42 protein-coding genes, 1 tRNA gene, 1 pseudogene and 1 riboswitch (1 of these 45 only partly in view) are annotated in these 46,351 nt (G+C 62.3%); of the genes and pseudogenes, 21 read left to right on the top strand and 23 right to left on the bottom strand.

Annotated features, from left to right (window positions below; genetic code table 11):
• Positions 1-530 precede the first annotated feature (530 nt).
• The 4 genes from QQL28_RS15520 to QQL28_RS15505 form a co-directional block, all read right to left on the bottom strand.
• Positions 531-606, bottom strand: a tRNA-Lys gene (locus QQL28_RS15520).
• Positions 607-769: 163 nt separating this feature from the next.
• On the bottom strand, positions 770-1,351 hold the full coding sequence (locus QQL28_RS15515; RefSeq protein WP_284266671.1) for a Spy/CpxP family protein refolding chaperone: 582 nt from the start codon (positions 1,349-1,351) through the stop codon (positions 770-772).
• Positions 1,352-1,554: 203 nt separating this feature from the next.
• The gene (locus QQL28_RS15510) at positions 1,555-2,559 is read right to left on the bottom strand and encodes a TRAP transporter substrate-binding protein (RefSeq protein ID WP_284266668.1); all 1,005 of its coding nucleotides are present in this window, start codon (positions 2,557-2,559) and stop codon (positions 1,555-1,557) included.
• A 281-nt stretch (positions 2,560-2,840) separates the two neighbouring features.
• A complete protein-coding gene (locus QQL28_RS15505) occupies positions 2,841-4,403 on the bottom strand; it encodes a 2-isopropylmalate synthase (protein ID WP_284266666.1) in 1,563 nt (520 codons plus the stop codon).
• A 543-nt stretch (positions 4,404-4,946) separates the two neighbouring features.
• On the opposite strand from QQL28_RS15505, the gene QQL28_RS15500 reads away from it, so the two are divergent.
• Positions 4,947-5,570 carry a histidine phosphatase family protein gene (locus QQL28_RS15500; protein WP_284266664.1) on the top strand — a complete coding sequence of 208 codons (624 nt, stop codon included), beginning with the start codon at positions 4,947-4,949 and terminating at the stop codon, positions 5,568-5,570.
• 7 nt (positions 5,571-5,577) lie between these two features.
• On the opposite strand, the gene QQL28_RS15495 is transcribed toward QQL28_RS15500, so the two are convergent.
• Positions 5,578-6,669, bottom strand: a complete 1,092-nt coding sequence (locus QQL28_RS15495) for a hypothetical protein (RefSeq protein ID WP_284266662.1) — start codon at positions 6,667-6,669, stop codon at positions 5,578-5,580.
• A gap of 229 nt (positions 6,670-6,898) precedes the next feature.
• On the opposite strand from QQL28_RS15495, the gene QQL28_RS15490 reads away from it, so the two are divergent.
• The gene (locus tag QQL28_RS15490; RefSeq protein ID WP_284266660.1) at positions 6,899-7,144 is read left to right on the top strand and encodes a hypothetical protein; all 246 of its coding nucleotides are present in this window, start codon (positions 6,899-6,901) and stop codon (positions 7,142-7,144) included.
• A 9-nt stretch (positions 7,145-7,153) separates the two neighbouring features.
• Here the strand turns inward: QQL28_RS15490 and QQL28_RS15485 are convergent, their stop codons facing one another.
• Entirely contained in the window at positions 7,154-8,461 is a 1,308-nt protein-coding gene (locus tag QQL28_RS15485) for a solute carrier family 23 protein (protein WP_284266658.1), read from the bottom strand.
• A 429-nt stretch (positions 8,462-8,890) separates the two neighbouring features.
• On the opposite strand from QQL28_RS15485, the pseudogene QQL28_RS15480 reads away from it, so the two are divergent.
• From QQL28_RS15480 to QQL28_RS15440, 8 genes and pseudogenes are all read left to right on the top strand, one after another.
• Positions 8,891-9,028 (top strand): annotated as a pseudogene (locus QQL28_RS15480) (winged helix-turn-helix domain-containing protein); the annotation flags it as partial.
• Between the two features lie 485 nt (positions 9,029-9,513).
• The gene (locus tag QQL28_RS15475; protein ID WP_284266656.1) at positions 9,514-9,720 is read left to right on the top strand and encodes a YgaP family membrane protein; all 207 of its coding nucleotides are present in this window, start codon (positions 9,514-9,516) and stop codon (positions 9,718-9,720) included.
• Between the two features lie 5 nt (positions 9,721-9,725).
• Positions 9,726-10,271, top strand: coding sequence for an RNA polymerase sigma factor (locus QQL28_RS15470; protein ID WP_284266654.1), 546 nt, complete (start codon positions 9,726-9,728; stop codon positions 10,269-10,271).
• Between the two features lie 273 nt (positions 10,272-10,544).
• The gene (locus QQL28_RS15465; protein ID WP_284266652.1) at positions 10,545-11,078 is read left to right on the top strand and encodes a methyltransferase family protein; all 534 of its coding nucleotides are present in this window, start codon (positions 10,545-10,547) and stop codon (positions 11,076-11,078) included.
• A gap of 358 nt (positions 11,079-11,436) precedes the next feature.
• Positions 11,437-11,625: a hypothetical protein gene (locus QQL28_RS15460; protein WP_284266650.1), complete on the top strand. Its 189-nt coding sequence runs from the start codon at positions 11,437-11,439 to the stop codon at positions 11,623-11,625.
• 715 nt (positions 11,626-12,340) lie between these two features.
• A complete protein-coding gene (locus tag QQL28_RS15450) occupies positions 12,341-12,835 on the top strand; it encodes a hypothetical protein (protein WP_284266648.1) in 495 nt (164 codons plus the stop codon).
• Positions 12,836-12,888: 53 nt separating this feature from the next.
• A complete protein-coding gene (locus QQL28_RS15445; protein WP_284266646.1) occupies positions 12,889-13,356 on the top strand; it encodes a YidB family protein in 468 nt (155 codons plus the stop codon).
• Between the two features lie 29 nt (positions 13,357-13,385).
• A complete protein-coding gene (locus tag QQL28_RS15440; protein WP_284266644.1) occupies positions 13,386-13,646 on the top strand; it encodes a GlsB/YeaQ/YmgE family stress response membrane protein in 261 nt (86 codons plus the stop codon).
• Positions 13,647-15,213: 1,567 nt separating this feature from the next.
• On the opposite strand, the gene glyA is transcribed toward QQL28_RS15440, so the two are convergent.
• Positions 15,214-16,470 carry a serine hydroxymethyltransferase gene (gene glyA / locus QQL28_RS15435; protein WP_284266641.1) on the bottom strand — a complete coding sequence of 419 codons (1,257 nt, stop codon included), beginning with the start codon at positions 16,468-16,470 and terminating at the stop codon, positions 15,214-15,216.
• A gap of 55 nt (positions 16,471-16,525) precedes the next feature.
• Positions 16,526-16,611: riboswitch (ZMP/ZTP riboswitch) on the bottom strand.
• A 149-nt stretch (positions 16,612-16,760) separates the two neighbouring features.
• Positions 16,761-16,970, bottom strand: a complete 210-nt coding sequence (locus QQL28_RS15430; RefSeq protein WP_431309606.1) for a hypothetical protein — start codon at positions 16,968-16,970, stop codon at positions 16,761-16,763.
• A 605-nt stretch (positions 16,971-17,575) separates the two neighbouring features.
• Between QQL28_RS15430 and QQL28_RS15425 the strand changes: the two genes are divergently transcribed.
• Positions 17,576-17,770 carry a hypothetical protein gene (locus QQL28_RS15425; protein WP_284266640.1) on the top strand — a complete coding sequence of 65 codons (195 nt, stop codon included), beginning with the start codon at positions 17,576-17,578 and terminating at the stop codon, positions 17,768-17,770.
• A 108-nt stretch (positions 17,771-17,878) separates the two neighbouring features.
• On the opposite strand, the gene QQL28_RS15420 is transcribed toward QQL28_RS15425, so the two are convergent.
• Both QQL28_RS15420 and QQL28_RS15415 read right to left on the bottom strand, forming a co-directional pair.
• On the bottom strand, positions 17,879-18,286 hold the full coding sequence (locus QQL28_RS15420) for a hypothetical protein (protein WP_284266638.1): 408 nt from the start codon (positions 18,284-18,286) through the stop codon (positions 17,879-17,881).
• 50 nt (positions 18,287-18,336) lie between these two features.
• Positions 18,337-18,708, bottom strand: a complete 372-nt coding sequence (locus tag QQL28_RS15415) for a hypothetical protein (protein WP_284266636.1) — start codon at positions 18,706-18,708, stop codon at positions 18,337-18,339.
• A 270-nt stretch (positions 18,709-18,978) separates the two neighbouring features.
• Here QQL28_RS15415 and QQL28_RS15410 point away from each other — a divergent pair, with 270 nt between their 5' ends.
• Positions 18,979-20,616 (top strand): winged helix-turn-helix domain-containing tetratricopeptide repeat protein, encoded by a 1,638-nt coding sequence (locus tag QQL28_RS15410; protein WP_284266634.1) that lies wholly within the window; start codon positions 18,979-18,981, stop codon positions 20,614-20,616.
• Positions 20,617-20,725: 109 nt separating this feature from the next.
• Here the strand turns inward: QQL28_RS15410 and QQL28_RS15405 are convergent, their stop codons facing one another.
• A complete protein-coding gene (locus tag QQL28_RS15405; protein ID WP_284266632.1) occupies positions 20,726-21,895 on the bottom strand; it encodes a branched-chain amino acid ABC transporter substrate-binding protein in 1,170 nt (389 codons plus the stop codon).
• Positions 21,896-22,083: 188 nt separating this feature from the next.
• On the opposite strand from QQL28_RS15405, the gene QQL28_RS15400 reads away from it, so the two are divergent.
• A complete protein-coding gene (locus tag QQL28_RS15400; protein ID WP_284266630.1) occupies positions 22,084-22,743 on the top strand; it encodes a CGNR zinc finger domain-containing protein in 660 nt (219 codons plus the stop codon).
• A 12-nt stretch (positions 22,744-22,755) separates the two neighbouring features.
• Here the strand turns inward: QQL28_RS15400 and QQL28_RS15395 are convergent, their stop codons facing one another.
• The gene (locus QQL28_RS15395) at positions 22,756-24,552 is read right to left on the bottom strand and encodes an NAD(P)/FAD-dependent oxidoreductase (protein WP_284266628.1); all 1,797 of its coding nucleotides are present in this window, start codon (positions 24,550-24,552) and stop codon (positions 22,756-22,758) included.
• A gap of 229 nt (positions 24,553-24,781) precedes the next feature.
• Between QQL28_RS15395 and QQL28_RS15390 the strand changes: the two genes are divergently transcribed.
• From QQL28_RS15390 to QQL28_RS45905, 3 genes are all read left to right on the top strand, one after another.
• Complete coding sequence (locus QQL28_RS15390) at positions 24,782-25,438, top strand: phosphoribosylanthranilate isomerase (RefSeq protein ID WP_284266626.1); 657 nt, start codon at positions 24,782-24,784, stop codon at positions 25,436-25,438.
• Positions 25,439-26,103: 665 nt separating this feature from the next.
• The gene (locus tag QQL28_RS15385) at positions 26,104-27,102 is read left to right on the top strand and encodes an aldo/keto reductase (RefSeq protein ID WP_284266624.1); all 999 of its coding nucleotides are present in this window, start codon (positions 26,104-26,106) and stop codon (positions 27,100-27,102) included.
• 189 nt (positions 27,103-27,291) lie between these two features.
• Positions 27,292-29,250: a caspase family protein gene (locus tag QQL28_RS45905; RefSeq protein WP_348522498.1), complete on the top strand. Its 1,959-nt coding sequence runs from the start codon at positions 27,292-27,294 to the stop codon at positions 29,248-29,250.
• Positions 29,251-29,375: 125 nt separating this feature from the next.
• On the opposite strand, the gene QQL28_RS15375 is transcribed toward QQL28_RS45905, so the two are convergent.
• On the bottom strand, positions 29,376-30,557 hold the full coding sequence (locus QQL28_RS15375) for a radical SAM protein (protein WP_284266622.1): 1,182 nt from the start codon (positions 30,555-30,557) through the stop codon (positions 29,376-29,378).
• A 39-nt stretch (positions 30,558-30,596) separates the two neighbouring features.
• The gene (locus QQL28_RS15370) at positions 30,597-30,851 is read right to left on the bottom strand and encodes a hypothetical protein (protein ID WP_284266620.1); all 255 of its coding nucleotides are present in this window, start codon (positions 30,849-30,851) and stop codon (positions 30,597-30,599) included.
• Positions 30,852-31,042: 191 nt separating this feature from the next.
• On the opposite strand from QQL28_RS15370, the gene QQL28_RS15365 reads away from it, so the two are divergent.
• Together QQL28_RS15365 and QQL28_RS15360 are read left to right on the top strand one after the other, a co-directional pair.
• Positions 31,043-31,789, top strand: a complete 747-nt coding sequence (locus QQL28_RS15365; protein WP_284266618.1) for a C13 family peptidase — start codon at positions 31,043-31,045, stop codon at positions 31,787-31,789.
• Between the two features lie 76 nt (positions 31,790-31,865).
• A complete protein-coding gene (locus QQL28_RS15360; protein WP_284266612.1) occupies positions 31,866-32,609 on the top strand; it encodes a methyltransferase domain-containing protein in 744 nt (247 codons plus the stop codon).
• 37 nt (positions 32,610-32,646) lie between these two features.
• Here QQL28_RS15360 and QQL28_RS15355 read toward each other — a convergent pair whose 3' ends face one another.
• The 4 genes from QQL28_RS15355 to QQL28_RS15340 all read right to left on the bottom strand — a co-directional run bounded on the left by QQL28_RS15355 (position 32,647) and on the right by QQL28_RS15340 (position 37,225).
• Positions 32,647-33,354 (bottom strand): 3'-5' exonuclease, encoded by a 708-nt coding sequence (locus tag QQL28_RS15355; protein WP_284266610.1) that lies wholly within the window; start codon positions 33,352-33,354, stop codon positions 32,647-32,649.
• The gene (locus QQL28_RS15350) at positions 33,320-35,122 is read right to left on the bottom strand and encodes a putative nucleotidyltransferase substrate binding domain-containing protein (RefSeq protein WP_284266608.1); all 1,803 of its coding nucleotides are present in this window, start codon (positions 35,120-35,122) and stop codon (positions 33,320-33,322) included. Before QQL28_RS15350 ends, QQL28_RS15355 begins: the two co-directional genes overlap by 35 nt.
• 112 nt (positions 35,123-35,234) lie before the next feature.
• Positions 35,235-36,926: a cation acetate symporter gene (locus tag QQL28_RS15345; protein WP_284266607.1), complete on the bottom strand. Its 1,692-nt coding sequence runs from the start codon at positions 36,924-36,926 to the stop codon at positions 35,235-35,237.
• Positions 36,923-37,225 (bottom strand): DUF485 domain-containing protein, encoded by a 303-nt coding sequence (locus QQL28_RS15340; RefSeq protein ID WP_284266604.1) that lies wholly within the window; start codon positions 37,223-37,225, stop codon positions 36,923-36,925. The genes QQL28_RS15345 and QQL28_RS15340 overlap by 4 nt, the downstream gene beginning before the upstream one ends.
• Positions 37,226-37,664: 439 nt before the next feature.
• On the opposite strand from QQL28_RS15340, the gene QQL28_RS15335 reads away from it, so the two are divergent.
• A complete protein-coding gene (locus QQL28_RS15335; RefSeq protein ID WP_284266602.1) occupies positions 37,665-38,342 on the top strand; it encodes a GNAT family N-acetyltransferase in 678 nt (225 codons plus the stop codon).
• A 1-nt stretch (position 38,343) separates the two neighbouring features.
• On the opposite strand, the gene QQL28_RS15330 is transcribed toward QQL28_RS15335, so the two are convergent.
• From QQL28_RS15330 to xylB, 5 genes are all read right to left on the bottom strand, one after another.
• Positions 38,344-39,180 (bottom strand): SDR family oxidoreductase, encoded by an 837-nt coding sequence (locus QQL28_RS15330; RefSeq protein ID WP_284266600.1) that lies wholly within the window; start codon positions 39,178-39,180, stop codon positions 38,344-38,346.
• 119 nt (positions 39,181-39,299) lie between these two features.
• Positions 39,300-40,247: an ABC transporter substrate-binding protein gene (locus QQL28_RS15325; RefSeq protein WP_284266598.1), complete on the bottom strand. Its 948-nt coding sequence runs from the start codon at positions 40,245-40,247 to the stop codon at positions 39,300-39,302.
• Between the two features lie 96 nt (positions 40,248-40,343).
• Entirely contained in the window at positions 40,344-41,378 is a 1,035-nt protein-coding gene (locus QQL28_RS15320; protein ID WP_284266596.1) for an ABC transporter permease subunit, read from the bottom strand.
• Positions 41,371-42,894 carry a sugar ABC transporter ATP-binding protein gene (locus tag QQL28_RS15315; RefSeq protein WP_284266594.1) on the bottom strand — a complete coding sequence of 508 codons (1,524 nt, stop codon included), beginning with the start codon at positions 42,892-42,894 and terminating at the stop codon, positions 41,371-41,373. Before QQL28_RS15315 ends, QQL28_RS15320 begins: the two co-directional genes overlap by 8 nt.
• Before the next feature lie 140 nt (positions 42,895-43,034).
• On the bottom strand, positions 43,035-44,480 hold the full coding sequence (gene xylB, locus QQL28_RS15310) for a xylulokinase (RefSeq protein WP_284266683.1): 1,446 nt from the start codon (positions 44,478-44,480) through the stop codon (positions 43,035-43,037).
• A 98-nt stretch (positions 44,481-44,578) separates the two neighbouring features.
• Here xylB and QQL28_RS15305 point away from each other — a divergent pair, with 98 nt between their 5' ends.
• Both QQL28_RS15305 and QQL28_RS15300 read left to right on the top strand, forming a co-directional pair.
• A complete protein-coding gene (locus tag QQL28_RS15305; protein ID WP_284266592.1) occupies positions 44,579-45,034 on the top strand; it encodes an RbsD/FucU family protein in 456 nt (151 codons plus the stop codon).
• Positions 45,035-45,409: 375 nt separating this feature from the next.
• Positions 45,410-46,351, top strand: the 5' portion of a protein-coding gene (locus QQL28_RS15300) for a type 2 periplasmic-binding domain-containing protein (protein ID WP_284266590.1). Its footprint extends 717 nt past the window's final position; 942 of the gene's 1,659 nt are visible here — the first part of the coding sequence; its start codon is at positions 45,410-45,412; its stop codon lies beyond the right edge, outside the window.

The raw sequence follows: 46,351 nt of genomic DNA, 5'->3' as shown, positions 1-46,351 counted from the left end.
ATCCAGAGAGTAAGGCTTGCCCATCCATGCTGGCCTCCTTCCAGCCAGCATGGTGAATCAGAAACGGGCTGATTTGGGAATCCCAAATCGATTCAACTTAACCCCATCCCGCTTTAGTGGCAGCAGAATTCCTCAACCCAGCGGACGGTGGAGCTGTCAGCCGTCGTGCCCGCCGCCTCGTGATCAATCTTCACCTACCAATCGCGCGAAAGCGGTCTGATCCGACAGCATGCCAAGCGTCACAGCATCAAATTGGTTGAGCGTAGTTTTTTCTTGATCTCCCGGTGCACACGTCGCGCACACGCCGCCCTCTAACCAACTGAAAATATTGAACTCTCGCTCCAATCCATCATTGGCGAGATCGCGTTCGGCTGACGACGGTCCGGCGGCAAGATCGCGTGCCGCTACGACAATTACTTTAGTGCGAAATGGCGCGGGATAGCGCTAAATCGTCAGGGCTTGATGTCGCTTAATAAAGACCGTTTGAAAAATTAGCTGCTCAAACGGTTGTTCCGGCTAAGCCATTGATTTGGTGGGCGCACCAGGGCTCGAACCTGGGACCCGCTGATTAAGAGTCAGCTGCTCTACCAACTGAGCTATGCGCCCGAAAGGCGGCTAACGCCTTGCGAGGCCGGTCGTTTAGCAAAGCGATCCCGGGAAGGCAAGCGATGTGGAGGAGGTTTTCCAAGTCTTCATGGCCGGGTCCCAAAAAGAGAAAAGCCGCCGGATTCCAGCGGCTTCGCTCGCGATCTCCGGAGAAATGCGGGCCTTACAGGCGTCCGCCATCCCGGTCCGGCCCGCCATCCCGGTCGCCGCCGTGGAAGCGGTCCATGCCGCGCTCCATCATGCGATCCATGCGGTGCTCCATGAAGCGGTGGTGCCAGCCGCCCTCACCGCCGAACGGGCCCTGGTGGCGGGTCAGGACGGCCAGCCGCCGCTTTTGGCCGTCATCCAGGGTCTTGTAGAGGGGGTCGGCGGCGTCGGCGATCTTATTCAGCGCCGTGGAGGTGGCGCCCATGTCGTCGGCGCGCTGGCGCAGGCGGGCGACCGGATCCTCCGGCTTGTCGGAATCGCCGGGACCAGCATTCATCCGCGCATTGGCGCGATCGATGCGCAGCTTGGCGAAATCGCGCACGGCGGCCTCGACCGGCGGCCACAGCTTCTCCTGGTCGGCATTCAGCTTCAAGCCGGCATGCACGGCCGCGATCCGCGCGTCGACGAAGGCGGCGCGGTCTTCCGGATTCATGCGCATGTGGCGCATGTGGTCGGCGAAGCGGTGATATTGCGCGTAGACCGCGCCGGAGCCGGCGATGCTGAGCGCGGCAATGGCGGCGATGGCGAACTTTCTCATACGAACCTCCTCTTCCAAGGTTCCCTGAAGATGGGCGCCATTTGCACGCGGTTCAACTTACAACTTCGATAGACAGAGCAGTCTTACCAAGATGTAATCCGCGGCCGCACTTTGAAATCATTCGCAACAATCCTGGCTGAAACAGACGAAGGGCTTCCGCGTCGCGCGCGGAAGCCCTTGTCGCATTGCAGCGGCGCGTGAACTCAGTTCGTCGCGCTCTTCGCTTCCTTCTGGAATTCGTCGATCAACGGCTGGCCGACCCGGCTCGCGGCATCCTTGTAGACCGGCTCCATCGCCTTGCGCATCGCCTCGTCCTGCTCCGCCGTCAGCGAGATGATCTCGCTCTTGCCGCTCTTCTTGATCTCGGCGAGCGCGTCGTCGTTCTCCTTCTGCGACTGTGCGTTGTTGAAGTCGGTCGCTTCCTTCATCGCCTTCGCAAGCTGGTCGCGGACATCGGCCGGCAGATCGTCCCAGAACTTCTTGTTCACGATCACGACGTAGCCGATGTAGCCGTGATTGGTCTGGGTGATGTACTTCTGCACCTCGTGCATTTTCTGGGTGTAGATGTTGGACCAGGTATTCTCCTGCCCGTCGACGACGCCGGTCTGGAGCGCCTGGTAGACTTCGGAGAACGCCATCACCTGCGGCAGCGATCCCAGCGCCTTGAACTGCGCCTGGAGTACGCGCGAGGACTGGATGCGGAATTTCACGCCCTGATAGTCGGCCGGCGTGATGAGCTTCTTGTTGGCGCTCATCTGCTTGAAGCCGTTGTCCCAATAGGCAAGGCCGGTGATGCCCTTGGAGTCGAGCAGCTTGAGCAGCTTCAAGCCGAGCGCTCCCTCCGTCACCTTCCGCAGCGTCTTCAGGTCGGGAAGGATGTAGGGCAGATCGAACACCTCGAATTCGCGGATGCCGAGCGGACCGAACTTGGAATTCGACGGCGCCAGCATCTGCACGCTGCCGAGCTGGAGCGCCTCGAGCTCTTCCTTGTCCTTGTAGAGCGTCGAGTTCGGATAGACCTCGATCTTCACCTTGCCGCCGGTGTACTTCTCGGCGAGCTCCTTGAACTTCTCGGCCGCCTTGCCCTTCGGCGTATCGGTCGCAACCACGTGGCTGAATTTGATGACGATGGGCGACTGGGCCGACGCCGGCGCGGCCAAGCCAAGTGCCAGTACCGCGATGGACGCGGCGATCGCGAAGGTGCGCATGATCTCTCCCTGTTGTTATTTGGGCCGCCCGGCGCACGGGCGACCGATCCTTGATCCGGCTGCATCAATAGCGGCTGGGAGGCGGAGTCGCTATTGGCCCTTAGCAGGGCAGCCATTCATCATGAACGACGTTCGCCTCTGCGCTCCCTCTCCCGCTTGCGGGAGAGGGTTGGGGAGAGGGTGTTTCCACAACGGGATATTCCCTGTGAGGAGAGAACCCTCACCCGCCGCCCTTCGGGCGTCGGCCTCTCCCGCAAGCGGGAGAGGCGAAGCCGACAGAGTCAGCTCGCCGCCGCCGTCGTCACCGTATCGCGCTGGCGCTTCATGACGATCTTGTTGAGCGCGCCGAGATAGGCCTTGGCCGAGGCCACCAGCGTGTCCGGATCCGCCGCGCGCGCGGTCATCGAACGGCCGTCATGGGACAGGCGAACCGACACTTCAGCCTGCGCGTCGGTGCCCTCGGTCACCGCGTGGACCTGGTACAGCTCGAGCTTCGCCTCGTGCGGCACCAGCGCCTTGATGCAGTTGAAGACCGCATCGACCGGACCGTTGCCCTCGGCTTCCTCGATCCTGGTCTGGCCGTCGACATCGAGCTTCATGGTGGCGCGCTGCGGACCATGGGTGCCGGCGATCACGGTCAGCGAGGTCAGCTTGATGCGGTCGTGCGAGGCCGCCATTTCCTCGTCGACCAGCGCCTCGATGTCCTCGTCGTAGATATCCTTCTTGCGGTCGGCCAGCGCCTTCATCCGCGCGAACGCGTCTTCCAGCTGGTTCGGGCCGAGCTTGTAGCCCATCTCCTCCAGCTTGTGCACGAAGGCGTGGCGGCCGGAATGCTTGCCCAGCACCAGCGAGGACTGTTTCAGGCCGACCATCTCGGGCCGCATGATCTCGTAGGTCGAGGCGTCCTTCAGCACGCCGTCCTGGTGGATGCCGCTCTCATGCGCGAAAGCGTTCCGGCCGACGATCGCCTTGTTGTACTGCACCGGGAACGAGGTCGCCGCCGACACCACCTTTGAAGCGCGGGTGAGCTGCGTGGTGTCGATCTTGTTCCAGTACGGGAATTTGTCGTTGCGCACGTTGATCGCCATCACGATCTCTTCGAGCGCGGCATTGCCGGCGCGCTCGCCGATGCCATTGATGGTGCACTCGACCTGACGCGCGCCGCCGACGATGCCGGCCAGCGAATTCGCAACGGCCATGCCGAGGTCGTTATGGCAGTGCACGGAGAACACCGCCTTGTCCGAGTTCGGCACGCGCTCGATCAGCGTCTTCATGAAGTGGGTGTACTCGTCGGGCGTGGTGTAGCCGACGGTGTCGGGGATGTTCACCGTGGTGGCGCCGGCCTTGATGACGGCCTCGACGATGCGGCAGAGAAAGTCCATCTCGCTGCGGGTGCCGTCCTCGGCCGACCATTCGACGTCGTCGATCAGATTGCGGGCGCGCGCGACCATGGCAACCGACGTCTCGATCACCTGGTCCGGAGTCTTGTTCAACTTCACCCGCATATGCAGTGGCGAAGTCGCGATCACGGTGTGGACGCGGCCGCGCTTGGCGAATTTCACCGCTTCGGCACAACGGTCGATGTCAGCCGGATGCGCGCGCGAGAGGCCGGCGATGACGGCATTCTTGGAGCGGCGGGCGATCTCACTGACTGCCTGGAAGTCGCCTTCGGAGGTGATGGGGAAGCCGGCTTCGATCACGTCGACGCCCATATCGTCGAGCAACTCCGCAACTTCGAGCTTCTCCTCGAACGTCATGGTTGCGCCGGGGCACTGCTCGCCGTCGCGCAGGGTGGTGTCGAAAATGATGACGCGGTCCTTCTCGGACTTGTTCACGGGGGCCATTTCGAAATTTCCTTTAAGCTGGTGCGCCCTTCGGTTGGCTCGAGCGCTTGAGGTGTCCGGTGATCTCGTACAAACCCCTGAGTGCCCAGGCGCGTTTCGCCCAGCCGGCCCTCAGGGGCAGGTAAGAAGGAGCTCGCCAAGAAGGAGGGTGGGCAGGATCGCGGGCCGGGACGCGGCGGTGCCGACGGCCAGAGCCGCCTCCCCCGAAATCCCGTCATTTTGGCCGCGAATCAGCATTGCCAGACCCTTTGAGCCACAAATCCTCGGCCAAAACCGTTGACGGTTCGTTGCCGGGAGGCCCATTGAGGCGTTTCTAGACGAGAAATGGCTGAAACTGCAACGCCAAAAGATAGTCAGGGTAACTGACCTGATGGGGTGATGGAGCCCGTCGGCCGGCACACCCGGCCTCCCCTTCGCCGTCTCCTCCATCAGTCGCAAAGCGCCCGTCACGAAAAGCTCATGAAGTCGGCAAAGCCTGCGTGGCGCGCTTGCGATATGTCGGGCGCGGCCGGGCCCCGCGCCCGGCCGATGGGAGGCGGCATCATGCTTGGCATCCGTATTGCTGTTGCGTTGCTCATCCTGTGGCTTGGTCTGGCCGCCAATCCGGTGACGGCAGCGCAGCCCGAATGGCTGGAGACGGTGCGCCAGGGCGGCCACGTTATCGTGTTCCGCCACGGTCCGACCCATGCGAACCAGGCCGACACCGATCCGCTCAACATGAAAAATGTCGCCGCCCAGCGGCAGCTCACCGAAGACGGGCGTGCGCAGGCCACGGCGGTCGGAGCTGCTATGCACAGGCTCGGCATTCCCGTCAGCGCGGTCATCACCAGCACGTTCCAGCGCGCGGTCGACACCGGCACGCTGCTCGGCTTCGGCACCGTCACGGCCTCCGCAGACGTCACCGAGGGCGGTCTCGTGGTGTCGCCCGATGAGAACAACCGCCGCGCCCAGGCGCTGCGCAAGCTCGCAGCCACGTCGCCGCCGGCAGGCGGCAATCTCGTCATCGTCTCGCACAAGCCGAACCTCATGGACGCCTTCGGCAAGGACTGGTTCGACGTGCGCGAGGGCGAGGCGTCGGTGTTCAAGCCCGATGGCGCCGGCGGATCGAAGCTGATCGTTCGTATCCCCGCCGGCGAATGGAGCAAGCTGGCGGATGCGGTGAGGTGAAGGCCCCTCACCGCGTGCGCACGCGCTCGAACTCCGCCTGCGCCCGCTCGAACTTCTGATTGAACAGCCACATCGCATCGAGGATCTCGCGGACGCTCGCCGAGGTTCTTGCCCTGTCGGCGCGTCCATACGCAAAGATGCTGTTATTGCGCAAGTATTTCATGACCGTCGGGTCGGAAACGCGACTCTGAAGCAGATTGCCGGACTTGAGCGCGGCTCGCGTCGCGGTCGGGATGATCTGGATGAGCTCGAAGAATTTCATCTGATCGATCGGGTCCGGCAGCGTCTTCACGATCTCGGGTATCTGCGCGAAGAGATCGGCGTGGGCGTTCATCAGGCCGTCACGCACCGCGGTCCAGTGGTTGAGCCGATGGTCGAGGCTGCCGATGCGCGCCTCCTCCTTGTCGTCGCGCGCGATCAGTTTTGGATCAAGTGAGGCCATGGACGGCTTGATCGCCTGCCATCGCTTCCTTCCATTGCGGTCCTCGGACGGGCCCGTCTGAAAGCTGCCGATATAGGTGTTGGAGCGCCCGTTGCCGACATTCTGCTTGCCGTTGGTCTCGGCGAAGAACAGCCCCAGGCTGATGCGGCCGGCCGGGTCCGCCTGCCGCGCATCGAGCCCCTTCGCCCGCGCGATCGCGATGCCGAGATCGGCGACGTCCTTGAACGGGGTCGTTGAGGCCTGCGCGTTCGCGGGCGGCGCCTCCATGACGTCGAAGAGGCTTCTGTACTCGTCGATCAGCGGTTCGATATCGGCGTCGAAATAGGCCGGCGGGACCTCGTATTTGTTGGGCCGCCCGATGCGGGACGGAAGCGCATCGGTGAGATCCTTGTAGGTGCTCATGACGTCGACGCGCGCCAGGTAAAGGGCTTGCCCCGGCAGGTTCGGAAGCGGCTCATGCGCGTCGACCTGGCGGCGGCGCTCGGCGAGGATCGCCTTGAAGCGGCTCAAGGCATCGTTGTAGGCATCGAGTGCCTTTGACTGCGTCGCTGTGAGCGCGACCTGCTGCGCTTTCGCGGCAGATGTAAGGCCAACGCTGACCGCGGCCGTCAGGACGATGCCGACGACCATCGCGATGATGCCACGCCTTGCTTCCATAGCGAGTTCCCAAGCCTTGCGCACCCGCGCTGCCTGAATCGTAATCATCCGGCGCGCAACTTGGAAGCGTGAGCCTTGGACCATGCCTCGGCTGCGAGCTGCGTCTTCACGCAAAGTGTCAGATGTTTGCAACACTGCAAACCTATTTGCGCCGCGCCACAATCGCGCCGCAGGAAATACCAAATCGGAAACGCAAGGTGCCCGGGCAATGCACCATCAGGGGACACTGATGCGAGAACAACGGGCGATTGTTGGCGACAAGGAGCGCGTCGGCTTCACATTTTCCTTCCAGATCGCAGATGGCGGCAGACGGCGGGCGTGCTGTGTCAGGGTCGATGCTGAGAACTTCCATGACGCATCGGCCCTGTTCCGCGAACGATGGCCTGCCATCGAATCGGTGGCGCGCGACAGCATCAGGGCTGCCAGCGCGGGCGACGGCGTGATCGCGCTGGAGCTGCCTGCGCTAGCGGACTGACCGAACCGGTCAGGCATTCGTCGCGCTGCTTCGTCCGAGGATCTGATAGAGGATGATCGCGCCGAAGGTCGCGGTGCCGATGCCGCCTATCGTGAAGGCGCCGAACTTCAGCGTGAGATCGCCGGCGCCGGCGGTGAGCGCCACCGCGACCGTGATCAAATTGCGCGGATCGGAGAAGTCGACCTTGTTCTCGACCCAGATCCGCCCGGCCATGGCGGCGATCAGGCCGAACAGCACGATCGACAGGCCGCCGATCACGGGACCTGGGATCGACAGGATCAGCGCACCGAATTTCGGCGAGAAGCCGAGCAGGATCGACACCACGGAGGTCACCGCGAACAACAGCGTCGAATAGACCTTCGTCGCCGCCATCACGCCGATGTTCTCGGCGTAAGTCGTGACGCCGGTGCCGCCGCCGCAGGCCGAGACGATCGTGGCAAGGCTGTCGCCGAGGAACGCGCGACCGAGATAGCCGTCCAGGCTTCGGCCGGTCATCACACCGATGGCTTTGATGTGGCCGAGATTCTCGGCAACCAGAATGATCGCGACTGGCGCGATCAGGACAATCGCATCGGCGTGGAAAGTCGGCGTGGTGAATTTCGGCAGACCGATCCAGGGCGCAGCGGCCAGTTGGGTGAAGTCGACCGGCTTGCCGAGACCCAGGCCATTGGCGAGCAGGAGATAGAGGAGATAGCCGCCGACGGCACCGACGATGACCGGCAGCCGCCGCCACAATCCCGGAGCTGCAACCGCAGTCAGGCCGATGATCAGCACGGTCAAGAGCCCGACCCAGGTGTCGAATGGATTCGCGCTCACGGCCTTCACGGCCACCGGCGCGAGATTGAGACCGATCGCTGCGACCACCGCGCCCGTGACGGCCGGCGGCATCAATCGCTCGACCCAGCCGACGCCGGCCCACATCACGATCAGCGCAATGATGCCGTAGAGCACGCCGGCCCCGACGATGCCGCCGAGCGCAATGTCGATATGCGGATTCGGCCCCTGCCCGGAATAGCCGGTCGCCGCGATGACGACGGCAATGAAGGCGAAGCTTGAGCCGAGATAGCTCGGCACGCGTCCGGCAACGACCACAAAGAAGATCAGCGTGCCGACGCCGGAAAAGAACAGCGCGAGATTTGGGTCGAACCCCATCAGCAGCGGCGCGATGATCGTAGCCCCCGACATCGCGACGCCGTGCTGGAGGCTGGCGATGATGGTCTGGCCCCAGGGCAGCCTTTCCTCGGGCAGGATCACACCGGAGGTCTTCAGCCTCCACTGCGTAAAATAGCCGTCTTGTCCAGGACTTGTCGCCGACATGGTTTCCCCCGTTCCGGCGTTGGTCTTGCTGCGCCATCGCCATCAAAGACAGGTCGTGAGCAAAATATCAAAAACAACCCCATGCAAAGGAGTCGACGGCGGCGGCATGACGTCGTTCGTTTTTTGCGAAATCGTTTGACACGTCGGGCAAATCACTGGCAGAATGCCATCATCGGGGCGAAAGCCGTTCGATCACTCCGCACTTGTGCCCGACACGCCCGGTCTCGTCGCCTCACCTTCCAAACGGAAGGTTCGAGAACGAAGCGCCTGCGCGCGACCCGATGCGGACATCGACAGGAGAACGCCGAGGCATGAGAGGACAGGCTTGACGTTCGGCTTACATTTCCCTCACCGGCGGCTTATTCTTTGGACTCCTGGCGATACTTGAGAGCCTCCCTGCGATCGGAGGCAGCCTGAGGGATCAGCGGCTTGCGTTATCTCTTCGAGGAGTACGCATTCGACACTGATCGGCGCGATCTGCATCGCGGGACGACTCTCGTCTCCATCGCTCCGCAGGTCTTCGATCTGATAGATTACCTGATCCGCAACAGAGCGCGCGTCGTCAGCAGCGGCTCAAGAAACTAGGGCGAGCTTACCGAATAGCTGGCGTCCCGGAATGACCGCGTCTGGCCCGTTCGAGACCTTGCGATGGGCACTGAGGACATCGGAGCTGACCGGAAGTCATCACGAGAGGACTAAAGCGACGCGATTGACCCAATTCGGACCTATCGAAATCGAATAAGCACTTAACTTGGATGGAATCGAAGGGCTGAAACGGGCACCACGGCCGATGAAGATGGGCACTACTGCTGATGCAGCGGCCCGCCGATGCGATCCGGCCGGATGACCTGCGACAGACTGCGATTTTGCGCTACGCCTCATGGGCGGCCACCTTCCGAATTTCGCGGGGCCCGCGCCCGACGCCCACGCCAGCCTGCTGAAGCTGCCCCCCCTCAAATTATTTTTTGGGCCGCGACCCCGGCGCCGGGTTTGCGCCCTCTTGTCTGGATGAATGCGCCATAGCGGCGTGTCACGAACCGGAGCACAGAACCATGTGGTATAGGAAGAACGTTGGCGGGTGGGAGCGCGCGGCCAGGCTGATCGGCGGGGGCTTGATGCTCGTCTGCGGCGTGGTTGCGCTGCACGCTTCGCCGCTTGGGCTACTGCTCAGCGGTGCGGGAGTGGTGACGCTGGTCACTGGCGTGTTCGGCTACTGTCCTGCTTGCGCCGTCGCCGGGCGCGAGCCACTGAAGGGGTGACCGTCTTGGCGCGCGTATCAGACGATCTCTTGCTCGCGGCACAGTCGGGCGACCGGCACGCGCTCACACAGCTCTTGGTCGCGCTGCAGCCGGACATTCGACGCTACGCCCGGCGCCTTTGCTACCGCGCCTCTGTCATCGAGGATGTGGTGCAAGAAGCACTCATCGTCGTGTACCGGCGAGTGGGCACGATCCGCAGTCCAGCCGCACTCGCTGGCTGGCTGCTAACCGTCATCGCGCGCCTTTGCATGCTGCCGGCGCTTATGCTGATGCGCGGAGTCGAGGAGCTCGCCAGCCTGGAAGAGTCACGCGAGCTCGCAAAGGTCCCGCCGGACGAGTTACGCATAGACTTGGTCAACGCGATCGAGTCGCTTTCGCCCTCGCATCGCGAAGTGCTGCTGCTGCGCGATCTCGAAGATCTGACGATTGGGGAGATCGCCCGGCGGCTCGGCGTGACGCGTGAAGCGGCCAAAAGCCGCCTGCGCCGCGCCCGCGCATTGGTGCGCGAATACCTGCTCGGCACAAAGGACAGCGGACGAGAGAGCACATGAATTACTTTCGTGGAGTCGGCATGTTCGGGAGCGCTTTCCTGGGTGCACACCTGATGCGCGGCGCGGCTGCGGCGGCGCTTCTCGCTTGGGCCATCGTCCACCAGACCGCGCACCCTTGGCTATCCTTGGGCGCGGGCGTTGCCGCCCTCGTCGCGTTACGCGGATGCCCGATGTGCTGGACTGTGGGCCTGGTCGAGACGCTTTCGCAAGGCCATCGCGATTCAACAGATGCTCTTTCAATAGCGCCGCCAGCGAAAGCATCAGGAGGTGACCATGCAAAGGGTGAGTGCCGTCTTGGGCTCTGCGCTATTCTTTGTGGTTGCGCCGTGTGTGCTCGCAGGGCTGATCCCGTGGTCTATGACCCGCTGGGAGTTCAGGCCCGCTTTTTTCGGCCTTGAGGGCGGACGCTCAGTCGGCGTCCTCCTCATCCTGGTCGGTTTGCCCGGACTCGTGGACTCCTTTGCACGATTTGCGCTTCAAGGCCTAGGCACACCTGCGCCCGTTGCGCCACCCAAGAACCTGGTGGTCACAGGTCTCTACCGGCATGTGCGCAATCCGATCTACCTCGCCGTCGTCGCAATCATCCTTGGTCAGGCTGTGTTGTTTGGCGATTGGCGCCTCGTTCTGTGGGGCGCACTGCTCTGGCTCTTCTTCCACCTGTTCGTCGTTGCCTATGAAGAGCCGACTCTGCGGAGCACGTTTGGTTCAGAGTACGAGGCATATTGCGCGAACGTCCGCCGCTGGGTTCCTCGGGTGGTCCCCTGGAGAGCACCGAGGTCTGGTTGGCGACAGCCCGCAAAGAAATGAGGTCGGGCGGTTGTTTTCCCTGTGGCAAATTTCGGCAAGTTTGGACCTGCCTCGCCTGGGAAACGCGCAGTGGAAATGTGCGCCCACGGGACCCGCGATCAGTATCGATAAGCCTCATTCTCGCTCGTTATCGTTGATTCCCCGGACTTGTAGATCAAGCCGAGGATAGCCGGAGCGGTGTCCGTCACCCGGCGGAGATGGGTGATCAAGGAGTTCGAAATGAGGTAAGGCGACCAAGCTCGCATGCGCAACCCGCAAGCATATCGCCCACCCCGGTTGCTTATGCCCCAAAGTACACTAGCCCCGAGTGCCGCAATGCTTTGAAATGAGAGCTCAACATCCCGGCAGGGACGGAGTGATGGCAGGGACGTCGGAGTTGCCTCCTGAAATCGCAGAGTTGTTCGCGGCTGCTGAAAAACTGCCTTTGGGCAAGAAACGCGATGAGTTGCTTTGGAAGGCGTTGGAATTGGAAGCTAGATTGAAGGTGGAACGCTGGCTCAATTCTTCGGGGCTGCGGCCACCGCGCCGGACGGGAGACGAGGATTGATTGGCTGCACTGTGGCTGGCTGCCCGTAGTGAGCGACTGGCCTTGTGTCCCTGCGATTCCACCGTACCGTCGAGCGCATGGAAATATGGAGCGCGAGCAGCGACGGCTTTCGTTTATGATCAGCTTTGAAAGTCGGACCGGGCCCGGCTTTCACGGGAGTCCCGGGTATGTCGCGTCATAACGTCGCATTTACCAGAGTCGCGGCGCGATCAGGATCTTCGGCTCGCCCTTCAAAACCTTCGCCGAGGCCGCCTGCGACGCTATGCGGAAACACTAACGGGCAAAATTTGAAAGCCTTCCGGGACGGGATCGACCAACGGCTTTCCGTCATGGGCGGCGACGTGGCGATATGACTATGGCTCTATACGTCCCGGGTCGCACAGGATTTTTGGAACAGTCAGAAGAACGTCCATATTTCACAGTCGGCGCCTTTGACTTAGATCAACCCGCCGTTGACCCGCACACGTCGTTCTGCTCGGGGCATACGATACGAGCAACCCGGCCGCCGCGAGCGGGAATGGAGACTGCTCCCAACCGTGGTGTTTCAGGAGGTTGACGAACGAAGCGCGATGCAAGGCGGCTCAGGCGACGGTCGAAGGCAGCGTGGAGCGAGGTCAAGAGCGGCCTACAGGACCCAAAGAGCTTCGGGCATCGCCACTGGCCTCGCCAGTGGCCGAGACAACCGGCGCTGCTTCATGTTCTTAGGAGGATAATCGTGGCAGACAAATCGAGCTTCACAAAGGAAGAGTGGGTGCTGTTGCTTGAGAGCCCGATGATGGCCGGCATGGCTGTCACCGCGGCCGATCCAAGCGGCCTTTGGGGTCTTCTGAAGGAATCATTTGCCGGCGGCAATGCTCTCGCGAAAGCCATTGCCGATCCCGGTGCCAATCCTCTTGTGAAAGCACTCGCGACCGACTTTTCGACCAGTGAGGCGCGAAGTGCTGCGCGTGATGGCCTCAAAACCAAGTTCGCCAACAGCCAAGCTGCGGACGTCAAGACCAAGTCGATCGAATCTCTGCGCCAGGTATCAGCGGTATTGAAAGCGAAGGCGCCCGGCGATGCTCCAGCTTTCCGAAGTTGGTTGCGCCAGATCAGCCAAACTACTGCTGAGGCGGCGAACGAGGGTGGCCTGCTCGGCTTTGGCGGTGTTCAGGTGAGTGAGGCTGAGAAAGCGACCTTGGCCGAAATCTCCAGCGCCCTCGAAATTTGATGAGGCAGTGGGCCTAACACAGCGTGAAAACTCATGGTCTGAAGGAGGAAAAAATGAGCCGTGGAACACCATCGATGACTGCGCTCCTTGGAATGCTTGCCCTTGCGGGATATCAGAATAGGGACAAGCTCATGGAAATGTTCAACAACGCAACGAGTGGCCTTCCCAATACCGGCAGCGGCGGACAGGCCCCGGGGCAGAGCAACCTTTCAAATGTCTTTGGTGGCCTCCTAGGCGGAGGAGGAGTCGGGAGCTTGCTTGGTGGCGGTCTCAACGAATTGCTCGAGCAATTCACGAAAAATGGGCAGGGAGACGCCGCCGAATCTTGGGTCGGTACCGGCCCCAACAAGGAGATTTCGCCACCTCAAGTTAGACAAGCCATCGGGCAGGATGTCTTGGCTGCGCTGGTCCAGCAGACCGGGCTGTCGCAAGAAGAGCTTCTCGCTCGACTTTCGCGAGAACTGCCAACAGCCGTCGACAGGTATACGCCGGACGGCCGTCTACCGCCTCGGGGCGCTTGAACTCATCGGGTACAGGGGGAAATCGTAACATGAGCATCATCTGGACCATCATCATCGGATTTTTGGCGGGTGTGGTTGCAAAGTTCATCATGCCCGGAGACAACGAGCCGTCCGGGTTCGTCATGACGAGTATTTTGGGCATCGTGGGCTCGTTCGTTGCCTCCTTCCTCGGGGAAGCGCTCGGCTGGTATAAGGCAGGCGAAGGCGCCGGTTTCATTGGTGCCGTCGTAGGGGCGATCATCGTGCTGCTGATCTATGGATTCTTTGCTGGCAAGCGGCGAGGAGCTTGACCTGCTTGACCTGAGGCTTGTGCCAAGACCAATACGATAGCCCTGCCGTGGCTGACATTGCAGTGACTGCCAGAATAGCGCGGTCCCCGAAAAAGCAAAACTTGCGCTGACTAGTTCAGCGCAAGGACGTGCGCCGTCCGCAATTCGGTCAGCGCGCTGCCGGTTGTCATCAGAAAACACATCCGACGATGCGGGAATTGGCAGCCTCGCAGCCAAACTTAGCGAGACACGGCAAGGCCTTTGCCAACGAAGAGCCTTTGAGGCTTTTGGGACCATCGGTCGCTCCGATGGTCCCTTATCATAGTGGTGCCATCGGCGCGACACATCGGGCGGCTGTTGCTTCATGCAATCGAGCGAGGAATGCTATTTGATCGTCGCGTGCACAGTAATGACCGACGTGCCAGATGCCGTCGGCCCCAGTCCTGTTGCTTTGATGGCGAACGTATCGCCTCCCGTGGACCTTGCCTTCGCCTTGTATTCGTAGGTGCTTGGATTGATCTTTTTCAACTTACCATGTGTCGGTTTCTGCAAAATCTCGGAACTGCTCACCGTACCGCGCATCGGGATCGAACACAGGCAACTCCCCCCTGATGCGACGCTGATGTCGCCAGTTGAATTTTCGTCCCAATCCGCCAGTCCTACCAACTTTGGACACTCAGGAGCGGCAAGCGTAGAGACACCGACATTGGGCTTGTTGCTCCAACGATGAGCGCGGCAGCAGCAACTATGGACAACCGCATCGTAGCCTTCCTCATTTCCGTGCAAACACTGTCCGAACCTTTATCGTCGCCGAAGTGGCCGATGTTTTGGAGGGTCTGTTCCCGTAATTGCCCGATACCAGGCGGCGTCCGATTGAACGCGCGCTCTATCAGCGGCAAGTTCAGATTGTCCTCGATAGAACTGGCTTAGGGCGAGGTAGCAATCGGTGCGCGCCGGTCCGCTGGGTATCGTAGCGCAGTCCGCCTGCGCCCTCGCGACAGCAGGAAAACTCGCCAGCAAGATTGCGACGGCGCTTGCGGTCAGATGCGTCATGCCACCTCCAGATCGGATTGCAGCGTTCGGCCCCCAGGGCCGACATGCGAAGTGACGGCCACAGTGTCTGCCGTCAGGGCAGAGCTGACAAGGCTGGATGAACCGACAACGTCGGTTGCTGGACCCAAAGCGGCCGTCAGCCATTGATCGGCTTTCGACCCCACGCGCCTGAGAGATGACAAATGCGTGGGGCGTTGGGCGTACCGCGTCTCGATCATTCTCCGCTACCAATTTGTTAAGCGGGGCTTTGCCTATGCGGGAGACTATTGATCCAGTTCAAACAGACGCGGTCATTTCCGAATGTCGCCTTCTGGCCCTTGGCGTCGAAGCTTCCGCGCAATTCGGCGTCGACTGTTCAGAAAGACCGGACATGGTTGCAGGTATGCCAAACAACCACGCTCCCGCCGACTCGAGCCGTAGCGGTCTTCTGTCGTGCAACTGAGTTCAGCGGGTAAGCATGATCGAGGTTGGGCGCGGCGCCCAACTCCGTTCTGCATATCTGTGCGCCAAGTTGCGGTTGAAGGCCTACGGCCGATCAGTTCGGTCCGGACCCGGACACGACGCCGGGAACGGGAAAAGCTCGGCACATCTCGACGCACTCCGACCTGAGACGCGCGACGACCGCATCGTCTCCGTTCGCCTGCAGAGCCGCTGCAATGAACTCGCCGATGCGACGCATCTCGGATTCTCCCATGCCACGCGTGGTCGCCGCCGGTGTCCCAAGGCGAATACCGCTCGGCCTGAGCGGCGGGCGCGGATCGTCGGGAATAACTTGCTTGTTCGTGGTGATGGCCATGGCATCGAGCACGTCCTCGGCGGCTCTCCCATCCAATCCGACGGACGCCACCGTATCGACGACCATCATGTGATTGTCCGTCCCGTCCGTGACCAGCTTCATCCCGCGCTCCATCAGCACGTCGGCAAGAACCTTCGCGTTGCGCAAAACCTGCCGCGCGTATGCCTGGAAATCCGAGGTCGCTGCCTTCTTGAGCGTCACGGCAGTCCCGGCCACGACATTCATGTGAGGCCCGCCCTGCAAACCGGGAAAGACGGACGCATCGATCCGGCCGGCATGTTCTTTCCGGCACAGGATGATCCCGCCACGGGGGCCGCGCAGCGTCTTGTGGGATGTCGTCGTCATGACGTCGAAGCCGGCGTCAAGCGGATTGCGCATGACATTCGCGGCAACCAATCCGCCGTAGTGGCTCACGTCAGCCATCGTGAGCGCGCCAACCTCGTCGGCGATGCTCTTGAATGCCGCATAGTCCAGGTCGCGCGGATAGGAGCTGTAGCCGCACAACACCATCTTCGGACGCGATTGACGCGCAATCGCGCGCAATTCGTCGAAATCGATCGCTCCGCTCTCTGATGCCGTCTTGTAGCGAATGAAGTTGAACAGACGCCCCATGTGGGACACCGGCGCACCATGGGTGAGATGGCCGCCGTGCGACAGGTCCATGGCGAGAATGGTGTCGCCGGGCTTCAGCAGGCCGAGATAGACAGCCTGATTCATCGGGGATCCGGAAAGAGGCTGAACGTTGGCGTGCTCGGCGCGAAACAGCGAGCAGGCCCGCTGGCGGGCGAGGTTCTCGATCTCGTCCGTAAACTGCTGGCCGCCGTAGTAGCGGCGTCCCGGATATCCTTCGGAGTATTTATTGGTGAAGACCGACCCGAGCAGTTCAAGCACCTCCGGGTAGGTGTAGTTCTCGGAGGGAATCAGTTCGACGCCGTCCTGTTGACGACGCTCTTCCCCTGCCAGGGCGGCGGCGATCTCTTGATCGTTGATGGACAATTCGTTGCGAAACGACGACATGCTCGGGCTCCTCAACTCGCTGTTCTTTCAGCAGATTGATTGCCCAGGCGATCGGCGTTGGACCCCTTCGCGCTTCACCGTGGTCATTTCCACGTTAGCTCGCCAGTCGCGCGATAGGACGAATGAGCACGGAGGCTCTTCGTGACGAGAAAGTTAGCCGACCTGCGGACCTTCCGCAACCACAAGTTCGTGCGGCCGCTCCGGCGCTTGCGCCATTCCCGAACGCAGCGAGGGTGCCAAGGCATCGGCGAGGACGCTTGAAATTCGGCTTACTTTTTCTTCACCGCCACCCGCCCGGCAACGACCAACCAACGATGCACGATCTCCCACTTGTCGCGTCCGCGGGGATTGAAATCCAGGAGGGGCGACTTGGCATTTTGAAGTTCGAGGAAAAATTCGAGGGTTTCCTTGCGCGCGTCTCGTTTGCGCGCCAATCGTCGCCTCGCAATCCAGCGATCCCATTCCTGCACGATCAGCAACTGTCGTCTCGTCCCAAGAGCCATTGCAGCGCGCCAGCTGATAGAGCGAATAGGCTTCGATCGCCTCCCCGCGGCTAGTTTGCAGCGGCGTCGGTACGAAAGCTAACACGACGGAAGCGTCGGATGGTCGGGCCTTGGCTCGATGGAGAATGCTTGTCGTCGAGAGCTCACGCCGGAGGTCAAATCGTCCTCCAAAGCGCTGAATACCTGGGCAGCCAATTCGCTCAGCTTGGTCAAGCTCCGTTGCATATCGCTTGGCATCCGGGCGAATTCTCGGGATTTCTGATATGTTCTGAATTGGATAATCTGCGCCGACATGGCCCATACTCCGGCAGCTACAATATTGGTCTCCCAGAGTAGTCGCCGATCTGCCGACCTGCCTATCTGCCAATTCCGGTGGCAAGCCTATTCTTTGTGGTGGCAGTTGCCGCCTGAGGGGCAACAGGATGTCCGTTCATCTATCGCCAGCAGGCATCGTTCGGAATGGCGGCGAAGTCTCAAAATGAGCCAAAGCCGACCCGTGTTGGCCTGGCGGGCCAATCTGAAATCGGGTGGATCGATCCGTGTGAAATCCTATCGTGACTTAACACACGTAGGAGCACGACATGCACAAGTTTCATTCCATCACCGCTCTTTGTGGAGACGGCCTCCGGCCAGAACTGCGAGCGCTGTTCGAGCGGCTGTCGATTGATCCTCACTCCGGGCTGCGCATTCGTCACGACGGCATGATCCAAGCCGGCCCAGACCCCATTTCTGAGGCACCAGATGTCGTTGAGGTAAAGCCTAAAAGAGCTGCCTGATTTATCGACGCCGCTCACGGGGGTGGGCGCGGATCAGCTTCTGGGCCAATTGCGGACCTGCCCCCAGCGCCAATTTGGATCGCAGGATCGCAACACAAACCGCGCGCTTCACGTCATCGTTCCCGGCACGAAGCAGCGAACGCTCACACCCGTCGGGCCGTACAGCGGCCAGACCAACGTCACGTTAGCCCTGTTCGGCTCGTCGATGACGGCCTCGTCGGGCACGTAAACCCACTCGGTTTCCACGTTGGCGGCGCCGGCCATCGCGCGCTGGAAGCCCCCAGGCGTTGTCGGCACGCGGACGCGGTAACGGTTGCCGTTAATCTCCCAATCTACCTCGGGCAAATGCATCGCTTCGCTGCCATCGCAGCACAGATCCCCCTTTCGGTCATGAAGCTTCTCAAACCAGTTCGACAGATCGGCCCGATTGTGATCGTGCGCGACCACGGCGCCGGCCCATACGATCAGCACGACGGCGAACAGACTACGGAACACTGGAGATCGCAGATGGGCCAACAACGGACTCCCACGTGTGGAACAGGCTTTCGTTCGTAAACGAGAATCGGTCACATCATGACCCCGGGCATGAAACAACGAATGTCGATCCGCGGCGGGTTGTCGAGCACCCGATGGTAGACGGGCCAGACCATCGTGCGACCGGCGCGGTTCGGCTCCTTGACCACGGCCTCGTTTGGCACGTCCCACCATTGGCTCTCGATGTGCACGCGGTAGTGGCCGTCCCTCACCTCCCAGTCGGTATCGGATAGTGCCTTGCCGTCGGCATCGGAACAGCATGGCCCCTTGCCACTTTTGAGGCTCTCGAACCAGCTATCGAGTTCGGGGCGGCTATGATCGTGCGCGTGCGCCACGGAGTGCCAGACCGGCAGCACGATCAGTGTCGCCGCCGTGATGGCGGCCATCGAAAATATCATCCTCATTCGCAGTCTCCTTAAAAATTTGCAGTCTCCTTAAAAACAAGAGATTTACCGCTGCGGTTGCGCTCCGGAGGCACTCCGCGCCTTTTAGTTGCGTTGCAGCTTTTTTGTTCTCGGAATACCGCTGGGAGGCAGCGGCTCTCCAATTTTCAACGTAGCGCAGGTCTGTGGAGAGACAGGACGAAAAGGGACGATAAAAGACGAAATCAGGCTCTGCCCCTGCCTTGAGGCGCACTTACCCGTCCGCTAAAATAAAGGGTGGGAGGCATGCTCATGGCCTGCCTGCGGCTGAACGGATATACGCTTGATTTGGATCAGGCGCAGTTGTTTGACCTGCACGGCCAAGCGGTTGAGCTACGGCCTCAGGCTCTGGCAGTCCTGCTCGAATTGGGGCGCCGGCATGGAGAGCTGGTTACAAAGCGCGATCTAAGTGCGCAGGTCTGGCCGGGCGTTTCGGTGACCGACGATTCGCTTGTGCAATGCGTGGTCGAGATCCGGCGCGCACTCGGCGACACCCGGCAGCAAGTCGTGCGAACGATGCCACGACGTGGTTACCTTCTGATCGCTGATGCGGCCGGCACGAAACCTCATGATGTGCAGAAGGTCAGCGTTCATCGCCTGGCCACCATCCTTGTGACAGCGGCTGTCGCCATCATGTTGGTCTGGCAGTTCGTGCTGCCCGGCATCGCCCCCGGACGCCGCGAGGCACACGACACGATGGTGGCCGACGTCGCAGTCCTGCCATTGCGCGTGCTCAACGCATCTCGCGAAAGAAGTCCGGATGGCAATGGATTAGCCTACATGATTGCAAGCGAACTTGCGCGCAATCCCGACCTGCACATCGTCTCACCCCTCGCCACAGCCGAGCTTCGCGGTAAGAACCTATCGCCGTCGGAGATCGCTGCGATGACCCACGCTCGCTACCTTGTGGACGGCAGCGCGGAGAGGCGCGGCGACCGGCTGCAGCTCCACATGCAGCTGATCGATTCCGGCAACAATCGCATCGTCTGGAGCGGCCGGTTCGAACCTACCGCGCAAGACCTGCCCGAGGTTACCGAGGCGTTGATCTTGCGGATCAGCGCCTCGCTTGGTTCAACCGTGCGCGAGTCGGACCGGGCCATGTTACGAAAACGTGCGCCAACCTCGCTTGATGCGCACGCGCGCGTGTTGCGCGCGATCGCGTTGACTATCGCGCCGAGTGCTGAGGGTCTGCGCGAGGCGCGGCAAGAACTGGAACAGGCGGTCCGCCTTGATCCAAACTACGCCCCGGCATGGGCGCATCTCGGTCAGGCGAAGACACTGTTGATCTTTGGCCATCACGATCCTGGGCTCGGTCGTCAGGACTTGCCGCGGGCGATCGCCGACATCGAGCACGCGACTGCGCTGGACCCGCTGCTTGCGAGCTCGTGGCGATTGCTGTCCATCGCAATCGACTCGAGCCAGGCCCCTGAGGCAGCAGTGAGAGCGGCCGAGCGGGCAACTGAACTCGGCCCTGGCGATCCGGACAATTGGGTCGCCCTCGCCGTCGCACAGCACCATGCCGGTCGAACCCAAGCAGCGATTGAAGCCTTCGAGAAGGCGATCTCCTGGAGTCCGCTCCACCCACCGAATTACGCCGTCGTAGCGGCAAGGCTGCGCTATTCCGTGCAGGATTACGAAAATGCGCTGCGTTTCGCGCGCGAATGCGTGGATCGAACCCCGGCGCTTGGCGTCTGCAAGGCGATCTGGCTGTCGTCACTGGTCCGTACCGGCCACGCCTTCGAGGCGGAGGCGGCGTGGCCCACTCTGGTTGGCGCCGCACCATCTTTGCAGACGTATCGGATGACTCCGTACAATACACCCATGGCTCTATCGGTTGACGAGGATCTCGACAAACTGCGCAAGAGCGGCACCCGGGCAATGGCCCAGTGATGCTCCAGGCGGACGAAACCCCGACCGGACATCTGATCTTGACGGCGAGCAGTGTTTCGAGATGTGCTCGCTCCGAGGCTGATGCGGTCAGCGCGGGCAGTAAGAGACCTCACTCGCCGATCTGGTCGATCTGCTTGAAGTGGTCGCCTTCGACCACGTTGACGAAGATCACGGCTGACTTGTTGTCGCCCTTCTCGGTCCATTGCACCGGCTTGGCGTAGGCGATGCCCTGGAAGGTCAGCTTGCGCAGCGCGGCCACGACGTCAGCGCGCGTGGGAAGGCCTTGCTTGTCCTTCGCGGCCTCGGCGATCGCGGCCATCAGCACGCGGCCCGAGTCATAGGAGCTCGCTGCATAATTGTTGATCGGGCCGTACTTCGCCGTGTACCTGGCGCCGAACTCGGACGATCCGGGGACGGTGCCGATGGCGGGCGCGGCGGAGAGAATGCGAACGCCTTCCGCTTGCGTCGCGGCTCCTTCGGCGGCCTGAATGAAGGCCTTGGTGTCCCAGCACCCGTCGCCGCAGGCGAACAATTGCGTCCGACCTTGCGCCCGCATCTCCTTGAGGATGAGCGCGCCTTCGCGAATGCCGGCAAAGAACAGCACGTCGAAATCCGCAGGGAACGACTTCACGAAATCGGAGAAGTCCTTCTCCCCGACCTGCACGGATTTGCGCGCGACCACCGTGCCGCCGGTGCCAAAACCCGCCACAAACTGGTCGGCGAGGCCGACGCCGTAGGGCGTTCCGTCGTCGACCACGAGCGCGCGCGTCTTGCCCATCTTCTGCGTCAGGTAGCGCGCCAGACCCGGCCCCTTCCTGTCGTCGCGGTTGGTCAGACGGAAAATGGTGGCAAAGCCGCTCTCCGTCACCTTCGGGTTCGACGCCATCGGCGTAATGACGGCAAGGCCGCACTCGGCGTAGACCTTGCCGGTGGCGATGGCCACGCCGCTATTGACGTGTCCGACCACGCCGAGGATCGCCGGATCGTCGCAGAAACCCTTGGCGACGGCCTTTCCGGTCTCGGCGTCCGCCTTGTCGTCGACGGTCACGGCCGTGACCCTGGCGCCGGCGACGCCGCCCGCGTCGTTGCGCTCATCGACGGCGAGTTCCACCGCCTGTTTCATCTCGACACCGAAACCGGCCGAGGTCGTCGTCATCGGCCCGCCGATGCCGATCTTCACATCTCTGCCGCCCAGCTGCGCGGCGGCCGGCGCTGCGACCGCGACAGGCAGGACGAGCAACGATACGAGCAAGGGGAGAGCGCCGCGACGACCGGTCATGGTAACCTCCAAATGGCGTTTTGCCGGGTCAGGCTGTCACGCACGCCACAACCAGTCAACAATGGATAGATGGTTACAGATTCCGCTGGGCGCCGGAGGCTGGAATGCCTTAAGGTGAGCGGGTCACGGCGCGGCAGAGACCCAGGCCGGCCCCGTTGCCGAGCAAACATGCGGTTTGATGGTTACACATGAACGCTGATCGCCGGATCAAGGCCCCGCTCCTCCCACCCTCGCGCGCCGGCAGTCTCGATCTCGTCGGCGGCGAGTTGGCGTGGGATTTCACGAACACGACGTCGGCGCGCGGCTCTCCCGCGAGACAAGAGCATTTGAGAGGCTTTGACACGCTCATGCAGTGGGTCGAGCATGCGCGCATCATGCCGCCCGCCGATTGCGCCTATGCGCGTGCCGCGCTCGCGGGCCATCCGCGCCGGGCACAACGCATCTTCGAGCGCGCGGTCGAGATGCGGGAGTTGATCTGGACCATCGGGACTGCGCTTGCCGAGCAGAGGCCGGTCGCGGCGAAGCTGATCGCGTCCCTGTCGGCCGCCCACGCGGCGAACCTCGGCCACGCCGAGATCAAGATGCGCCTTGGCAGCTACATCTGGGTCTGGGATCCGCGCCGCGACATTGCCGCGGCCATCCTGGGCCCCGTTACGCTCTCAGCTCTGACGCTGCTGATGGAGAAGGACCTGTTGCGAACCAGGCGATGCGCGGGCCAGGAATGCGGCTGGCTGTTCTTCGACACGACCAAGAACAACCGCCGCCGTTGGTGCGAGATGCGGGTTTGCGGCAACCGCGCCAAGGTTCGGGCCGCCCGGCAACGGCAAAGACTGGCCCGAGAGAGCTGATCGCGACCAACTTCAGGCCTTGTGATGGACAGTCTGCAGTCCATAGACCGCCGTCGGAATACCCTCGTAGCGCGCCTTCAGCTGCAGGGACAGGAATTGCGAGTAGTGCCGCGACTGATGCAGATTGCCGCCGTGGAACCATAGCCCCTCCTGCTGCGTCGGCTTCCACATGTTGCGCTGCTCACCTTCCCATGGGCCGGGGTCCTTTGTCGTATTCGAGCCGAGGCCCCAGACCTTGCCGACCTTGTCGGCCATCTCTCGACTCACAAGATCGGCGACAAAGCCATTCATCGAGGTATAGCCGGTCGCATAGACGATCACGTCGGCCGGCAATTCCTTGCCGTTGTCGAGCCTGACGCCGCTCGGCGTGATCTCCTCGACCTGGCCCGTGAACAGCTTGATCTTGCCGTCAATGATAAGCTGTGAGGCGCCGACATCGATGTAATAGCCCGAGCCGCGGCGCAGATATTTCATGAATAGCCCGGACTCGTCGTCACCGAAATCGAGCTTGAAGCCGGCCTTCTCCAGCCCGGCATAGAAAGCGGCGTCATCCTGGCGGATCTTGTCGTAGACCGGCTTCTGAAACTGATTCAGGATTCGGTAGGGCAGTGAGGCGAAGATCAGATCGGCCTTTGCCGTCGTCATTCCGCCGCGGACGGCACGTTCGGAATAAAGATCGCCGAGGGTCGCCATCAACGAATCCGAGCGCACGATGTGGGTCGTCGAGCGCTGCACCATCGTTACGTCGATACCGGCCTCGTACAGCGCAGCGCAGATGTCATGGGCCGAATTGTTCGAGCCGATCACCACCACCTTCTTGCCTTTGTAGCCGTCGGAGCCGGGATGCCGCGAGGAATGGTGCTGCTCGCCCTTGAAGGTTTCCATGCCTTTGATTTTCGGCAGATTCGGCTTGGCCGACATGCCGGTCGCGAACACAAGGTGCTTCGGCCGTAGCGTAATCTCCTTGCCATCACGCTCGACGACGGCGGTCCATTCCTTCCTAGTGTCGTCCCAACTGGCGTGCTTGGCCGTGGTGTTTGTCCAGTAGTTCAGCTCCATGACCTTGGTGTACATCTCCAGCCAATCGCCGATCTTGTCCTTGGGCGAAAACACTGGCCAGTTCTTGGGAAAGTCGATGTAGGGCAAGTGATCGTACCAGACGGGGTCGTGCAGGCAGAGCGACTTGTAGCGGTTGCGCCAGGAGTCGCCGGCGCGCGCGTTCTTCTCGACGATGATCGTCGGCACACCGAGCTGGCGTAGCCGCGCCCCGAGCGCAATGCCGCCCTGCCCGCCGCCGATGACGAGTGCGTAGGGCTGGGTCTTGAAGCCGAGTTGCTCGGCTTCTTCGTCACGCAGTTCCTTCCAGGTCTTGGCGCCGGGGTTGACGCCGTGCCTGGCGCCGAGCGGTCGGCTGAAGCCGGCCTTTTCCTCATGGCCCTTGAGTTCGGCAACGGTTGTCAGGAGCGTCCAGATCTGGTCGTTCTGCAGGCGGATGAGTCCATATCCGCGCGCGAGCTCGGTCTCGAACGAGATCCAGGCCTCGGTCACGCCGCCAGCCTCGGTCGGCACTTCGCCCTCGGCGACCTTCCAGTTGCCCGGCTTCACGCGCGCAAGACAATGCGCCAGCATGTCGCGGACCTGATCGCGGCCTTCCATTGTCTTGATGTTCCAGGTGAAGGCAACAAGATCGCGCCAGTAGCATTCCGGAGCGAACATTCCTGCAGCGGTGTCGAGATCACCCGCCGCAAGCGCGGCTTCAAACTTGTCGAGGAAAACCTGGACGCGCGCGCTCAGCGTGGTGTCGAGCATCACTTCCTCCCGGATGTCGTTTGCGCTTTTTTCTGCGCAGATGATGTAAGCTTATCCCAACCATCACGGGAATCCAGACTCGCGCGGCCGGGTTCCGGCCCCCAGCGCCCCTCATCTCCGAACCAAGTTCGGAGCCAAGTCGCATTCTGACCAAAAAACCGAGATTGACCCAAGACCGGGCCATCCTGTCTATTCAACCGAGTACGGCTGGCAGCGCGGGTGCAAGACAATGCTCACGCAAATTTACGAAGTGGCGACGCCTACGGAAGCCGAGGCGATATCGGCAATCGGCGTGGATCACATCGGCGTGCTCGTCGGCGATGGCACCTTCCCGCGGGAGCTTCCGGTTCAGAAGGCGTCAGCCGTTATGAGGATGGTCCGGGCGCCGTCGGTAGTTTCCGCGCTGTTTCTCTCGTCGGATGTCGCGGTCATCGAACGGATGGCGCGGGAGCTTGATCCGCCCATCGTCCATCTTGGCGCATCGAGCGAATTGCTTACGCCAGATCTCGTCGTGGCACTGCGAAAGTCTCTGCCAAGGAGCAAATTCATGCGGAGCGTAGCAGTCACGGGACCTGAGGCGGTAGGTTTGGCGCAAGCATATGATGGAGTTGTCGACTGGATCCTGCTCGACAGTCATCGCGCAGGTGATGCGCAAATCGGCGCGCAGGGCGTGACGCATGACTGGAGCATCAGTCGAAGGATCGTGGCGAGTGTTCGCACCCCGGTCATACTGGCTGGTGGCCTCGGACCAGACAACGTCAAGGAAGCCATTCGGTCGGTGCGACCTGCCGGTGTCGATTCCAAAACCAGAACCGATCAGGAGGTCACTCACGCGAAAGACCTGGCGAAGGTGGAAGCCTTCTATCGCGCTGCGACGAGCGGTTAGAGCGCTCTCCTCGTCCCTTCGCTTACTCCTTCAGACCGGACGCCGCTTCGCGCCTGCCCTCCCCGCCGGGGCTCTGAGGGTGAGGGATCAGGCGCGAGCGGACGTCGTCTGCCTCAGAGCGGGCAAGCCATGCCCGGCGCTGGAACGCACCCCTGACCAGGAACAATCGGCACCGGGGTCGGCTGTGGTATCGGAATGGGCGGCCACGGATGGACCGGCACCGGAACAGGGATTTGCGGCAGCGGCCACGGCAATGGCCACGGCTGCGGCGGCGGGCCGACGTGCACCGGAGGCAGCGGACCGATGATGATCGGCGAAGAGGTGTTCGCGGCGTTGTCGGCATGCGCGACGCCGACCAACGCACTTACGGCAAGGAATGAAAGACAGAACGCTCGGAAAGTCATTGTCGTTGACTCCTACTTGGGTGCGCTTCCAATACGATCGCGCCAGGATTGAACGGTCCCATTGCGCGTCGGCGACGCCAAGCCGGACATGAGAGCTAGAGATAAACGACTAGTCCCAAAGAACTAGCTGCTCATCGCGAGAGCTGTGCATTTCAAGCGCACACCGATTCAATGCGCGCCGGCGCTTACCGCCGCGTCATCAGCTTGGCGCAATTCCGGCGTGTCCTTGGACTATCGTGCAGGCTCATCGGAGAAACAGCGATGCAGACTCGGGTCTTTGGGCGCACTGGACTACAGCTCTCGGTGCTGGGCTTTGGCTGCGGCGCGGTCGGTGGACTCATGGTCCGCGGCGAACCTGCCGACCAGGAGCGAACCATCGCGCGGGCAATCGCCGCCGGCGTGAACTATTTCGACACCGCGGTGCAGTACGGCAATGGCGCCTCGGAAGAAAATCTTGGCCGCGTATTGCACAGGCTGAAGCCGGCCAGCGTGATCATCGGCACCAAGGTCCGGGTGCTGCCCGACGAGTTCGGCCGCATAGCCGATGCCCTGACGACGTCGCTCGAAGGAAGTCTGACGCGTCTACGCGTCGACCACGCCGATATCTTTCATTTGCACAACCAGATTTCCGAGACGGGAGGCGGATCGGCGCTGAGCGTCGGACAGGTGCTCGGCGAAGTGGTCCCGACGTTCGAGCGCCTGCGCCAGCAGGGGAAGATTCGTTTCCTTGGAATGACGGCACTCGGCGACACGTCGGCGCTGCAACGAGTGATCGATGCACACGCCTTCGACAGCGCGCAGATCGTGTACAACATGCTCAATCCATCCGCCGCCGAGGATTTGCCGACGAACTATCCGGCGCAGGACTATGGGCGATTATTCGATCATACCAGGTCAGCCGGCGTTGGCGTCGTGGGTATCCGCGTGCTCGCCGGCGGTGCGCTGTCGGGCTCGGCCGAGCGTCACCCGATTGCGGGTGCGGCGCCCGAGCCGATTGGTTCGGCGATGAGCTACCAAGCCGACGTCGATCGCGCGCGCCGTCTCATCCCGCTCGTGAGTGAGGGATTCGCCACCACCCTCACCGAAGCCGCCACGCGGTTTGCGCTGTCACACCCGGCAATGGGCACAATCCTGGTCGGCATGGCGAGCCCGCAACAGTTCGAGGACGCCCTCGCCGCGGTCCAAAAAGGCCCCTTGCCGCAAGCTGCATACGATCGGCTGTCAGCCCTGCGACAGACTTTCTCTGGCGAAGCACGATGATTGGGCGCAGACTACGGGTTAAGTCGCTCGGTCGCTGAACCGAGAGTGGCCAACGGACCGCGCCAAAGATCAATTTGCCTTTCGACCCATATCGCATTCTTATTGAAGCGTTGCTTTCGGCAGGAGGTACGGGTGAAAATCCGGTCGTCCCTTTCGGCGCTTCTTTTAAGTCTTTTTCCGCTCTTGCTTATGACGATCACCGACGGGTGCCTTGCCGATACGAGGGTGGCCCTGGTCATCGGAAACGGCGCCTATCGCAATGTCCCGCGGTTGACCAACCCTGCAAACGACGCCGCTGATGTTGCTGCCGCACTCAAGCTCGTCGGGTTCGAGACAATCGTGGCGATCGACCTCGATCGTGCCGCCATGGACGAGGCTGCGATTCGCTTCGCGCGCGCGGCGCGAAACGCCGACATTGCGATGTTATATTACAGCGGCCATGCCCTTCAGTTCGGCGGGGTCAACTACCTGGCCCCGATCGACGCGCAACTGACTGACGTAGCGGACCTGCGACGCCTGGTGCGCCTCGACGATATCGTCGCCGACCTGCAACAAGCCAAGAACCTGCGAATTCTGGTGCTTGACGCCTGCCGCGACAACCCGTTCGCCAATGAACTAAGGCGCTCGCTCGGCGCCAGCCGCGCCGTTCCCCTTCAGCGGGGACTGGCGAAGCTGGACAACGCGCAAGGCATGATCGTCGCCTACGCCACCCAGGCCGGACAGACCGCGGAGGACGGCAATGGCCGCAACAGTCCCTACACCGCGGCGTTTCTCGAGAACATCAAGGCGCCGGAGGAGATCGGGATCATATTCCGCAGGATCAGTTCCGACGTCTACGAGTCGACCAAGCACAGCCAATTGCCCGAGCTTTCCTTGTCGATCATCGGAGAGTTTTATCTGCGTGGGAAGGTGGAGATCTCCTCGGCTCCTCAGCAGTCCGGCTTGTCGCGAACGTTGCTTGGCACGCCCTTCAATGCCGACGAGGTCCCCTTTCTATGCGATCAATGCCGCGAGCGGATCAAGGCCGGGTTCGCAGGCAAGCCATTGCATTCCGCCCTGGTGCTGTCGCTTGACGGGGGATCCTACTGGTCGACGGCACAACGCGCCGCCCTTGAGGCTCGCGCCGGCGCGCTGGCTCAATGTTTGAGCGCCAATCGGCAGGGTTGCTTCGTCTATGCCATCGATGGCCGGATCACCTGGGACGAACCACCGCCGCCCCTTCCGATCGAACCCTGGTTTTCATCGAGCTCCGGCGCAGCCCGCCCCTTCAACGTCCAGGACGTCGGCGCGATTCATGCGACCGATCGGGAGAGGGTCGCCCGGCTGTATCGCGAGTTTCACGGCAAGGCTCTCGCCGTCGGGCCGGACTGGCAATGGACCCTGACCGGACGGGCGGATTCCGACAACGAGGCCGCTCGCGTCGTATTGCAGAGATGCGGCTACATCACCCATTCGCCGTGCCGCGTGGTCGCAATTGCCGATTCCCTGGTCGTCAACCGCAACCTCCTGGATTCCGTGCCTCGCTCGATCCCCGCAAGGCCACTATCGCAAAGCGTGACCGGGCCCGACTACGCGCTGACGGGACCACAATTCCGGTCAAGCGAAATTCCATTCGTCTGCGATCATTGCCGCGAGCAGATCGAGCAGGAGCTGAAGGCCCGGCCCGGTCATACTGCGCTCGCCATTTCCTTATCAGGCGGTTTCTGGACGACATGGGGGCGCGGCGGCGCAGAGGAGGCACGGACGCGCGTCCTCGGCGCGTGCCTGGGGGCAAGCCAGACAATGTGTTTCGTCTATGCCGTCGACGGCAAGGTGGTCTGGAAGGAGGCTCCCCTGGACGTTCCGCCGGCCCCCTGGTTCAACCACGCAGGCGAGAAGCCGCTGGTCGTCACCGACCCCGTCTTTTCCGAGAAGGCGCGGACGTATGTCGAGAAGTTCTATTCTCCGGCTTCCGGCCCAAAGGCCATAGCCGTGGGAGAGGGCGGCTACTATGGATATGCATATGGCGGGCAACTGAAATCCGAGACTGAGTCCGCACGCCTGGCACTTGAACGTTGCGGATTCCTGGTCCAGGCGACATGCCGTATCATCGCGATCAACGATAGCATCGTCGTCGACTCTGATGCGATTGCGCGCCAGCGCCGCTAAAGCGCGATGAGATTGGGATGAATCGTCATCGCGCTTTAGGTTATTGTTTGCGCATGATCTCCGCGCAAACGCGTTTCCGCGTTTGTCGCGAGGGAAAGCCGCTTCGCACTTTTCCGGATCATGCTCTAGGCCCGCTGCAACGCGTCCCGAACGTTGAGGCGTTCCCCGCCCGGCTTGGCGACGTAAAGGTGGCTCTCCAGGACGGATTGCATGTTCTCGAACATCGAATAGAGATCGTCGCAATAGACTGACGGATTGTCGTAACCGTTCTTCTTGGAAAAACGGTGCGGAAGATAGCCGCCGCCACAAGCGCCCATGAACTTGCACTGCCGGCACTTGTCGCAGAGCTTGATTGAAGCATCACGCGCGGCTTTCCAGCGCGGCTCGTTCCTCACCTCGTCGATCGCATGCTCGAAAATGTTGAAGGTCGTTCGCGTGAAGCCGTCGCCCGCAATCCGCAGGACATCGTGGGCCTCCACGGAACCGTCGGTCATGATGGTACAAAGTTCAACCGGTTTGTAGCCCACACCCTCGGTCGGCGAATTGCTGCCAAGCAGAGCGGTGATCATGTCAGAAATGATTCGTATATTGACCGTTGGCTTGCCGCGGTTGGCCTCGAGCCAGAGGTTGAACAGGCCGTTGTAGAACGCGGCAATGGATGGCGGATGCTCATCCACCGTCGCATCCGGGATCATGATGTCGTAATTTGCAATTCCGCACGCGGCGAAAAACTCGACATAGTCTGTCGGCGGGTAACCGGGATTGCAAACTGCGAGAGCGATTGTTCCGATGTCGCGTGATGCCAGCATGCGAGCGGCCCGCTCCACCGCGGCGTGCGTGCCAGTGCCCTGAAACGTTCGGCGATGAACGTCGTGAATGTGCGCCGGCCCATCCAGGCTGATTGCGACCGAGATGTCGTGGGCCTCGAAGCAATTCAGCCAGTCATCATCAATCAACACGCCGTTGGTGGTCACGGCGATGGGTAGTTCGCAGCCGGTCCGTGACGATATGCCTTCGCAAGCTTCGGCCATGCGGTGGAAATTCTCGACACCCCACAGCAACGGCTCTCCGCCATGCAGAATGATCGGGAAATCGACCAGGGAGTGTTTGGCGACGTGCTCCTCTATGCGCTGCAGCAGCCGATCCAGCACCTCGGCGCCCATGAGCTTCGGCTTGTCATAAACGGCCGCGTCGCGGAACCAGTAGCAATAGGAGCAATCGATGTTGCATCTCGTTGCAACCTTGACAAGCAGCTGCGAGATCGGCTGGTTTTGGAAGGCGGCAGGATCTGGATCGTCAGCCGGCATGCCTATACCGAGATGGACTAAAGGAAGCTGCGACTGGTCCTAGTACCCTCGGACAAACGCCCCTTTGCGGAACGCGCCAACTCCCGGAGCGTATCCGGCCCGGCGAAAGGCGCCAGCATTCGCCCCTTTGGCAAAACCGCCTCGTCTGAAAGCGACTTCCGTGACTTCTCCGGTACCTTGCCCGCGCAGATCGCCCAGCAGCGCGTTGATGCCCTGATGATCGCTCTGGATCGTCGCGCCCGGCCCGTGCAGCTGCAAGAGGCTCGCCAGGACCTTCACCGTCACAATCGACATGGTCGTGCTCCTTTTCGCGACGCAACTCAAAGGTCAAACGAAACACCGGCGCGAACAACCGGCTGAGCGTTCCCAAACCATATATGTTTTCGGCTGCCGCGGCAATGTATCTGCGGTCCGATCTCAAGTGGTTCCGCAATAACCGCATCGCGCTGCTATAGTGTGGCTGCGATCACAGAACGAGATTCTTCATGACCTCAAAAGCTTGGTGCAGGTGGCTTGGTGTGTTGCTGATCGCGTTTGTCTTGATCGGCTTGCCGTCGGTTTCCTCCGTGCATGCCGCTGAGGATGGGCGCAAAGTGAGCGTGGTGTCCTTCGGACTTTACGGCGATCAAGGCGTGTTCAGACGCGAGGCGACCGGGGCAGCCGAGATCGTAGCGGGCCGTTTCGGAACTGGCTCCATCGATGTGCGGTACAACTCCAGGACTGGCGGAGGTGCAACGATCCAGGCGCTCGCCAAGTCGTTGCTGGCGGCCGCGAATGGCCTGGACACTGAGAACGATGTTCTGTTCTTGATTCTCACCTCCCACGGCTCCCCTGACGGGCTTGCCGTCAAGGCGGGACGGCTCATGCAAACACTCACCCCCTCCACTCTTGCCGAAATGCTGGCGCGGACGGGCGTGCGGCACAAGGTGGTGGTCATCTCGGCCTGCTATTCGGGTGTCTTCATCCCTCGCCTCGCGAGCCCCGATGTACTCGTCATCACCGCGGCAGACGCCGAGCATTCGTCGTTCGGCTGCCAGGACAAGGCCAAATGGACCTATTTTGGTGATGCCTTCTTCAATGTCGCGCTCCGGCAAGCCAAAAGCCTCAAGGACGCCTTTGTCATTGCGCGCGCACTCGTCAGAAAGCGAGAGTTGAGCGAGCGCTTCGAACCGTCCAATCCTCTCATCGCAGGTGGCGCGAATGTGGAGCCGCTGCTCATTGCGCGTCCCTGAGCGAGCTTCATGTTCGCGGCCAATGCCTGCGCGCCGGAAGCGTACGCGTCTACGATCGCGGTTGGCATCAGGGCCCGTGATCGCACTCGCCCGTGCAGCGACGCTACTTGTGGCGTTTGCCGCGACTCGCGCATGCGCCGCCGACATTGATTATCTGGCTGCTGCCGGAGTCGCCGCAAAAGAGTTTCCCTCACCCCGGCGCCCCGTTGCACGGATTGTCAGCCCACGCCGCTCGGGTGAAGAGCATCGCGACGCCCTGGATGAGACCGGTCAAATCGCGCATCTCCTTGAATTGAAGCAGGGCATGACGGTCGGCGACATTGGCGCGGGCAGTGGCTACCACACGGTCAGGCTTTCGTACCTCGTCGGGCCCGCCGGCTCCGTAGTCGCCCAGGACGTCAGGCGGGATTACCTCATCGAGCTCGCCAGGAGAACGGAACTTCTGAAATTGACGAACGTCAGATTTGCGCTTGGTGAACCGCACGACCCACGCCTGCCCGCTTCGTCGCTCGATGCCGCAATCCTTGTGCACATGTATCACGAGATAGCCGATCCCTATGCCTTCCTCTACAACCTCACGCCTGCATTGAAGCCGGGTGCGCGGGTCGGAATTGTCGACCTTGAGCTTCCGACGCAGAAGCACGGCACGCCAATTGAGCTCTTGCGCTGCGAACTGGCCGCCGTCGGCTATCGCGCGGTGGCCACATACAAGCTCGCAGGGGACGGCGGATACCTCGCGGTGTTCTCCCCGCCGGAGGTAGCGGATCGAAAATCCCCCTGGGACATCGTTGCCTGTGGGGATCGTCCCGGCACGCGCTGAAATCTGATGGAGGCCGGCAGCCCGTCCTGGACCTCGATCATGCGCCGGTTGGATTGAAAACCGGGCTGGTGCGTTGCCGCGCAATGCGCACGCCGCGTTCGGCCAGATCGCGCAGCTGGACGAACATCATCGCAGTCATCAACGCATCGTCGAACGCATCATGCTGCGCAAGGGCGGGAATATCCAGGTCCCGGAGGATCGCAGCGAAGGAGAGATCGATGGACGTGTTGGGGGGCGCGTCGCCATATTTGCGCTCGTAGTAAAGCCGTGAAATTTCGATGCGCTCGTTCGGCAGCTCGATACCCACCAGCGGAAGGATGTACTTGTCCAGCATGGCGATGTCGAAGTCGACATAATAGCCGATCAGGGGGCGCGCGCCGATGAATCGCAGAAAGCTCGGCAGCACCTTCCATACGATCGGCGCCGCTTCCACGTCGGATTGACGCAGGCGGTGGATCTTGATTGCTTCCGCCCCCATCTCGCTGTCGGGGTGTACGACCGCTTCGAAATGCTCGCTGGTCAAGATCCGATTGCCGCGGATCTTGATTGCGGCAATGGTGACAACGTCGTCCGTCCGCACGTTGAGACCGGTCGTCTCGCAATCGATGACGACGACGTCGTCGTCCGGCGGACGATCGAACATGAACCGGAACGACTGATTGCTCAGGGTCGCCTGGTGAAGCAATCGCTTGAGAACACGGGGCAGCATTTTAGAACATGCCGAGCTTGAAGTGGTGACGGACAATGTCGCGAAACTGTTTCACCACCTGGAGCGCATCGCGCAGCAGATGACGTTCCATGCTCGACAAATGCGCCGGCCTGACCAGAGTGCCCGACGTGCCGGCGGACGCGGCCAGTTGTCCGTCGATCCGCAGCATCAGCATGAATCGGAAAGCCTGCTTCAAGTCGCGACCAAAGTCGGTCCGCAATACTCCGAGATCGCAGAGTCGCGATATCCGCTTGTCGGTGGACGTCTCGCGCAGGCCCTGCTCCAGGGCCAGACTGCGAACGCCGTGGACGATGGGAAAGATGCCGCCCTTCTTGAGGTCAAGCGCGTCTCCGCTGCCCTCGGATGTGATGAGGTTGTTGAAGAGGCCGATCGGCGTTTCGAAGGCGTCGATGGCGCGCGCGAAATGCGCCAGGAACGCCTGCTCGCCCCGGATCAGGTCGATCAACGCCGTCTTAGCCTTGCCCAGCAATTGGTCGTTGCCGGCAAACGCTTGCGCGTCATAGATGATGGCCACGTTCATATGCGCGGCCTGGTCGGGGATCGCGATCCAGCGGCGGAAATCCGCAAGATAGTCCGAGAGCGGCTTGGACCATGCCGGATTGCTCACCATGATGTTGCCGGGACAGGGCGGAAAGCCGAAACGCTCCAGGGCACCCGAGAATTCGTTCCGGAACAATTCCAGCGCATCGCTTTCGATCGGGCCTTCGAGGATGAGGCCATTGTCCTGGTCGGTGCGCACGGTCTGCTCGCCGCGCCCTTCACTTCCCATCGCGATCAGGCAACTGCTGGTGCGCAACTCGGCCGGTGCGACCATCTCGAACAGCCGGGACATCAGGCGCCGGTTGAGGTCGCAGACGATCTCTGCAATCACCTCCACCTTGACGCCCTGCCGCCGGAGCAACCGTACTTGCGCTTCGATCTGGCGCGCAGCAATCGCCAGATCCTGCTCGCTTGATGCCCGATCGATGCGGCCGGCAATGACCTGAGCGCTCCCTGCCAGAAAGCCCAGGAGGTCGATTTCCTCAAGGATACCGACGAACCGTTCGCCATCGTGAACTGCGAGGCGCCGCTTGTTGTGTTTCGTCATGAGCAGGAGAGCCGAGGAGACGAAATCGTCGGGCCGCACGGACACGATGTCGAAATTCGCCAGCTCCCGTACCGGCGTCTGGATCGACTGACGCCGCAACACCACCGCCTTGGACAGATTCATTCCGGTGACGATGCCGATCCGCTCACCGTCGCGGACGAACAGTGCATTGCTGCCGATCTCGCGCATCCGGTGACCGGCGGCCTCGATCGTGTCGCTTGCGGCAATAAACGACGGCGCATGCAGGAACAGTTCGCTGACCTTTGCGTTCATGAGCGAGCCGTAGCGCCTGGCCTCCTCATCGTTTGCAAGCTCATCCAGCTTCTGCGAAATTTCGCGGTAGAAGAACGCGGCAAAGCGCGCATTCGCCTTGATCAGCGCAAGGGCGGTCTTCCTGGGGATCAGGTAGCAAAGCGTCTCGTCGCGGGCGACAAATGCATGCCCGCTCTGATCGTGGACAAGCGCACGGCTGTCGAAGGTGTCCTTTGGACCGAGCAGGGCGAGCAGACCGGCCTCATCCCGCTCCTCGACCGTGCCCTTGATGACGACATAGAGAGCATCCACCGGAGCATCCCTGCCGATGATTGCTTCGCCCGGACGGAAGTAGGCGACATCGAGCGAGGCCCGTAGCGTTTCGGCTTCGTTCGACGCCAGACGATCGAACGGCGGGTTGCTGATGTCGAATGCCTTGGGCATCTCGGCGTTCCGAAGACGTGGACGATCCAGGACCGGACGGCGACAATGAAGCAAGGCACCGGCTGGTCCATCGACCCGGCCGGTGCCAAAGCCGTGTTCCGCAAACCCGGTTCTAGTGCGTCGTTGCGGCAGCCGCTCCGATACCGGTCTGGCTCCGGATATATTGCGCGTCAAAGCCCTCGCGGTCGACAGCGGCGCGCTTGCTGCGATCGAGGACCGAGAACAGCCAGATGCCGGCAAAGGCGAGCGCCATCGAGAACAGGGCCGGATTGTCCAGCTTGATCGGCGCCGAGCCCTTGGCATAGCCCAGCGTCACTTCCCACACGGCTGGCGAAAGCACCACGCCGACCACGGCGCTGACGAGGCCAAGGAAACCGCCGATCAGCGCCCCCCGCGTCGTCAGGCCTCGCCAGAAGATCGACATCACGAGCACGGGAAAATTGCAGGAGGCGGCGATGGCGAATGCGAGGCCGACCATGAACGCGACGTTCTGGTTCTCGAACACGATGCCCAGGAAGATCGCGAGCACGCCCAGGACCAGCGTCGCAATCTTCGAGACGCGGATCTCGTCCTGCTCATTGGCCGTCCCTCCCTTGATCACCATGCTATAGAGGTCGTGGCTGATGGATGACGCTCCGGCCAAGGCCAATCCGGACACCACGGCCAGGATGGTGGCGAAGGCAACGGCCGAGATGAAGCCCAGGAACAGGTTGCCGCCGACAGCGTTCGCGAGATGAATGGCGGCCATGTTGGAGCCGCCCTTGATCGCCGCGATCCCGCTCTTGGTCTTCTCCAGGATGGCGCCGTCGAGGAACGCCGCATCGGTGGAAACCAGCGTGATCGCGCCAAAGCCGATGATAAAGGTCAGAATGTAGAAATAGCCGATGAAGCCCGTGGCGTAGAACACCGACTTGCGGGCGGCTTGAGCGTCCTTCACCGTGAAGAAGCGCATCAGGATATGCGGCAGGCCCGCCGTTCCAAACATCAGCGCCAGGCCAAGCGAGATCGCCGACAGCGGATTGGAAATGAGGCTGCCCGGCTCCATGATCGCGATCTTCTTGGGATGCACCTCGGTTGCCTTGGCGAACAATGCTTCCGGACTAAATCCGAACTTGTAGAGAACCGCTCCGGCCATGAACGTCGCGCCCGAGAGCAGCAACACGGCCTTGATGATCTGCACCCAGGTCGTTGCCTTCATTCCCCCGAAGGTCACGTAGATCATCATCAGGCCGCCGACCAGGACGACCGCGATCCAGTAATCGAGGCCGAACAGCAGCTGGATCAGCTTCCCGGCCCCGACCATCTGGGCAATCAGATAGAACGCAACGGTCACCAGCGAACCGCACGCCGCCAGGATGCGGATGTCGGTTTGCCCGAGCCGGAACGACGTGACGTCGGCGAAGGTGAACTTGCCAAGGTTGCGCAGCTGCTCGGCGATCAGAAACGTAACGATCGGCCAACCCACGAGCCAGCCGACCGAATAGATCAGGCCATCGTAGCCGGACGTGTAGACCAGGCCCGAGATGCCGAGAAAGGAGGCCGCAGACATGTAGTCCCCGGCGATCGCAAGGCCGTTCTGGAAGCCGGTGATTCCCCCGCCGGCCGAATAGAAGTCCGCAGCCGACGCGGTCCGTTTTGCGGCCCAATAGGTGATGACGAGCGTCAAGGCGACGAAGCCTATGAACATGCCGATCGCCGACCAGTTGGTCGCCTGCTTGGAGCCGCCATCGATGGTGCCCGCGGCGAGTGCGAGGGTGGGCATGCCTGCGAGCAGCACCACCACTAACCAGGAGAACTTCTTCATGAGCGGTTCTCCTCGACGATCTTGCGAACGAGTACGTCGTAGCTGGAATTCGCCTGGCGCACGTAAAGGCCCGTCAGCACAAAGGCGAGCACGATGACGGACAATCCGATCGGAATGCCGATCGTCGTCACGCCGCTGCCGAGCGGAATGCCCAGGAACTTGGGTGCATAGGCTACCAGCAGGATGAAGCCGAAATAGACGACAAGCATGATCAGCGACAGCATCCAGCCCAGCGACGAACGTCGGCGCACGAGCTCCTGGTAGTTCGGATCGCGTTCAATCCTTGCGAGGTTGCTCACATCAATGATCCCTGGAGTTCTTCCCGTTGAGACGGCCCCATACTTGGTGGGCCCCGCCTACACTGTATCGCTGGCGGACCGGCCTCCATGATCCAGATCAAAAGCGGGTTGATCTGCGACTTATGTCTCGGACAAGTCAGGTGGAACGCCGGGACGAGGACGGCCTCGTGTCGGCGCAAGCCGGCCAACCCGTCGTGCGCTCGGTCAAGCGGCGAGCTTGAAGCGGCGTCCTCTGGACCAGCTTCCGGCTCCTACAGAGCTCCGGAGAGCGCGACGTCCGCTTTGCCCATTGCCGACATCGCTGGACTACCTGGTCGAGGCTCTTTAAGCTGGTCAAAGCGACATGCCCTGATGGATCAGCAAGCAGCGTTGCCGCGTTTTTGCAGAAGATTTCTAGCGCTCGGCGAGCAATCGCGCGACATCTTGCTTGGTGCACTGAATGGCAATTGAACGAGACTTGGGTAGGCCAGTTCCCAAAACCAACTGGCCTTTGCCGATCAGGAAGCCCCATTCCGGCCGCTACGTGGACCTGGAGCTATTGTCGGAAAATCATCTGGCTGATCTCTGGCCTTTCGCCGACGCCGCGCCTGAGAGCTTCACTTACCTGCGCTACGGTCCCTTTACCGATATCGAAAAACTCCGAAGCACGCTTGCTGATCTCTCCAAGCGCCCGGATCAACCATTTTGGGTTGTGATGCCGAAGGGACGGAGGCCACAGGGTTGGCTTTCGATATGTGACGTATACAACAAGGACGGCAGTATCGAGATTGGCAGCATTTGGTTCTCGCCTACGCTCCAGGGAACGCGAGCTGCACGAGAAGCAATTTACTTGCTGATGTGCCACGCGATGGATGATCTTGGCTATGAACGATTGGTTTGGCGCTGTCAGGCACAGAATGCAAAATCCTTCAACGCTGCCAAAAATCTTGGATTCACCTATGAGGGAACATGGCGACGAGCAGCAGTCGTGGATGGCTGGCAGCGCGATGTGGCATGGTTCTCTATGCTGAAGGACGAGTGGCCCCAACGTAAAGCGGCCCTAGATCAATGGCTTTCCCAAGAAAATTTTGACGACGCCGGCCAACAGATCGAAAGACTCGAAATGCCGACCGGTTAGCCTAGCTCGCCCAGTTCTCGCGGAATTCGCCGAACAGCGTGATGCCGCCGCAGGCATAGATGGTCTGGCCGGTGATGTAGCTCGCCTCGTCCGAGGCGAGGAAGGCGAACACCGCTGCGATCTCTTCGGCCGTTCCGACCCGGCCGAGCGGGATGTGGCTTTCGACCCCCGCGCGTTTCTTCGCATCCCCCGTCCAGGCCGCGTTGATCGGCGTGTCGATCGCGCCCGGTCCCACGGCGTTGACGCGAATGCCGCGACCGGCAAATTCGAGCGCCAGCGTGCGCGTCAGGTTCGCCATGCCGCCCTTGCTGATCGAATAAGCGAGATAGCCGGGCTTCGGGACAATCTGGTGCACGCTCGAGCAATTGACGATCGTGCCGCCGCCTCCGCGGCTCACGAAATGCGCCAGCGCCTTCTGCGCGCAGAGCACGGCGCCGCCGAGATTGACGTCGATGATGCGCCGATAGGCCTCGACGTCGAGCGCCTCGCTCGGCGATTCCTTCTGGAAGCCGGCATTGTTGACGAGGCAATCGAGCCGCGGCCAGCGCGACAAGATCGTCTCGAACATTCGCGCGATGTCGACCTCGACGCCGACATTGGCCTGAACGACGAGATGGTCCCGATCACCATGCCCGCGGTCGCGCGAGGCGGCCTGCGCCATTGCGAGCGTTTGCTCGGCATCCGCACGGTGCTCCAGGTAATTGATGGCGACGATCGCCCCTTCCTGCGCGAAGCGAATGGCGATTGCGCGCCCGATCCCTTGGGACGCGCCGGTCACGAGTGCGTATTGCCCGACGAGGCGGGATGCGAAGGAGGTCGATCGATCGGAATGCTGCATAGGCGGTGCCACTCTTGGGGGATATGTCGAACGGCACGAGCCGTCGGTCACAAACGCCCACCGTCTTGCAGCGTTCCAGCGCCGCCCGCAAGGGGCGGCGCCGGCAAACGCAAGGCCGCTTACTGCGAGCGGTCCGAGGTCCAGCCCTTGTACTCGGCGACGTTGTCGCGCGTCACGAGCTTCGAGGGCAGCAGCTCGACGGTCGAGGCTGGCTTCTGCCCGCCCAGGATGCCGACACCGACCTGCACGGCGCGGCGCGCCATGAAGAACGGATCCTGCGAGGCCGAGGCCTGGATCTGCGGCGACTGCGGGTCTTTCAGCGCGGCCTCGATGTCGGGGGCGCCGTCGACCGCGGTGATGACGATGCCGGAGCGGCTCTGCTGGCGTGCCGCAAGATCAGTGCCGATCGCCTGCGGATCGTTGATGGCGAAGATGGCGTCGATCTTGGGGAAGCGCGTCAGGTAGCCCTGCGCCACCGTGAGGCCGCCCTCGCGCGAGCCCTTGCCGTCCTGGTCACTGGAGAGGACCTTGATGCCGGGGTTCTTGCCGAACACGCTCTTGCAGCCGTTCACACGATCGATGACCGCGGAGACCTGCGGGCCGTTCTCGATGATCACGTCGCCTTTACCCCCTAACTTGTCGACGATGTACTGACAGGAGATCTCGCCGGCCTGGACGTTGTTCGTGGTCACCGTGGCATCGGCGCCTTCGGCGGCGGTATCGACCGCGACGACGATGATGCCGGCGGCCTGGGCCTTCTTGATCGCCGGGCCGATCGCCTTGGGATCGCCGGGGTTCAGGAGGATCAGGTCGACGCCGGCGGCGATGAAGTTGTCGATCTGGGTCACCTGCTTGCCCAGATCGTATTCGAAGCCGACGGTCGTAACCTTCACGTTGGGGTTGGTCTTCTTGGCCTCGAACTCGGCGCCCTTCGACAGCGCGACGAAGAACGGGTTGCCGAGTGAACCGAGCGAGACGCCGATGGATTTGAGCTCCTTCGCCTGCAGCGGCGCGGAGCCTAGGGCAAGCGCCACGGCGGCGCTGGTAAGCGAAATCGTCTTCAACATTGGCTTCCTCCCTGGTCTGATTTGATGTCCGGCGCGACAGACCAGTTGCCGCAACGGAGTCCCACAGCGCGAGTGGCTGTATCTTCGCGCAACCGGTTAGGTGCGCGCCGAGCCTTGCAGGCGGTAGCGATCGAGCGCGACGGCGCCGATGATCACCAGGCCCTTGATGACGTATTGCCAGATGTCGGACACGCCGACGAGAATGAGGCCGTTCGACAGCACGGCGATGATCAGCGCGCCGACCAGCGTTCCCCAGATCGAGCCGATACCGCCGACGAAGGACGTGCCGCCCAGGATCACGGCGGTGATCGCATCGAGCTCGTAGCTTTGACCGAGCTGCAATCCGTTGGCCGCGTAGAGCCGTGCCGCCTGCATCGCACCGCCGAGGCCGGCAAACAGTCCCGACACGCCGTAGACGAAGATCAGCACCGCCCAGACCTTGATGCCGGCGAGCCGCGCCGCGCTCTCATTGCCGCCGACCGCGTAGATGTGAACGCCGAGCACGGTCCGGCGCAGCACCAGCCAGGACACGAGGATCACGAGCAGCGCGATCACCGACAGCCAGGGAATCGAGACCACGCCGGGAATGAGGGTAAGCGAGCCATTGCCGATGAAGGCATAGGGAATGGAAGGGTTGAACACGGTGGTGTCGGCGCCGAGCAGGCGCGCCAGGCCGCGCACGGCGGTGAGCGAGCCGAGCGTGACGATGAAGGGCGGCAGCCGCAGCAGCGCGATCAGCGCGCCGTTGACGAGGCCGAAACCGAGGCCGGTGAGAACGGATGCGGGCAGCCACAGTGCCCCGAGCTCGGGCAGCTTCGACAGTGTCAATCCGGCCATCGCGGACGCCGCCAGGATCGAGCCGACCGACAGGTCGATGCCGCCGGTGAGGATGACGAAGGTCATGCCCGCCGCGAGCACGGTGTTGACGGCAGCCTGCTGCAGAACGATGCCGAGATTTTGTCCGGTGAAAAAGCGGCCATCCGAGAGGAAGTGGAAACCGGCGCACAGCAGCAGGAGCACCGGCAGCATGCCGGCGGCGCGGATCAGGAGCCGGACGCGCTGGCGCTTGGTCTCCTGCGCGGCCGCAAGCCCATTGGCCGTGACAGCCTTTGCAGTTCCCTCATCAGGCATCGAGATGCTCCGTCCCCGTGGCTAGCGCCATGATATCCTCCTGGTTCAGCGGCGACGTCTCGGTTCGCCTGATCTCGCCTTCGATGTGCCCGGACCGCATCACGATGACGCGATCGCAGATGCCGATGATCTCCGGCAGATCGGACGAGATGACGAGGATCGCGGTGCCGGCCTTGGCGAGATTGTCGATGATCGAATAGATCTCGGACTTGGCCCCGACGTCGACGCCGCGCGTCGGCTCATCGAGGAGCAGGACTTTCGGCGCGATCGCAAGAAGCCGCGACAGCAGCACCTTCTGCTGGTTTCCGCCCGAGAGTCCGCCCGCCGGCACGCCGGCATTTGCGGCGCGGATGCTCAAGCCCGTGAACGCCCGGTCGGCGCGCTCGCGCGCCTTGTCGCGATCGAGGACCCAACCGAGCTTGGCGTCGCGGCCCAAGACCGCGAGGTTGATGTTGTCCAGGCACGACATGTCCAGGAACAGGCCGAGCGCCTTGCGGTCCTCGGTGAGGTAGGCGATGCCGGCCTCCAGCGCCTCGCCGGGCGTGCGGATCTCGATCGGCCGTCCCTCGAGCTCGAGCCGGCCCGAAATCTTCGGCGCAGCGCCGATGATGAGATGAGCAAGCTCGGTGCGGCCCGCGCCGATCAGGCCGGCGAGCCCGACGACCTCGCCCGCATGGACGGTGAGCGAGCAGCCCTTGACGCGATGCCCATCGGACATGTCGATCGCGGCAAGCACCGGATGTCCCCTCCCCGCCTCGGGATCGTGATCCTTCTTGTAGAAGGACGAGACGTCGCGCCCGACCATCATGCGGACGATGGTGTCGGCGCGGATGTCGGATCTGTCGAGCGAGCCGACCAGCCGACCGTCGCGCAGCACGGTGACACGGTCGCCGAGCGCGTACACTTCGTCCATGCGGTGCGAGATGTAGATGATGGCGAGCCCCTCGGCGCGGAGCTGGCGGATCAACGCGAACAGCCGCTCGCTCTCGGCGGCCGACAGCGAGGTGGTCGGCTCGTCCATGATCAGGATTTTCGAACGCACATGCAGCGCGCGGGCGATCTCGACGAGCTGGCGCTGGCCCATCGACAGATGCGTCACCAGCGTCGATGGGGTGAAATCCGCGCCGAGCCGCTCCAGGATCGGGCCGACGCCCTCGCGCATGGTGCCGCGTGCAAGCAATCCTGAACGGGACACCTCGCGGCCGAGATAAATATTCTCCGCGACGGCCAGGTTGGGGGCCAGGGATAGTTCCTGGTAGATGATCGAGATGCCGGCCGCGCGGCCGCCGAGGGGCCCGTGGATATGCACCGGCTCGCCCTCGATGCGGATCTCGCCGCCGGGATCGGGGCGATAGGCACCCGATAAAATTTTCATCAGGGTCGATTTGCCGGCGCCGTTCTCGCCCATCAGGGCGTGGATCTCGCCGGCATAGACGGTGAGGTCAACGGCACGCAGCGCCTTGATGCCGAAGAAGGATTTGGAGACCCCGCGCATCTCGAGGATCGGATCGTTCATCGTGCCTCCCGGCGCACAATGCGTTTCCTACCCGCGTCTCGTTCGTCGTCAGCGCGGTTTGGCCATTAAACAAAAGGCGGCGGCGCAGGGCAATACCGAACCGACAATATCGAGGAGGCGCACGCGCGAAAGGCGCAGCGCTAGTGGCGCGGCCGGTACAGTTGGCGCCACGCTGGAAGCCGCGCGGCATAGGCATCGGCGAGCGCGCGCTCGGGCTCAAACGTCTCGACGCGCCGCGGCGGCGTGCAGACGGCGGCGATCGCCTCGCCGGTGACAGCAAGCCGCCCCAATCTCGCCGCACCGAACGCAGCACCGGTCTCGCCTGCTGCAAAGCGGTGGATCGGCATGTCCAGCACATTCGCCAGCACGGCGAGCCAGAAGGCGGACCGCGACCCGCCGCCGATCGCATCGGCCTCCGCGACGGCAAGGCCGGCGGCGGCGAGCGCGTCGCGGCAATCGGCCAGCGCAAACGCAACGCCTTCGAGCACGGCCTGCACGATCGCCGTGCGATCGGTGGCATGGCTCAGACCATCGAGCATGCCGCGCACATTGGGGTCGTCATGCGGCGTCCGCTCACCGGCAAGATAAGGCAGGAAGCTGACCGGCGATGGCGCCTGCGGACGCGCACCGAGCGGCGCCAGCAATTCGGCTTCCGGGGCGCCAAGCAGCCGCGCGATCCAGGCGAGGCAGGACGCGGCCGAGAGGATCGCGCCGGCTTGAATCCACATTGCGGGGATCGCATGGGCGAAGGTGTGCACGACGCGATCCGGGTTCGCGGCAATCCTGTCGGTGGGCGTCAGCAGCGCGCCTGATGTCCCCAGCGAGATGAACGCGGTTCCCGGGCGGATCGCACCGATGCCGACGGCACCGGCCGGGTTGTCTCCGGCGCCGCCCGCGATCATCGGCCGTTTCACCATGCCCCAACGCTCGCTGAGCTCACGCGTCAGCCGCGCCGCCGGCGCACAGCCTTCGACCAGCCGCGGCATGTGCGCGCGCGACAGGCCTGTCGCGGCAAGCCCCTCATCCGACCAGTCGCGCCGCGCGACGTCCAGCCATAGCGATCCGGAGGCGTCGGAGACGTCCTCGATCGCTTCGCCCGACAGGATCAGGCGCAAATAGGCCTTCGGCAGCAGCACCAGCTTCGTCGCCACAAAGATCTCGGGCTCATGTGCGGAGATCCACAAGAGCTTCGGCGCGGTGAAGCCGGGCATCGCCTTGTTGCCGGTCGTGGCGCGCAAGGCTGGCCAGCGCTGTTCGAGCAGACGGCACTCGGCCGCGGAACGGCCATCATTCCAGAGAATGCAGGGGCGGAGTGGCGTAAGATTCGCATCGAGCAGCGTGGCGCCGTGCATCTGGCCGGACAGGCCGATGCCCTCGACCGCGGCCAGCTCGTGCGGATGGTCCGCCTTCAGCTCATCCAGCGTCGCAAACGCCGCCTCGATCCAGGCCTGCGGATCCTGCTCGGAATAGCCGGGACGTGGCGAGGCCGTCGCGAGCGACCGGCTCGCGCTCGCGACCACGCGCTGGGTGTCGTCGACGAGGACGGTCTTGACCGCCGAGGTCCCGAGATCGATGCCGAGATACATCATCCTTACAAATCGTGGACGTCGATATGGACGACGGCGCCGCAACGTCGGATAGTCAATCAATCCAAGAAGCCTGATCTCGTCAAGGGAGACGCCGCATGCTGAAATCGATCGATCCTCTTTTGAATGCCGACGTTCTTCATGCGCTGCGCGCCATGGGGCACGGCGACGATCTCGTGCTCTGCGACACCAATTTCCCGGCCGACTCCGTGGCACGCCAGACCGTACTGGGACGGCTCCTGCGCATCGACAATGTCAGCGCAAGCCGGGCCGCACGCGCGATCCTCTCGGTGCTGCCGCTCGACAGCTTCGTCGACAAGCCGGCGTCCCGCATGCAGGTTGTCGATCAGCCCAACGAGATTCCGCAGGTGCAGCGCGAGGTTCAGGCCGAGATCGACGCGGCGGAGGGCCGCCCGCTTCCACTCGGATCAGTCGAGCGCTTCGCCTTCTACGAGCTCGCAAAGAAATCTTATTGCGTGATCCAGACGGGGGAGCGGCGCTTCTATGGCTGCTTCATCTTCAAGAAGGGCGTCATCCCGCCCGATGCTGCTTGAGGTGGACACCTCAAGCAGGCCCCGCGCGGGCCACCGCGACGGCTGCCTAAGACCTCCGGCATAAATATGACATCGAGATGATGTCGCGCTCGCGGAACTGGCGCGTTCGTCATCGGCGATGGCTGCACATCATCGCGCCGGCGCATTCATCTTGCAGCGCGGTATAGCGAGGAATCTGTCTCCTCGCTCGTTACCGACGGCACGCGCGGCCTCAACTCCGTGTGCATTCGTTGACTTTGATGTGTGCCGTTGCATACTCGGCGCGACCTCTGTCACCCCATCACGACGACACCGAAGTCCACGAGCATCACGTCCTCGATGTGCTCCGGTGATTCAGACTTCACATCAAGAAAGTCAACAAGGGAGGGTATCGCGGTGAAACAGCAAGACCATGATCGGCTTTCAGCAATCCAGCCGAACCGGCGCTCGGTGCTGAAAGGCGCCGCAAGCGCCGCAGCATTGGGCACGAGCGGCGCGCTCGGCACGTTCTCGGAGCTCGCGCTCGCGCAAGCCAATCTGCGCGCGCAGATCACGCAAATCCCGGGCGTCGGCAAGGGCGCGCCGACGGATGCCGACTGGCAGAAGGTCGGTGAGCTCTGCCTCGGCCCGACCAAGGCGAGCATCAAGGAGGGCGAGTTCAAGGGTGTCGAGCTCTCCTTCATGGGGCTCAACAATCAGAACCTGCACAACCTCCTCTTCCGTGGCTTCCTCAAGCCATGGGAGGCCTATACCGGCGCGAAAATCTCCTGGATCGACCTCGCGCAGGCCGACTACAACCCGCGCTTGCAGCAGGCGATCGCAACCGGCACGGTCGACTTCGACATCCTCGAGATGGGTGCGCCCTTCGAAGGCGACGTCTGTGGCAAGGGGCTGGCGTCGGAGATGCCGGACTGGGTCAAGAAGCAGATCGATATCGATGACTATGTCGACTATCTGAAGCCGCCGGTCGGAACCTGGAACGGCAAGACCTATCGCGTCACCATCGATGGCGACTGCCACAACTTCAACTACCGCACCGACGTGTTCTCCGACCCGGCCCTCGCCAAGGCCTGGAAGGACGCCGGCAATGCCAGCGAATGGGGCGTGCCAAAAACCTGGCAGCAGGTCCAGGCGGTGACGAAATTCCTCAAGGGCAAGAAGATCAAGAATCAGAACGCGTTCGGCTATCTCGACGCGCCCAAGCCCTGGGGCGGGTTCGGCTTCTATTTCCTCGGCAGCCGCGCCTCGGCCTACGCCAAGCACCCCGACGACAAGGCCTGGCTGTTCGACATCGACACGATGAAGCCGCGCATCAACAATCCGGCCTGGGTGCGCGCC

It is taken from the genome of Bradyrhizobium iriomotense (assembly GCF_030160715.1).
Taxonomy (GTDB): Bacteria; Pseudomonadota; Alphaproteobacteria; order Rhizobiales; family Xanthobacteraceae; genus Bradyrhizobium; species Bradyrhizobium iriomotense.
Note: the sequence above shows the minus strand (reverse complement) of the source record. Positions and strands in the feature narration are given on the sequence as shown.

What these genes read in the sequence shown, in the direction of transcription:
- QQL28_RS15335 (WP_284266602.1), top strand. Translation starts at nt 37,665, where the DNA reads ATGGCAATTGAACGAGACTTGGGTAGGCCAGTTCCCAAAACCAACTGG.
- QQL28_RS15400 (WP_284266630.1), top strand. Translation starts at nt 22,084, where the DNA reads ATGAACGCTGATCGCCGGATCAAGGCCCCGCTCCTCCCACCCTCGCGC.
- QQL28_RS15325 (WP_284266598.1), bottom strand. Translation starts at nt 40,247, where the DNA reads ATGTTGAAGACGATTTCGCTTACCAGCGCCGCCGTGGCGCTTGCCCTA.
- xylB (WP_284266683.1), bottom strand. Translation starts at nt 44,480, where the DNA reads ATGTATCTCGGCATCGATCTCGGGACCTCGGCGGTCAAGACCGTCCTC.
- QQL28_RS15410 (WP_284266634.1), top strand. Translation starts at nt 18,979, where the DNA reads ATGGCCTGCCTGCGGCTGAACGGATATACGCTTGATTTGGATCAGGCG.
- QQL28_RS15440 (WP_284266644.1), top strand. Translation starts at nt 13,386, where the DNA reads ATGAGCATCATCTGGACCATCATCATCGGATTTTTGGCGGGTGTGGTT.
- QQL28_RS15375 (WP_284266622.1), bottom strand. Translation starts at nt 30,557, where the DNA reads ATGCCGGCTGACGATCCAGATCCTGCCGCCTTCCAAAACCAGCCGATC.
- QQL28_RS15415 (WP_284266636.1), bottom strand. Translation starts at nt 18,708, where the DNA reads ATGAGGATGATATTTTCGATGGCCGCCATCACGGCGGCGACACTGATC.
- QQL28_RS15515 (WP_284266671.1), bottom strand. Translation starts at nt 1,351, where the DNA reads ATGAGAAAGTTCGCCATCGCCGCCATTGCCGCGCTCAGCATCGCCGGC.
- QQL28_RS15305 (WP_284266592.1), top strand. Translation starts at nt 44,579, where the DNA reads ATGCTGAAATCGATCGATCCTCTTTTGAATGCCGACGTTCTTCATGCG.
- QQL28_RS15425 (WP_284266640.1), top strand. Translation starts at nt 17,576, where the DNA reads ATGCACAAGTTTCATTCCATCACCGCTCTTTGTGGAGACGGCCTCCGG.
- QQL28_RS15445 (WP_284266646.1), top strand. Translation starts at nt 12,889, where the DNA reads ATGAGCCGTGGAACACCATCGATGACTGCGCTCCTTGGAATGCTTGCC.
- QQL28_RS15315 (WP_284266594.1), bottom strand. Translation starts at nt 42,894, where the DNA reads ATGAACGATCCGATCCTCGAGATGCGCGGGGTCTCCAAATCCTTCTTC.
- QQL28_RS15350 (WP_284266608.1), bottom strand. Translation starts at nt 35,122, where the DNA reads ATGCCCAAGGCATTCGACATCAGCAACCCGCCGTTCGATCGTCTGGCG.
- QQL28_RS15345 (WP_284266607.1), bottom strand. Translation starts at nt 36,926, where the DNA reads ATGAAGAAGTTCTCCTGGTTAGTGGTGGTGCTGCTCGCAGGCATGCCC.
- QQL28_RS15395 (WP_284266628.1), bottom strand. Translation starts at nt 24,552, where the DNA reads ATGCTCGACACCACGCTGAGCGCGCGCGTCCAGGTTTTCCTCGACAAG.
- QQL28_RS45905 (WP_348522498.1), top strand. Translation starts at nt 27,292, where the DNA reads ATGACGATCACCGACGGGTGCCTTGCCGATACGAGGGTGGCCCTGGTC.
- QQL28_RS15485 (WP_284266658.1), bottom strand. Translation starts at nt 8,461, where the DNA reads ATGTCGGCGACAAGTCCTGGACAAGACGGCTATTTTACGCAGTGGAGG.
- QQL28_RS15500 (WP_284266664.1), top strand. Translation starts at nt 4,947, where the DNA reads ATGCTTGGCATCCGTATTGCTGTTGCGTTGCTCATCCTGTGGCTTGGT.
- QQL28_RS15330 (WP_284266600.1), bottom strand. Translation starts at nt 39,180, where the DNA reads ATGCAGCATTCCGATCGATCGACCTCCTTCGCATCCCGCCTCGTCGGG.
- QQL28_RS15405 (WP_284266632.1), bottom strand. Translation starts at nt 21,895, where the DNA reads ATGACCGGTCGTCGCGGCGCTCTCCCCTTGCTCGTATCGTTGCTCGTC.
- QQL28_RS15460 (WP_284266650.1), top strand. Translation starts at nt 11,437, where the DNA reads ATGGCAGGGACGTCGGAGTTGCCTCCTGAAATCGCAGAGTTGTTCGCG.
- QQL28_RS15370 (WP_284266620.1), bottom strand. Translation starts at nt 30,851, where the DNA reads ATGTCGATTGTGACGGTGAAGGTCCTGGCGAGCCTCTTGCAGCTGCAC.
- QQL28_RS15365 (WP_284266618.1), top strand. Translation starts at nt 31,043, where the DNA reads ATGACCTCAAAAGCTTGGTGCAGGTGGCTTGGTGTGTTGCTGATCGCG.
- QQL28_RS15320 (WP_284266596.1), bottom strand. Translation starts at nt 41,378, where the DNA reads ATGCCTGATGAGGGAACTGCAAAGGCTGTCACGGCCAATGGGCTTGCG.
- QQL28_RS15390 (WP_284266626.1), top strand. Translation starts at nt 24,782, where the DNA reads ATGCTCACGCAAATTTACGAAGTGGCGACGCCTACGGAAGCCGAGGCG.
- QQL28_RS15465 (WP_284266652.1), top strand. Translation starts at nt 10,545, where the DNA reads ATGCAAAGGGTGAGTGCCGTCTTGGGCTCTGCGCTATTCTTTGTGGTT.
- QQL28_RS15475 (WP_284266656.1), top strand. Translation starts at nt 9,514, where the DNA reads ATGTGGTATAGGAAGAACGTTGGCGGGTGGGAGCGCGCGGCCAGGCTG.
- QQL28_RS15495 (WP_284266662.1), bottom strand. Translation starts at nt 6,669, where the DNA reads ATGGAAGCAAGGCGTGGCATCATCGCGATGGTCGTCGGCATCGTCCTG.
- QQL28_RS15510 (WP_284266668.1), bottom strand. Translation starts at nt 2,559, where the DNA reads ATGCGCACCTTCGCGATCGCCGCGTCCATCGCGGTACTGGCACTTGGC.
- QQL28_RS15505 (WP_284266666.1), bottom strand. Translation starts at nt 4,403, where the DNA reads ATGGCCCCCGTGAACAAGTCCGAGAAGGACCGCGTCATCATTTTCGAC.
- QQL28_RS15385 (WP_284266624.1), top strand. Translation starts at nt 26,104, where the DNA reads ATGCAGACTCGGGTCTTTGGGCGCACTGGACTACAGCTCTCGGTGCTG.
- QQL28_RS15490 (WP_284266660.1), top strand. Translation starts at nt 6,899, where the DNA reads ATGCGAGAACAACGGGCGATTGTTGGCGACAAGGAGCGCGTCGGCTTC.